This window comes from Pseudomonas sp. FP2300, from assembly GCF_030687595.1.
Classification (GTDB): Bacteria; Pseudomonadota; Gammaproteobacteria; order Pseudomonadales; family Pseudomonadaceae; genus Aquipseudomonas; species Aquipseudomonas bijieensis.
Genome location: NZ_CP117440.1, coordinates 4818266 through 4875936, shown reverse-complemented (window position 1 = coordinate 4875936; position 57671 = coordinate 4818266). Strand labels below are relative to the sequence as shown.

Annotated in this window: 40 protein-coding genes, 2 tRNA genes, 3 rRNA genes and 1 pseudogene (2 of these 46 running past the window's edge); 22 read left to right on the top strand and 24 right to left on the bottom strand. The window is 61.8% G+C overall.

Features of this window, described 5'->3' with window-relative positions:
- From prpB to prpF, 4 genes are all read left to right on the top strand, one after another.
- Window positions 1–451 carry the 3' portion of a methylisocitrate lyase gene (prpB, locus tag PSH86_RS21375; RefSeq protein ID WP_046065801.1) on the top strand. 440 nt of this gene lie to the left of the window's left edge, so 451 of the gene's 891 nt are visible here — the last part of the coding sequence; the start codon falls outside the window, past its left edge; it ends in the stop codon at window positions 449–451.
- 42 nt (window positions 452–493) lie between these two features.
- Complete coding sequence (gene prpC, locus PSH86_RS21370; protein ID WP_109756494.1) at window positions 494–1621, top strand: 2-methylcitrate synthase; 1128 nt, start codon at window positions 494–496, stop codon at window positions 1619–1621.
- A gap of 197 nt (window positions 1622–1818) precedes the next feature.
- Window positions 1819–4410, top strand: a complete 2592-nt coding sequence (acnD, locus tag PSH86_RS21365; RefSeq protein WP_116833098.1) for a Fe/S-dependent 2-methylisocitrate dehydratase AcnD — start codon at window positions 1819–1821, stop codon at window positions 4408–4410.
- Between the two features lie 42 nt (window positions 4411–4452).
- Entirely contained in the window at window positions 4453–5646 is a 1194-nt protein-coding gene (gene prpF, locus PSH86_RS21360) for a 2-methylaconitate cis-trans isomerase PrpF (RefSeq protein ID WP_305484759.1), read from the top strand.
- A 254-nt stretch (window positions 5647–5900) separates the two neighbouring features.
- Here prpF and PSH86_RS21355 read toward each other — a convergent pair whose 3' ends face one another.
- The 10 genes from PSH86_RS21355 to soxR form a co-directional block, all read right to left on the bottom strand.
- On the bottom strand, window positions 5901–6794 hold the full coding sequence (locus tag PSH86_RS21355; RefSeq protein WP_212801248.1) for a metal ABC transporter solute-binding protein, Zn/Mn family: 894 nt from the start codon (window positions 6792–6794) through the stop codon (window positions 5901–5903).
- Window positions 6795–7694, bottom strand: a complete 900-nt coding sequence (locus tag PSH86_RS21350; protein WP_163857573.1) for a metal ABC transporter permease — start codon at window positions 7692–7694, stop codon at window positions 6795–6797. It abuts the gene before it with no gap.
- Entirely contained in the window at window positions 7694–8446 is a 753-nt protein-coding gene (locus PSH86_RS21345; RefSeq protein WP_305484755.1) for a metal ABC transporter ATP-binding protein, read from the bottom strand. Before PSH86_RS21345 ends, PSH86_RS21350 begins: the two co-directional genes overlap by 1 nt.
- Window positions 8443–9372, bottom strand: a complete 930-nt coding sequence (locus PSH86_RS21340; RefSeq protein ID WP_212801247.1) for a metal ABC transporter substrate-binding protein — start codon at window positions 9370–9372, stop codon at window positions 8443–8445. Before PSH86_RS21340 ends, PSH86_RS21345 begins: the two co-directional genes overlap by 4 nt.
- Window positions 9373–9407: 35 nt before the next feature.
- A complete protein-coding gene (locus PSH86_RS21335) occupies window positions 9408–9983 on the bottom strand; it encodes a DUF6162 family protein (protein WP_163857578.1) in 576 nt (191 codons plus the stop codon).
- Complete coding sequence (locus PSH86_RS21330; RefSeq protein WP_109756503.1) at window positions 9980–10306, bottom strand: hypothetical protein; 327 nt, start codon at window positions 10304–10306, stop codon at window positions 9980–9982. Before PSH86_RS21330 ends, PSH86_RS21335 begins: the two co-directional genes overlap by 4 nt.
- Window positions 10303–10863, bottom strand: a complete 561-nt coding sequence (locus PSH86_RS21325) for a thiamine pyrophosphate-binding protein (RefSeq protein WP_370873827.1) — start codon at window positions 10861–10863, stop codon at window positions 10303–10305. Before PSH86_RS21325 ends, PSH86_RS21330 begins: the two co-directional genes overlap by 4 nt.
- A complete protein-coding gene (locus PSH86_RS21320; RefSeq protein WP_109756505.1) occupies window positions 10842–12056 on the bottom strand; it encodes a PepSY domain-containing protein in 1215 nt (404 codons plus the stop codon). The genes PSH86_RS21325 and PSH86_RS21320 overlap by 22 nt, the downstream gene beginning before the upstream one ends.
- 234 nt (window positions 12057–12290) lie before the next feature.
- Window positions 12291–12752, bottom strand: coding sequence for a VOC family protein (locus tag PSH86_RS21315; RefSeq protein ID WP_077508672.1), 462 nt, complete (start codon window positions 12750–12752; stop codon window positions 12291–12293).
- A 105-nt stretch (window positions 12753–12857) separates the two neighbouring features.
- Window positions 12858–13310 carry a redox-sensitive transcriptional activator SoxR gene (gene soxR / locus PSH86_RS21310; RefSeq protein ID WP_305484746.1) on the bottom strand — a complete coding sequence of 151 codons (453 nt, stop codon included), beginning with the start codon at window positions 13308–13310 and terminating at the stop codon, window positions 12858–12860.
- Between the two features lie 96 nt (window positions 13311–13406).
- Here soxR and PSH86_RS21305 point away from each other — a divergent pair, with 96 nt between their 5' ends.
- The 5 genes from PSH86_RS21305 to PSH86_RS21285 all read left to right on the top strand — a co-directional run bounded on the left by PSH86_RS21305 (window position 13407) and on the right by PSH86_RS21285 (window position 18050).
- Window positions 13407–13772 carry an antibiotic biosynthesis monooxygenase gene (locus PSH86_RS21305; RefSeq protein WP_109756508.1) on the top strand — a complete coding sequence of 122 codons (366 nt, stop codon included), beginning with the start codon at window positions 13407–13409 and terminating at the stop codon, window positions 13770–13772.
- Window positions 13773–13888: 116 nt separating this feature from the next.
- The gene (locus PSH86_RS21300) at window positions 13889–14155 is read left to right on the top strand and encodes a hypothetical protein (protein WP_053123631.1); all 267 of its coding nucleotides are present in this window, start codon (window positions 13889–13891) and stop codon (window positions 14153–14155) included.
- Between the two features lie 103 nt (window positions 14156–14258).
- Window positions 14259–14876 carry a LysE family translocator gene (locus PSH86_RS21295; RefSeq protein WP_176689358.1) on the top strand — a complete coding sequence of 206 codons (618 nt, stop codon included), beginning with the start codon at window positions 14259–14261 and terminating at the stop codon, window positions 14874–14876.
- Window positions 14877–15035: 159 nt separating this feature from the next.
- On the top strand, window positions 15036–16196 hold the full coding sequence (locus tag PSH86_RS21290) for a cysteine desulfurase family protein (protein WP_305484743.1): 1161 nt from the start codon (window positions 15036–15038) through the stop codon (window positions 16194–16196).
- A 45-nt stretch (window positions 16197–16241) separates the two neighbouring features.
- Window positions 16242–18050, top strand: a complete 1809-nt coding sequence (locus PSH86_RS21285; RefSeq protein WP_109756511.1) for an aminopeptidase P family protein — start codon at window positions 16242–16244, stop codon at window positions 18048–18050.
- A gap of 9 nt (window positions 18051–18059) precedes the next feature.
- On the opposite strand, the gene PSH86_RS21280 is transcribed toward PSH86_RS21285, so the two are convergent.
- Both PSH86_RS21280 and PSH86_RS21275 read right to left on the bottom strand, forming a co-directional pair.
- Entirely contained in the window at window positions 18060–18650 is a 591-nt protein-coding gene (locus PSH86_RS21280; protein WP_249015373.1) for a 2-hydroxychromene-2-carboxylate isomerase, read from the bottom strand.
- Window positions 18651–18684: 34 nt separating this feature from the next.
- The gene (locus PSH86_RS21275; RefSeq protein ID WP_109756513.1) at window positions 18685–19413 is read right to left on the bottom strand and encodes an SDR family oxidoreductase; all 729 of its coding nucleotides are present in this window, start codon (window positions 19411–19413) and stop codon (window positions 18685–18687) included.
- 90 nt (window positions 19414–19503) lie between these two features.
- Between PSH86_RS21275 and PSH86_RS21270 the strand changes: the two genes are divergently transcribed.
- A complete protein-coding gene (locus PSH86_RS21270; RefSeq protein ID WP_109756514.1) occupies window positions 19504–20073 on the top strand; it encodes a TetR/AcrR family transcriptional regulator in 570 nt (189 codons plus the stop codon).
- A gap of 6 nt (window positions 20074–20079) precedes the next feature.
- Here the strand turns inward: PSH86_RS21270 and PSH86_RS21265 are convergent, their stop codons facing one another.
- Both PSH86_RS21265 and rhtA read right to left on the bottom strand, forming a co-directional pair.
- A complete protein-coding gene (locus PSH86_RS21265; RefSeq protein WP_109756515.1) occupies window positions 20080–20361 on the bottom strand; it encodes a hypothetical protein in 282 nt (93 codons plus the stop codon).
- Between the two features lie 168 nt (window positions 20362–20529).
- Window positions 20530–21420: a threonine/homoserine exporter RhtA gene (gene rhtA, locus PSH86_RS21260; protein ID WP_305484739.1), complete on the bottom strand. Its 891-nt coding sequence runs from the start codon at window positions 21418–21420 to the stop codon at window positions 20530–20532.
- A 672-nt stretch (window positions 21421–22092) separates the two neighbouring features.
- Here rhtA and PSH86_RS21255 point away from each other — a divergent pair.
- The 5 genes from PSH86_RS21255 to rrf all read left to right on the top strand — a co-directional run bounded on the left by PSH86_RS21255 (window position 22093) and on the right by rrf (window position 27301).
- A 16S ribosomal RNA gene (locus PSH86_RS21255) occupies window positions 22093–23629 on the top strand.
- Window positions 23630–23693: 64 nt separating this feature from the next.
- Window positions 23694–23770, top strand: a tRNA-Ile gene (locus PSH86_RS21250).
- Window positions 23771–23797: 27 nt separating this feature from the next.
- A tRNA-Ala gene (locus tag PSH86_RS21245) sits at window positions 23798–23873 on the top strand.
- Between the two features lie 249 nt (window positions 23874–24122).
- Window positions 24123–27014, top strand: a 23S ribosomal RNA gene (locus tag PSH86_RS21240).
- A gap of 171 nt (window positions 27015–27185) precedes the next feature.
- Window positions 27186–27301: ribosomal RNA gene (gene rrf / locus PSH86_RS21235) — 5S ribosomal RNA — on the top strand.
- The 16S, 23S and 5S rRNA genes sit together here with 2 tRNA genes alongside, the layout of an rRNA operon.
- 115 nt (window positions 27302–27416) lie before the next feature.
- Here the strand turns inward: rrf and PSH86_RS21230 are convergent.
- A complete protein-coding gene (locus PSH86_RS21230) occupies window positions 27417–27818 on the bottom strand; it encodes a lysozyme inhibitor LprI family protein (protein ID WP_163857599.1) in 402 nt (133 codons plus the stop codon).
- 147 nt (window positions 27819–27965) lie between these two features.
- On the opposite strand from PSH86_RS21230, the gene PSH86_RS21225 reads away from it, so the two are divergent.
- Window positions 27966–28424 (top strand): SRPBCC family protein, encoded by a 459-nt coding sequence (locus PSH86_RS21225; protein ID WP_109754535.1) that lies wholly within the window; start codon window positions 27966–27968, stop codon window positions 28422–28424.
- Window positions 28425–28887: 463 nt separating this feature from the next.
- On the opposite strand, the pseudogene PSH86_RS30705 reads toward PSH86_RS21225, so the two are convergent.
- Both PSH86_RS30705 and PSH86_RS21215 read right to left on the bottom strand, forming a co-directional pair.
- Window positions 28888–29067: pseudogene (locus PSH86_RS30705) on the bottom strand (hypothetical protein); the annotation flags it as partial.
- 292 nt (window positions 29068–29359) lie between these two features.
- The gene (locus PSH86_RS21215) at window positions 29360–30307 is read right to left on the bottom strand and encodes an AraC family transcriptional regulator (RefSeq protein WP_232201721.1); all 948 of its coding nucleotides are present in this window, start codon (window positions 30305–30307) and stop codon (window positions 29360–29362) included.
- Between the two features lie 202 nt (window positions 30308–30509).
- Here PSH86_RS21215 and PSH86_RS21210 point away from each other — a divergent pair, with 202 nt between their 5' ends.
- Window positions 30510–31247 (top strand): SDR family oxidoreductase, encoded by a 738-nt coding sequence (locus PSH86_RS21210; protein WP_163857605.1) that lies wholly within the window; start codon window positions 30510–30512, stop codon window positions 31245–31247.
- A 225-nt stretch (window positions 31248–31472) separates the two neighbouring features.
- On the opposite strand, the gene inhA is transcribed toward PSH86_RS21210, so the two are convergent.
- Window positions 31473–32159 carry an isonitrile hydratase gene (inhA, locus tag PSH86_RS21205; protein ID WP_305484732.1) on the bottom strand — a complete coding sequence of 229 codons (687 nt, stop codon included), beginning with the start codon at window positions 32157–32159 and terminating at the stop codon, window positions 31473–31475.
- A 100-nt stretch (window positions 32160–32259) separates the two neighbouring features.
- On the opposite strand from inhA, the gene PSH86_RS21200 reads away from it, so the two are divergent.
- Window positions 32260–33252, top strand: coding sequence for a GlxA family transcriptional regulator (locus PSH86_RS21200; RefSeq protein WP_116833082.1), 993 nt, complete (start codon window positions 32260–32262; stop codon window positions 33250–33252).
- Here PSH86_RS21200 and PSH86_RS21195 read toward each other — a convergent pair.
- Both PSH86_RS21195 and PSH86_RS21190 read right to left on the bottom strand, forming a co-directional pair.
- Complete coding sequence (locus PSH86_RS21195) at window positions 33221–34123, bottom strand: alpha/beta fold hydrolase (RefSeq protein ID WP_116833081.1); 903 nt, start codon at window positions 34121–34123, stop codon at window positions 33221–33223. The two genes, PSH86_RS21200 and PSH86_RS21195, sit on opposite strands and share 32 nt — an antisense overlap.
- Window positions 34124–34151: 28 nt before the next feature.
- Entirely contained in the window at window positions 34152–34529 is a 378-nt protein-coding gene (locus PSH86_RS21190; protein WP_305484729.1) for a hypothetical protein, read from the bottom strand.
- Window positions 34530–35077: 548 nt separating this feature from the next.
- Here PSH86_RS21190 and PSH86_RS21185 point away from each other — a divergent pair.
- Complete coding sequence (locus PSH86_RS21185) at window positions 35078–35443, top strand: DUF6124 family protein (protein ID WP_305484728.1); 366 nt, start codon at window positions 35078–35080, stop codon at window positions 35441–35443.
- Window positions 35444–35583: 140 nt separating this feature from the next.
- Here the strand turns inward: PSH86_RS21185 and PSH86_RS21180 are convergent, their stop codons facing one another.
- From PSH86_RS21180 to tam, 4 genes are all read right to left on the bottom strand, one after another.
- A complete protein-coding gene (locus PSH86_RS21180; RefSeq protein ID WP_116833078.1) occupies window positions 35584–37407 on the bottom strand; it encodes a glycoside hydrolase family 15 protein in 1824 nt (607 codons plus the stop codon).
- On the bottom strand, window positions 37400–38200 hold the full coding sequence (locus PSH86_RS21175) for an SDR family oxidoreductase (RefSeq protein ID WP_305484726.1): 801 nt from the start codon (window positions 38198–38200) through the stop codon (window positions 37400–37402). Before PSH86_RS21175 ends, PSH86_RS21180 begins: the two co-directional genes overlap by 8 nt.
- A gap of 242 nt (window positions 38201–38442) precedes the next feature.
- A complete protein-coding gene (locus PSH86_RS21170; protein ID WP_163857624.1) occupies window positions 38443–39576 on the bottom strand; it encodes a cupin-like domain-containing protein in 1134 nt (377 codons plus the stop codon).
- A gap of 92 nt (window positions 39577–39668) precedes the next feature.
- Window positions 39669–40439 (bottom strand): trans-aconitate 2-methyltransferase, encoded by a 771-nt coding sequence (gene tam / locus PSH86_RS21165; RefSeq protein WP_305484724.1) that lies wholly within the window; start codon window positions 40437–40439, stop codon window positions 39669–39671.
- 145 nt (window positions 40440–40584) lie between these two features.
- Here tam and PSH86_RS21160 point away from each other — a divergent pair, with 145 nt between their 5' ends.
- From PSH86_RS21160 to PSH86_RS21150, 3 genes are all read left to right on the top strand, one after another.
- The gene (locus PSH86_RS21160; protein ID WP_305484722.1) at window positions 40585–41319 is read left to right on the top strand and encodes a thioesterase II family protein; all 735 of its coding nucleotides are present in this window, start codon (window positions 40585–40587) and stop codon (window positions 41317–41319) included.
- A gap of 263 nt (window positions 41320–41582) precedes the next feature.
- Window positions 41583–54134 (top strand): non-ribosomal peptide synthase/polyketide synthase, encoded by a 12552-nt coding sequence (locus tag PSH86_RS21155; protein WP_305484720.1) that lies wholly within the window; start codon window positions 41583–41585, stop codon window positions 54132–54134.
- Window positions 54135–57671, top strand: the 5' end (the start) of a protein-coding gene (locus PSH86_RS21150; RefSeq protein WP_305484718.1) for a non-ribosomal peptide synthetase. Its footprint extends 7551 nt past the window's final position; only the first 3537 of its 11088 coding nucleotides appear in the window; its start codon is at window positions 54135–54137; the stop codon falls past the right edge of the window. It abuts the gene before it with no gap.

Sequence of the window (57671 nt, the reverse complement as noted above, 5' to 3'; positions counted from 1 at the left end):
CGATGCCCGCACCGATGACAGTTTTGTAATCATGGCGCGTACCGACGCCCTGGCCGTGGAAGGCTTGGAGTCGGCCCTGGACCGCGCCGCCGCGTGCATCGAGGCCGGTGCCGACATGATTTTCCCCGAAGCCATCACCGAGCTTGAGATGTACAAGCTGTTCGCCAGCCGCGTGAAAGCTCCGATCCTGGCCAACATCACTGAATTCGGCGCGACCCCGCTGTACACCACCGAACAGCTGGCCGGTGCCGATGTGTCCCTGGTGCTGTACCCGCTGTCGGCGTTCCGCGCCATGAACAAGGCAGCCGAGAACGTCTACACCGCGATCCGCCGCGACGGCACGCAACAGAATGTCATCGACACCATGCAAACGCGCATGGAGCTTTATGATCGCATCGACTACCACACCTTCGAGCAGAAGCTCGATGCGTTGTTCGCGGCGAAGAAGTAAGGCGCGACTCCCCCTATAAATTCAAGAAAATGGAGACAGCAAATGGCCGAAGCAAAAGTACTCAGTGGCGCCGGGCTCCGTGGCCAGGTGGCCGGGCAAACCGCATTGTCCACCGTGGGCCAATCGGGCGCGGGCCTGACCTATCGCGGCTACGACGTTCGCGACCTGGCGGCGGACGCGCAGTTTGAAGAAGTCGCCTACCTGCTGTTGTACGGTGAGCTGCCGACCCAGGCCCAACTGGATGCCTATACGCGCAAATTGAGCCAACTGCGGGACTTGCCCCAAGCCCTGAAAGAAGTGTTGGAGCGCATTCCCGCCGACGCCCACCCGATGGACGTGATGCGCACCGGCTGCTCGTTTTTGGGCAACCTGGAACCTGAGAAGGACTTTTCCGAGCAACACGACAAGACCGATCGCTTGCTGGCCGCGTTCCCGGCGATCATGTGCTACTGGTATCGCTTCAGCCACCAAGGCCAGCGCATCGAATGCGTGACCGACGAAACTTCCATCGGCGGCCATTTCCTGCACCTACTGCATGGCAAGCAGCCGAGCGAGTTGCACGTCAAGGTGATGAACGTCTCGCTGATCCTCTACGCCGAGCACGAGTTCAACGCCTCGACCTTCACTGCCCGGGTCTGCGCCTCCACTCTGTCGGACCTGTTTTCCTGCATCACCGCCGCCATCGGTTCGCTGCGCGGTCCGCTGCACGGCGGCGCCAACGAAGCGGCAATGGAAATGATCGAGCGTTTCAGCTCGCCGCAGGAAGCCATCGAAGGCACCCTCGGCATGCTCGCGCGCAAGGACAAGATCATGGGCTTCGGCCACGCGATCTATAAGGACAACGACCCGCGCAACGAGGTGATCAAGGGTTGGTCGAAGAAACTCGCCGACGAAGTGGGCGACACGGTGCTGTTCCCGGTCTCCGAGGCCATCGACAAGACCATGTGGGAGCAGAAGAAGCTGTTCCCCAACGCCGATTTCTACCATGCCTCGGCGTACCACTTCATGGGCATCCCGACCAAGCTGTTCACGCCGATCTTCGTCTGCTCGCGCCTGACCGGCTGGGCCGCTCACGTATTCGAACAACGCGCCAACAACCGCATCATCCGACCGAGCGCCGAATACACCGGCGTCGAACAGCGCAAGTTCGTGCCAATCGAACGACGCTGAGCTGGAGGGTTCTAGCCGCAGGTACCGGACAAACCCAAAAACCTGTGGGAGCGAGCCTGCTCGCGATGGCGTCGGGTCAGCAGCATAAATGTTGACCGACACACCGCAATCGCGAGCAGGCTCGCTCCCACAAGAGAACAGGTTACTTCAGTCGCTGCGCCAACCCTTCTGAAACCACCGTGACCCGAGTCCTGACGATGAACACAGAATTTCGCAAACCGCTACCCGGCACTTCGCTGGATTATTTCGACGTTCGCGGGGCCGTGGAGGCCATTCGGCCCGGCGCCTACGATAGCCTGCCATACACCTCTCGCGTGCTGGCGGAAAACCTGGTGCGTCGCTGCGACCCGGCCACGCTGCGTGAATCGCTGTTGCAACTGATCGAGCGCAAGCGCGACCTGGACTTCCCCTGGTTCCCGGCGCGGGTGGTGTGCCATGACATCCTCGGCCAGACCGCGCTGGTGGACCTGGCGGGCCTGCGCGACGCCATCGCTTTGCAGGGCGGCGACCCGGCACAGGTCAACCCGGTGGTGCCGACCCAACTGATCGTCGACCACTCCCTGGCGGTGGAAAGCGCTGGTTTCGATCCCCAGGCCTTCGCCAAGAACCGCGCCATCGAAGACCGGCGCAACGAAGACCGCTTTCACTTCATCAACTGGACCAAGAAAGCCTTCAAGAACGTCGACGTGATTCCGCCGGGCAACGGGATCATGCACCAGATCAACCTGGAAAAAATGTCCCCGGTGATCCAACAGCGTGACGGCGTGGCATTTCCCGATACCTGCGTGGGCACCGACAGCCACACGCCCCACGTCGATGCTTTGGGCGTGATCGCCATCGGCGTCGGCGGCCTGGAAGCCGAAAGCGTCATGCTCGGTCGCGCTTCGTGGATGCGTCTGCCGGAAATCATCGGCGTCGAGCTGACTGGCAAACTGCAGCCGGGCATCACCGCCACGGACATGGTGCTGGCGCTGACCGAATTCCTGCGCAAGCAAAAAGTCGTCGGTGCCTGGCTGGAATTTTTCGGCGAAGGTGCCAGTGCCCTTACCTTGGGCGATCGCGCGACTATCTCCAACATGGCCCCGGAATACGGCGCCACGGCGGCGATGTTCTACATCGATCAGCAAACCATCGATTACCTGAAGCTCACCGGTCGCGAAGACCAGCAGGTGCAACTGGTCGAGACCTACGCCAAGCAGACAGGCCTGTGGGCCGACACGCTCAAGGGCGCGCAATACGAGCGTGGCTTGACCTTCGATTTGTCCTCGGTGGTGCGCAACATGGCAGGCCCGAGCAACCCTCACGCCCGCGTCGCGGTGTCGGATCTGGCCGCCAAAGGTATCTCCGGCCAGTGGGACGATGTGCCCGGGCAAATGCCCGACGGCGCCGTGATCATCGCGGCCATCACCAGTTGCACCAACACCAGTAACCCGCGCAACGTGATCGCTGCCGGCCTGCTGGCGCGCAACGCCAATCGCCTGGGGCTGGCCCGCAAGCCGTGGGTCAAGTCGTCCCTGGCGCCGGGTTCGAAAACCGTGGCGCTGTACCTGGATGAAGCGGGCTTGACGTCCGAGCTCGAAAAGCTGGGCTTCGGCGTGGTGGCGTTCGCTTGCACCACTTGCAACGGCATGTCCGGTGCGCTGGACCCGGTGATCCAACAGGAAATCATCGACCGCGACCTGTACGCCACCGCCGTGTTGTCGGGCAACCGCAACTTCGACGGACGTATCCATCCGTATGCCAAGCAGGCGTTCCTTGCCTCGCCGCCACTGGTGGTCGCCTACGCGATCGCCGGGACCATCCGCTTCGACATCGAGAAAGATGTACTGGGCGTGGTGGACGGTCGGGAAATCCGCCTCAAGGACATCTGGCCGAGCGACGAAGAAATCGACGCGGTGGTCAAGGCTTCGGTGAAACCGGAGCAGTTCCGCCAGGTGTACATCCCGATGTTCGCCATCCAGGAGGACACCGGGCCGAAAGTCACGCCGCTGTACGACTGGCGCCCACAAAGCACCTACATCCGTCGCCCTCCCTACTGGGAAGGGGCGCTGGCCGGCGCGCGGCCGCTCAAGGGCATGCGTCCGCTGGCGGTGCTGCCGGACAACATCACCACTGATCACCTGTCGCCGTCCAACGCCATCATGCTGGACAGCGCCGCCGGCGAATACCTGGCGAAAATGGGCCTGCCGGAGGAGGACTTCAACTCCTACGCGACCCACCGCGGCGACCACCTGACCGCGCAACGCGCGACCTTCGCCAACCCGAAACTGTTCAACGAAATGGTCCAGGAAAACGGCAAGGTCAAGCAGGGCTCCCTGGCCCGGGTCGAGCCCGAAGGCAAGGTCATGCGCATGTGGGAAGCCATCGAGACCTACATGGAGCGCAAGCAACCGCTGATCATCATTGCCGGTGCCGACTATGGCCAGGGTTCATCCCGGGACTGGGCGGCCAAGGGCGTGCGCCTGGCGGGTGTCGAGGCGATTGCCGCCGAAGGCTTTGAGCGTATCCATCGCACCAACCTGGTGGGCATGGGCGTGTTGCCGCTGGAGTTTAAGCCTGGCACCAACCGCAAGACCTTGGGCATCGACGGCAGTGAAGTCTATGACGTGATCGGCGAGCGCACTCCGCGGGCGACGCTGACCCTGGTCATCACTCGCAAGAACGGCGAGCGTGTCGAGGTGCCGGTGACCTGCCGCCTCGACACTGCTGAAGAAGTGTCGATCTACGAAGCCGGTGGCGTGCTGCAACGCTTTGCCCAGGACTTCCTTGAATCGGCGGTTGCCGTCTAAATCACAGCTGCGGACACCTTGCGTGTCCGCTTGAGGAGCATCATGGCTCACGCAGCGCAAATCAGAATACCCGCTACCTACATGCGTGGCGGCACCAGTAAAGGCGTGTTCTTCAGCTTGCAGGACCTGCCCGAAGCGGCCCGCGTCCCCGGCCCGGCCCGGGATGCCCTGTTGCTGCGGGTGATCGGCAGCCCCGACCCGTACGAGAAGCAGATCGATGGCATGGGCGGCGCGACGTCCAGCACCAGCAAGACGGTGATCCTGTCCAAGAGCACTCGGGCCGATCACGATGTCGATTACCTGTTCGGTCAGGTGTCCATCGACAAGCCGTTCGTGGACTGGAGCGGCAACTGCGGCAACCTCTCGGCGGCGGTCGGTTCGTTCGCTATCAGCAGTGGTTTGGTGGACACCGCTCGCATCCCGAGAAACGGCGTGGCCGTGGTGCGGATCTGGCAAGCCAACATCAGCAAGACCATCATTGCCCATGTGCCGATCACCGACGGCGCGGTGCAGGAAACCGGTGACTTCGAACTCGACGGCGTGACCTTTCCGGCGGCTGAAGTGCAATTGGAATTCCTGGACCCGGCGGCCGAGGAGGAGGGCGGGGGTGGCTCGATGTTCCCCACCGGCAACCTGGTGGACGACCTTGAGGTGCCTGGCATCGGCACCTTCAAGGCGACCCTGATCAACGCCGGGATCCCGACTATTTTCATCAATGCCCGGGACGTCGGTTACACCGGCACTGAGTTGCAGGGCGCGATCAACGGCGATCCGAAGGCGCTGGCGATGTTCGAAACCATCCGTGCCCACGGCGCCTTGCGCATGGGCTTGATCAAACACCTGGACGAAGCCGCCCAGCGTCAGCACACGCCGAAAGTGGCGTTTGTCGCACCGCCGGCGGATTACATTTCATCCAGCGGAAAAGCCGTGGCGGCTGGGGATGTCGACTTGTTGGTACGTGCCCTGTCGATGGGCAAACTGCACCACGCCATGATGGGCACCGCGGCGGTCGCCATCGGCACGGCTGCAGCGATTTCCGGCACCTTGGTGAACCTGGCGGCTGGCGGTATCGAACGCAACGCCGTACGTTTCGGTCACCCGTCCGGCACCTTGCGCGTCGGTGCCGAGGCCAGCCAGGTCGAGGGTGAATGGATGGTAAAAAAAGCCATCATGAGCCGCAGCGCACGGGTGTTGATGGAAGGGTTTGTGCGGGTGCCAGGGGATGTCCTGAACTGACATAAAAACCTGTGGGAGCGGGCTTGCTCGCGAAAGCGGTCAAACATTCAACATTGATGCAAGCTGATCCACCACAATCGCGAGCAAGCTCGGCTCCACAAATTGATCTGAGATGGGTTTGAGTCTGGGTCCACCGCAAATCCCTTGTGGGAGCGAGCCTGCTCGCGATGAGGCCGGCACAGTCAGCATTGATGTCGCCTGACACACCGCTTTCGCGAGCAAGCCCGCTCCCACAGTGGATCGCACTCCAGCAGTCAGCCCCCTGTCAGTGCCGCGACAACCAATCCCACATTATTTTCCAGCTCTGCCACGGGGTCAGCGGCGTCGGTGCTCAGCACCAGCAAGCGGCTGCCACTCTCGGTAATGGCTGCCTTCACGGCATCCGAAGGCTGGCGATGATGCAGTACCAGCGCCACGTCGTTGTCTTTCAACATGGCGGTCAATTGCTTGAGGGCTTCGGCTGTCCAGTCGGCGTCGGGCCGGGCGTCGGTGCTGATCCCGTCGAGATTGAGTCCACTGATCAGGTAGCCGAAATGTTCGCTCAGGCTGACCACGCTCAAGTTGTCGGCACTGGCGAGCCGCTTTTCGCTGTCGGCGCTGAGTTTGAGCAGGCGTTGCTTGAGGGCCGCCAGGTTGGCATCAATTTTCGGTTTGGCCGCTGGAGCCAGGCGCACCAGGTCGGCGGCGATCACGTCGGCCATGCGTCCCAGGTTATGGCTGGCCATCCACGGCTGGCTCGCCAGGCCGTCGGCCATGCCCGGTTGCACGGCAATCCCGGGCAGGGCGCCGTCCACCGGGCGGGCGGCGTCGACTTCGACGATGCGAATATTGCTGCGGCGGGCCATGGGGTACAGCGGATCGTCCGGCCATAGCGAGCGCAGGCCGATCACCCCGTCGGCCTCGCCGGCCAGTTTGCTCAGGGCCGGTGCACCACGACCGCTGAAATAGGCGCTCTGGCGGGTGCCGGGCAGATTGGCGGGGGCGGCTCGCTCCAGGCTGACGTCGGTGCCCTTGAGCAAGGCTTCGCTCAATCCGTAGGTGACCGGCAGCGATGCCAGCAGACGCACTTTTTCGCCGGCAAATGACGAGGTGACGGCCACGCTGCACAGCGCTACGGCCAGGGTCAGTTGTCGCAATGAAAAAACCATTTATCCAAGATTCCCTTTGAGGCTGGGGACGACGCCACGGGCGACGGCGGACAGGGCGAAGGCGATGCCGGCCACCAGGATGATCGCGGCACCGGACGGGATCGGCAGGTCGAACACAATTGGCGCGAGAATCCCGCACAAGGTGCTGACGGTGGCGATCAGCACTGAACACCAGAAAAAGCCTTTCAGCGATTGGCTGAGCAGGCGCGCCGCGGCTGCCGGAATCACCAGCAACGCGCCCACCAGGATGGCGCCGATGACTTTCACCGCCGCCACGGTGATCAGCGTCACCAGCACCACGAACAAGTAGTCCAGGGTCTTGACCGCCACCCCGCGTACCGCCGCCAGTTGCGGGTTGAAGCTGGCGAGCATAATGCGGTTATAGAGCGGCAAGGCAAGGGCCATCACCAATGAGCCGACCACCGCCAGCACCAGCAGGTCATTGCCATTGACCGTCAGTACCGAACCAAACAGTACGTTCTCCAGGATGTGCACGTTGATCTTGCCCGCCAGGATCAGCAGCAGGCTCGCGCCCAGGGCCAGGGACACCGAGAGGAAGACGCCGATCAGCGTGTCCGGCGCCAGGCCAGTGCGGTTGCGCAGGTAATTGAGGAGGATGCCGAACAGCAGGCAATAACCGAACAGGCTGCCATAAGGCCCGGTGTAGGGTTCGCCGAGCAAGATGCCGACCGCCACGCCGGTCAGCGCCGCATGGCCCACCGCCTCGGAGAAAAACGCGAAGCGCTTGACCACCACCAGCGTGCCGAGGCCGCCCAGCACCGGGCCGATCAACAGCCCGGCCAGCAACGCATTGACCACGAACCCGTAGGCCAGTGCTTCGGGCAGGTAACCGGCCGAAGCCCAGCCCTGGACCATCAAACGAAAGGCTTCGTAACTCATCAGGCGGCGCTCCCGTTCGTGCGTGGATGGGTGGAAAACAGCGTCAGCAAGCGCTCCGGGGTCAGGGTCTGGCGTGGCGGGCCGTCGAACAGCACCCGACGATTCAAGCCAGTGACACGGTCGGCCAGGCGCCCGACGGCTTCCAGGTCGTGTTCGATCCACAGCACGGTGATCCCGGCTTGACGCCAGTCCTGCAGCAACCGTTCGAACACTTGGATGCCAGCCTCGTCCAGGGCCGACATCGGTTCATCCAGCACCAGCAACTGCGGCGAGGGAATCAACCCCTGGGCCAGCAACACCCGCTGGCGCTCGCCGCCGGACAGCGCGCCCATGCGTCGCTTGCGTTTATCCTGCATGCCCACCCGTTCCAAAGCCTGGCCGATGGCGTCGGCGTAATGCTTGCTCAGGCCGAGGAAGGCCGGTCGTCGCTGACACATCGCCGCCATGAAATCGTCCACGGTCATGGGCAGACCTCGGTCGAACTCCAGCGCCTGGGGCACGTAGCCGATCACTCCAGGTTCGCCCGGCCATTGCAGGCTCAAGCGTCCCTGGTGCGGCATCTGCCCCAGCAAGGTCTTGATCAGCGAACTCTTGCCGCCGCCATTAGGGCCCACCAAGGCATGGATGCTGCCGGGCTTCACCTGGAATGCCACGCTGTCGAGAATGGTGGTACGGCCCAGGTTCAGACTGACATCGGCGAACTCAATGGAGGGGCCGACGTGATTCAGGGTGAGGGTTTCCGGGACGGTCATGCGCCGGACTCCTGGATCGCCCGGACCACGGTGTCGAGGTTGCCGGCCATTTCCTTTTCGTACTTCTCGGCACTGTAGTCGCCGTAGGAAATATGCGAGAGCGGGTACAGTTTCACGCCTGATTCACGCTGGATGGTGTCGACGTAGGTGGACGGGAAATCCATCTCCGAGAAGATCACTTTCACGTCCAGCTCGCGCAGTTGGTCGATGGTTTTCTTTAATTGGCTGGGGCTCGGCTCGATGCCGTGGGCCGGCTCGACCACGGCGGTCACTTCCAGGCCGAATTCGCGCAACAGGTAGTCGTAGGCGGCATGCACCGTGGCGACCCGCAACTCGGCGTTGGGCGCCTGGGTCAGCTTTGCCAGGGCGGCTGCGCGCATCTGGCGCAGCCGCTTGCCGTAGGCGCGGGCATTCTGGGTGTAGGCCTTGGCGTTGTCCGGGTCGAGCTTGCCCAACTCCCGGGCGATGTTATTGACCTGGGCGATGGAGGCGCTGATGGACAGGAAGGTGTGCGGGTTCACGACCTTGCCCGCGCCTCGGGCCGCCGTGCCGGTGGCGGCGAGCAGGGGCACGTTTTCGTTGGCCTCGATCACCTTCACGTCCGGGGTTTCGCTGGCGGCGATCATGCGGTCGGCGAAATCGTCGTGGCCCACGCCGTTGAGCACGATCACGTCGAGGCCGCCGATGCGCTTGATGTCTTCGGCCCGGGGCTCATAGGCGTGGGGGTTGAAACCGGCCGGGATCAGCGGCACCACCTCGGCCTTGTCGCCGACGATGTTCGCCACGTAGCTGTAATAAGGGTGCAGGGTGATGCCGATGCGCAGGCGCTTGGCCGTTTCGGCGCTCACCGGCGAGGTGAACAGGCAGGCCAGCAAGCCGATCAACAGCAAGCGCAGCAAGGGTCGGCGTTGGGATGCAATAGGCATGGGCAAACGGTCTTCTCTCGAATGAGGGCGTGGGGTCAGTGCCGGTGCTGGCGGGTTACGCCGGCATCGAATTGCGCGACGATCTGTTGCCAGCCGGCGGCGGACAACGCCGCATCGTCCAGCGCGGTGGGCGTCGCGAGGCCGGTGCCGCGGTTGAGCCAGATGTCCGGGGCGGCGTCGGACGTGTCGCCGATGCGCATCAGAAACGAACCAGCCACGGACGGATTGGCGCTGGCGCCGATGTAGGCCCGGTCTTCCAGCTGTTGCCAGGCGTGGCCACCGCGGCTGACGGAACTGGCGTCCTGGGCGAACGGTGCGAAGCCTTCTTCAGCGAGGGCCTGGGGGGCGGGCAGGGTGTGTTGGTCTTCGCGCAACAAGCGGATTTCATCCAGGGTCACCCGCAGGTCGGCATAGATACCTTGTTCGGCGGCGCTGAGGTCGCGGCGGGCGTCGAGCTGGTTCGAGGCCAGGTGAGGGATGTCTTCGGCTTTGCCATGCCAGGCCACCACGGCCCCGGCCACCAGCACGATGACCAGGCACAACAGCAACACGTACAGGGTTTCATGCCCCGCGCCGGCGGGGCGGATGACTTGAGTCGTGGCGTTGTTCATGGGGCCTCGATGTCGGCTTGGTCGATTTCCACCACGTGGCCGGGGCCGGCGTCGAAGAGCACGTAGAATTCAGCGTTGGGTTTCTTGAAGGTCAGCTTCGAGTCGGCCCCGAGCTTGCCCGGGACGAGGATGGTCTCGTCGTAACCGATCACGTCCAGCGTCACTCCGGGCGCGCCGCTGCCGTCGGAAAAGCCACCGGTGCATTGGATCTGCTCGGCGTCGATGGCCTTGCATTCGCACATCGGGTTGTGGGCCAGGACGCTGGTGCTTGCGCCTGCGCAGAACAGCAGCGCCAGGCCCTTGGATAAGGCGCGGAGGGTCATGGTTTGGCTCCTTGGTGCTTCAGCCAGGCGACGGTGGCCGGGGAGGCCTGGTTCAGGGGAATGGAGGCCTGATGCATCGAACCGTCCCAACCCTCGAGGGTTATCCACAGTTCGGCATCGGGCTGGGTCTTTGGCGGGACCGGCAACAAGGCGCCCATGCGGTAGGGCGAACCGAAGAAAATCACCCCGGCGGCCCGCAGGCTCCGGGGCTTGCCAATGCGCAGGTAAGTGGCCTTGACCTGGCCGATACAGCTTTGGCACAGGGCGGCGTTGAAGTGCTTCATCGGCCCGGCAGGCCCTTGGACGCGTGGGGCTTCGTTGCGAAACTCCGCCAGGCGCAGGCTCCAGGGACCGACCTGGACTTCGCCGACGTCCCGCTCGCCAAGCCCGGCATCACCGCGGAACAGTGCCGCTTCGGAGAGGTATTTGGGCATGAACCCCAGGGGGATCAGCAGCAACAACACGTTGAGGTGGAAGCGCCATTTATGCCAGAACAGGCTCAGGCGCGACGGCGATGAAACGGTATTGGACGGGTTCACAGGCTGCCCTCCGACGATTCGCGGTGGACGGACGGTTGCAGTGCCTGGGCGATTCGGGCGCCCCGGTTGGGTTTCTGGCTACGCTTGAAGGCATTGGCGGTGGCCAGGGCCGTGCGTTTGGTCCAGATCAGCAGCCCGCTGAGGACCATCATGCTCAGGAGCAAACCGAAGAAAAACCAGATGAGCTTGATCCAGAGGCCGCCGAAGTCCCCGGTGTGCAAGGGCCGCATGGATTCGGTGACAAACTCCAGGGTCGTGCGGTCCGACAGCAACCGTGAGGCGGCCACGTCGCCGTTGTAGGGGTTGATGGTGGCGGTCTGGAACATCAATGGATACCAACCGCGGCCGCCGATTTCCAGATGGCTGTAGGCATTGCCCGGCAGGCTGATGAAACTCGCTTCCAGTCCCGGGATGCGTTGCTGGGCGATTTCGATGGCCCGGTCCAGGTTCAACTGCGGCGGCGCCTGGCCATCGACGGACAACGGCACGTTTTCACGGGCCACCACCGGGATGACCGGTTCGCTGGAGATGGAGATCTGGTTGTCGCCCAGCAAGGCCTGGATCAGGAACCAGGTGCCGGTGACAGAGATGACCGCGATGAACCAGATTGACCAGATACCGCTGAGCCGGTGGAAATCCCCCCAGAAAATCCGTGCACCATGACGGATCCGCAGGGTCGGACGGAGGAAGCCTTTCCAGAAACGCTTGTAGACCACCAGCCCGGTCACCAGGGACGCGAGCAAGGGCAGGCCCAGGAACGACACCAGGTACCAGCCCCAACTGTAGCCGTTGGTGAACGGCACCAGCCACCAGCCATGCAGGGCGCGGGTGAAGGCCTGGAAGTTGAATGTCGGCGCCGAGCCCTGGATGACGCCGCTGTACGGGTTGACGTAGACCGTGTCGGGGCGTCCGTCGGGGTAGGTCACGCCGACTTCCAGGGCAAAATGCGACTCGTCCGGGCGGATGATGCTTTGCACCTGGGTTTGCGGCTGGGCCTGCTTGATCGCGGCGATCACCTGGTCATAGCTGAGCAGCGGGGCTTCGTCCGAGGGCTTGCTGGCCCGCATGTCGGGGTTGGCCAACCAGACGATCTCCTGGCTGACCACCGCCAGGGTGCCGGTTACGCAGACGATGAGCACGAAAAACCAGATGGGCAATGCCAGCCAGCTGTGCACCAGGAACCAGAGTTTGGAGCGGGACTTCTTCGACATGATTGAACGTCTTGATTCGATGAAAGGCTCTGGATTACGGGCTTCGCAACCCCTTGAACCCTGAAAAACCGGCCGTGGCTTTTGCCGACGCGGCCGGTTGCATCTAATTAAGACGAACCAGAAAGTGAAATCCTGAAGGGAAAGATGAAAGAAAATGTTTCGCGTTTAGCATCAAGGTATTTTGTGGCCAGGGACAAGCTCCCTGGCCACAAGGGCAGGTTGCCTCAGGACAAGTCAGCCTTGCTGTTGGAACATTTCCCTGGCCCGTTGCTCTATCTGCTCCTGGCTCAGATCCTCCTTATGCGTTGCCAGGAACCACAGGTGCCCATAGGGATCTTTCAAGGTGCCGGTGCGATCTCCGTAGAATTGGTCCTTGACCTCGGAAATCACCGTGCCACCGGCGGCAATGGCCTGGGCAAATGCGCTGTCCACGTCCTCGACATATAAATGCAGGCCGACCGATGGCGATTGGTCCGGGTTGCTCAGCGGGCCTTGGTCGCAAGGCGTGCCGAGCATGATCGGAAAACCGTTGATCCGCAGTTCGGCGTGGCCGATGCCTCCGTCGGGCATGGCCAGGCGCATGACCTCGGTGGCATTGAAGGCTTTTTTGTAGAAGTCGATGGCTTCGGCGGCTTTTTGAATGCCCAGGTAGGGCGTGATGTTATGGAAACCTTCGGGAATGGCTTTGACGCCCATGACGTTTCTCCTTGTTGTTATGGGAGGCGAAGAGAGTCTTCGTCGATTTGCGCCCATCCACTATAGGTCAGCAGCCGTGGACGGGCTCATGCCCCGACGAACGCTTCACGGCTGTTCCAGTAGGTGCGCCCCCGGCCCTTGTTTGCCCAGCGCGTCGCCCTGATTGCGTAGTGGGCAGGCCTCCATCGACAAGCATCCGCAGCCGATGCAACCGTTGAGTCGATCGCGCAGTGCCACCAATTGGTTGATGCGCTCGTCCAGGTCCTGGCTCCATTGCGCCGACAAGGTCTGCCAGTCGACGGCGGTTGGGGCGCGGTTGTCCGGCAGGTTCTTCAAGGCCTCGCCGATTTCCGCCAAGGGGATGCCCAGGCGCTGGGCGACCTTGATCAGCGCCACGCGGCGCAATACCGCCCGTGGGTAACGACGTTGGTTGCCCGGGTTACGCGTGCTTTTGATCAGTCCCTTGGATTCGTAGAAGTGCAGGGCCGTGACCGCCACGCCGCTGCGGGCGGCCACTTGGCCGACGGTGAGTTCCTTGTGGATATCGATCTGCGTCATCGTTTCAATTCACTGCTTGACCTCAAGTTAACTAGAGGTTTTACCCTGCAGGCTTTCGGATCGCAAGATCCGGCTTACCTGCATAGGGGACCTTTCATGCAATCGCCAAGGAACAATCGCAGTTTTACCCAGCTGATGGAATTCGACATCGAACCTCAATGGCAGCAGGCGTTGGTAGCCGCCTTGTCGGAGCAGACCGAGCGCCTGGCCCGGGACCACCAAGGGTTCCTGAGTGCCAGTATCCAGGCCAGCGACGACGGTCGGCGCGTGCTCAATTATTTGCAGTGGCAAACCCGCGAGGCCGGCGAGGCGGCGCTTCGAAGTTTCGAAAGTGGCGAGCAGGATTTCTGGCGGCTGATCCAGGCTCACCGAGCCAAAGCCGTGACATTCGGGTCGTTCCAGGTGTTGCGCAACATCGAGCGCAGCCTGGACAACGCGCTGCATTGCCAGTTGGTCGATTAAGCGCAACGGCTGATCCAGGCAGGCAATACCCACTATCGAGAGGGTTGATTTCTGCCGCGCGGGGCCGGCGGGTAGCCTTTGTTCATCGCCCAACTCCAGAACACCGGACACTCGCCATGAACCGTACCTTTGCCGTTTTGTTGCTCTTGACCGCCACCCTCTTGGGCGGCTGCGCCAGCTCTTCCCCGGAGCTGCGCCCCTACACCGCCGATGAGACTCGCGAGCTGGCCCTTGAAGCCTTGAATCGCCGCGGCCTTTCGTTCGAGGAATACCACGCGAAAAAAGCCGAGCTGCTTGGCTCGTCGCAGAAAAACGTGGGGTTCGACGATCAGGGCCAGATGAGTGCCGAGCAGGTCGTGCAACAGCCTGGCCGGTCGAGCTGAGGGACTGTACCGCTCAAAGTTTTGCCCAACTGTCCGTGGGTTTGGGTCAGGACGTGGGGTAGGGTCATGACTTGACTGACCGCCCCTGATGGACTGATCTGACATGACTCTTTCGCTTGACCTGCTGCTGGGCTTCGCCCTGTTTGCCCTGGTGACTTCGATCACGCCAGGCCCTAACAACACCATGTTGCTGGCCTCGGGGGTCAATTTCGGTTTCAACCGCACCATTCCGCACATGCTGGGTATCACCTGCGGCTTCTTCTCCCTGGTGCTGGCGGTGGGCCTGGGCCTGGGCGCGGTGTTCCAGACTTATCCACTGCTCTATACCGCGTTGCGCTACATCGGCGCGGCGTACCTGTTGTACCTGGCGTGGAAAATAGCCCACTCCGGCCCGGTTTCGGAAGGCCAGCCGGGGAACGACAATACGCCGATCAGCTACTGGGGCGCAGCGGCGTTCCAATGGGTCAATCCCAAGGCCTGGATCATGGCCATCGGTGCCATCAGTACCTACACGCCACTCCAGGGTTACTTCTTCAATGTGCTGGTGATTGCGGCGGTGTTTGCCTTGATCAACCTGCCAAGTGTGAGCCTGTGGGTGGTATGCGGCAGCCTGTTGCGCAACCTGCTGCGTGATCGTCGCTGGTTGCGTGTGTTCAACTGGGGCATGGCGCTGTTGTTGGTCGCTTCGTTGTATCCGTTGTTGCTCGAAAGCATCAGTTGAGGGCTGAGCTTCGACGCGATGCCTGCTAAGCTCGCTGTTCAGGAGCGTTCCTACGCACTTTTAAACGAAGTCCGACTTCTTTAAGGTCTTTGATCAGGTATTGCTAGTCTCGAACCCAACGAGGGCGCCTGATCCCGGAGCAGGCTCTACGAGTTTCCTATGAATAAACGTCCTTTGTATTTCGATTACGCCGCCACCACGCCGGTGGATGAGCGGGTCATCCGGGTCATGGTCGAGTGTCTGGGTTTTGACGGCAACTTCGGCAACCCGGCTTCCAGTTCCCATGCCTTCGGCCAGGAGGCCCGGCGCTCGGTGGAGCGTGCCCGCCAGCAGGTGGCGCAATTGGTGGGGGCTGAGCCCGAACAGATCGTCTGGACTTCCGGCGCCACGGAATCCAACAACCTGGCCCTCAAGGGGGTGGCCCAGGCGCGCGCAGGTTCTGCCGGCCATGTCATCACCAGCCGGATCGAACACAAGGCGATTCTCGATACAGCACGCCAGCTCGAGGAAAGTGGCGTCGCCGTAACCTGGCTCGCACCGGACGCCGAGGGCCTGATCAGTCCGCAAGCGGTTCGTGAGGCGTTGCGCGAAGACACGTTCCTGGTGTCGCTGATGCTGGTGAACAATGAGTTGGGTACCGTCAACGATGTCATCGCCATTGGCGAGATCGTTCGCGAACACGGTGCATTGTTCCATGTAGACGCGGCCCAAGGCGCCGGCAAGGTGCAGATCGACCTGTCTCGCTGGCCGGTGGACCTGATGTCTTTTTCCGCGCACAAAATCTACGGCCCCAAGGGCATCGGCGCGCTTTACGTCGGCGACCGGGCCCGGCCACGGCTGTCGGCGCAGATTCATGGCGGTGGACATGAAGGCGGTTTGCGCTCCGGGACCCTGGCGACGCATCAGATCGCAGCCATGGGTGCTGCATTCGAACTGGCAGCCGCGGCATTCGACGAAGAACTCGCTAAAATCGCCCGGTTGCGCAATCGTTTGCTCGAGCCGCTACTGGCCTTGCCCGGTGTGCGTATCAACGGCAGTGCGAGCCGCCGGATTCCTCACACGCTGAGCCTGACGTTCAACGAAGGTGAGTTCAATCCGGCGACATTGGGCGCATCGATCGCATTTTCCGCGACCTCGGCCTGCAATTCAGCACAGAACACCCCGTCCCATGTGCTGCTGGCCCTGGGGCACGATGCCCGCGCGGCGGGGCGGACCATTCGCTTGAGCCTGGGTCGCTTTACCACCGAACAGGATATCGACGAGGCGGTGCGGCTGATCACGGCGGCGTGCGCGGCTGCGCCAGCATTCTGGGCCACGTAAGCCGTCTTCGGCATCGAACAACAATATCAATGAGCAGGAGAAACAATGAGCACCGAGCCTTTGCCCCATGGACTGGTTCCCCAGCGCCTGGCCCGAATCCGCCAACTGATGAGCCGAGAGGGCATTCACGCACTGCTGGTGCCATCGGCCGACCCGCATCTTTCCGAATACCTGCCGGGCTATTGGCAGGGGCGACAATGGCTGTCGGGGTTCCACGGTTCGGTGGGTACCTTGATCGTGACCGGCAATTTCGCCGGCGTCTGGGCTGACAGCCGTTATTGGGAGCAGGCGACCAAGGAACTGGAGGGTAGCGGTATCGAGCTGGTCAAGCTGATCCCAGGCCAGCCCGGCCCCCTGGACTGGCTGGCCGAACAAACGCCCGAGGGTGGGGTAGTCGCGGTCGACGGTGCGGTCATGGCCGTCGCATCGGCCCGTACCCTAGGGGGCAAGCTTGCCGAACGTGGCGCGCGGTTGCGCACCGATATCGATTTGCTCGAGGAGGCTTGGACTGATCGCCCAAGCTTGCCGGATCAACCGGTCTACGCCCATTTGCCGCCCCAGGCGACCGTCAGCCGGGTCGAGAAGCTCGCCAAGTTGCGTGAGTCCCTCAAGGAGCGTGGCGCCGACTGGCATTTCATCGCCACGCTGGATGACATCGCCTGGTTGTTCAACCTGCGCGGTGCGGATGTGTCGTTCAACCCCGTGTTCGTCTCCTTTGCCTTGATCAGCCAGCAACAGGCAACGCTGTTCGTGTCCCTGGACAAGGTCGACGCACCGCTGCGCGCCGTTCTTGAACAGGACGGCGTGACCCTGCGCGATTACAGCGAAGCCGCCGCGGCGTTGCGTGAAGTGCCGGACGGCGCGAGCCTGCAGATTGATCCGGCGCGGGTTACGGTCGGCTTGCTGGATAACCTGGGCAGCGGCGTGAAGCTGGTCGAGGGCCTCAATCCAACGACGCTGGCCAAGTCGCGCAAAAGTTTGGCCGACGCCGAGCACATCCGCCGGGCCATGGAACAGGACGGCGCGGCGCTCTGTGAGTTCTTCGCCTGGCTGGAGAGCGCCTGGGGACGCGAACGCATCACCGAACTGACCATCGATGAGCACCTGACCGCCGCTCGCATGCGCCGGCCGGACTTCGTCTCCCTGAGCTTCAATACCATCGCGGCCTTTAACGCCAACGGCGCGATGCCTCATTACCATGCCACGGAAGAAGCCCATGCGGTCATCGAAGGTGATGGCCTGTTACTGATCGACTCCGGCGGCCAGTATTTGGGCGGCACCACTGACATCACTCGCATGGTGCCGGTCGGAACACCGACCGCTGAGCAGAAGCGTGACTGCACGCGGGTGCTCAAAGGCGTGATTGCCCTGTCCCGGGCCAAATTTCCGCGGGGTATTCTTTCGCCCCTGCTGGACGCCATCGCCCGGGCGCCGATCTGGGCGGAGCAAGTGGATTACGGCCACGGCACTGGCCATGGCGTCGGCTATTTCCTCAATGTTCACGAAGGCCCGCAGGTGATTGCCTATCAAGCCGCTGCCGCGCCGCAAACGGCGATGCAGGCAGGCATGATCACCTCCATCGAACCGGGCACTTATCGTCCCGGTCGCTGGGGTGTGCGTATCGAGAACCTGGTGTTGAACCGTGAAGCCGGGAGCAGTGAGTTCGGCGAATTCCTTGAGTTCGAAACCCTGACCCTGTGCCCGATCGACACCCGCTGCCTGGAACCTTCGCTGCTGACCCAGGACGAAAAAGACTGGTTCAACGCCTACCACGCCGAAGTTCAGCGTCGATTGAGCCCGTTGCTGGACGGCGATGCGCTGCAATGGCTCGATACACGGACGATGGCGATTTGAAGTAGAGGGTCAGGCGAGGGCTTCACGGACGAAGTCCAGCCGATCCTGGCCGAAGAACAACTCGTCGCCGATAAACATGCTCGGGGCACCGAACACGCCTCGCCCGATGGCTTCTTCAGTGGCGGTCTTGAGTGCTTGCTTGACCTGCTCGTCGCTCGTCAGGGTCAGTACGTAGTCGGCGTCGAAACCGCCTTCGTTCAGGATCGCTGCGACAGTCGCGAGGTCATTGAGGTTGCGGCCGTCCACCCACATGGCGCGGAACAGGCAGTCGATGAAGGCCTCGAAGCGTTCAGGATGGCGCAGTTGCATGCCGGTCACCGCGCGCATCAGTTGCAGTGTATTGATGGGAAAGTGTGGATTGAACTGGAAGGCGACGCCGTAGCGCTTGGCGAAGCGATTCAGATCCTTGAACAGATAAGGGTTCTTGGCCGGCACTGTTGCCGGTGAGGCATTGCCGGTCGCCTTGAAGACGCCGCCCAATAACATCGGACGATAGATCAACTGACTGTTTGTCTGCGCGCACAGCGTCGGCAACTGGGTATAGGCCAGGTACGTGGTCGGGCTGCCGAGATCGAAGTAAAACTCCACCGATCTGTTCATGGTATCTGCTCTCTTGTTGTTTTGAAGGGCGGGTTTACCAGCGTTCGTTCCAGGGGCGCAGGTCCAGTTCGAAGGTCCAGGCGTCGCGGGGTTGGCTGTGCAGGTACCAGTAATTGTCGGCGATATGTTCAGGGTTCAGGATGCCGTCCTGATCCTTGGTGGCATATTTTTCCGGGAAGTTATCGCGGATGAAGTCGGTATCGATGGCACCGTCCACCACAACATGGGCCACATGGATATTCAGCGGCCCCAGCTCACGGGCCATGCTCTGGGCCAATGCACGGATGCCATGCTTGGCACCTGCGAATGCGGCGAACCCCGAAGCTCCGCGCAATCCTGCCGTTGCGCCGGTAAACAGGATCGTTCCGCGCTGGCGCTTGACCATGCGCTTGGCCACTTCCCGTGCATTGAGAAAACCTGAGAAACAGGCCATTTCCCAGATCTTGAAATACTTGCGCGCGGTTTCTTCGAGAATGCTGCACGGAACGTTGGCGCCGATGTTGAACACGAAGGCTTCGATCGGACCGATCTGATCCTCGATTTGCTCGATGAGCGCAATCACGTCGTCTTCTTTGCGCGCATCACAGGCAAACCCGTGGGCTTCCCCACCTTGAGCGCGGATTCCATCCACCAGTGGCTGGAGTTTGTCGGCGCTGCGACGGGTAACACAGGCAACAAAACCTTCCTGCGCAAAACGCTTGGCAATCGCTCCGCCGGTGGAATCGCCCGCGCCAACAACCAGTACGACCTTCTTGTTATTCATGGTCTGCCTCATTGGTAAACGATCGTTAACTAAACGGACGTTATGCTAAGATCCGGCAAGCGTCAAGGTGAGTAATTCAGGGGCAGGACCATGCGATATTCAGCCAATCACAAAATGGAAACCCGCGAGAAACTACTCGCCAGCAGTGCCATTTCCGCCAAGAAATCGGGTTTTTCCACGGTCGGTGTCGATGGCCTGATGAAAGCGATCGGGTTGAGCGGCGGTGCGTTCTATAGCCATTTTTCATCCAAGGATGAGCTTTTCAAGGCCATCGTTGAGCGGGAGTTGGCCCAAAGCCTGGATCGCCTGAGCGGAGACGGTGCCATGGACTCGACGAAGCTGGAGCGCTGTCTCAAGCAGTACTTGAGCATGAGCCACGTTGAGCAGCCCGAAGCCGGGTGTGCATTGCCGGTGCTGGGTGCTGAGATTGCACGATCGGATGTCCAGGTGAGGGAGGCGGCGCAAACATGGATTTGTCGTTTGCACGAAAGCTGGGCGCGGATATTGGGGAGCGACAGCCTGGCTTGGGCCATCCTGTCTCAATGTGTGGGAGCGTTGGTTGTTGCGCGGATGCTGGTCACGCCGCAGGTCCAGCGTGATGTCCTCAAGTCCAGTCATGAGGAAATCCGTCGCCGAATGGCCGAACAAGGGCTCGACTGATGTGGCCTACTTACAAATGACGATCATGCTGCGGCTGGTATAGCCAGCGGGGTTGAGCCCGAAAGGATAATCCCCGGGCTCCTCGACGGCGTCGCCGGATTTGGCAATGACTTTGTAACCCTTGGGAGCGCATGAGTTGGCGGCGCTGGCGGCGCACTGCTCCCAGGATGAGGACAAGCCGGAGCAGTTGATGTGCAGACTCTTCTTGCCGCGCTTGACTTCAGTTTTCGACGTTGCCGCACAGCCCGCTACTGCAAGTACGGCGATCAGTATCAAAATTCGTTTCATTCCCGTCCTTATGATCTTCGTGGATCTTGTGTCCACGTACGATCATGTTCGCTCTTGCTTGACGCGTTCATGACTTCCTGTATGAAAAAATCCATGTCTGGCATTAGGTTACTGGCCTAAACATGGCCTAAATGCACGGCAAATACCAGACCTTCCTGAAATCCTGCTTCAATCTGCCGCGACGACAGGTTTCGCGGTGTTGGCCATGGTCAGCGTTGCGCCGACCGATGCCAGGATGATGCAGGTAATGGCTGTCCACTGGGCCAGGGACAAGTATTCCTGGAGAAAGACAAGCCCTGACAAGGCCGCGATTGCCGGTTCGATGCTCATCAGAGTGCCGAAAGTGCGGGCTGGCATTCGGGTCAGGGCGATCATTTCCAGGGTATAGGGTAGGGCGGTGGACAGGATGGCGACACCGATGGCGATTGGAATCAGGCTCGGTGTGAGCAGTGCGGCGCCCGCATGCACAATGCCGATAGGTGCGACGAACAGAGCGGCGATCATCACGCCCAATGCGGCGGTCTGCACACCATTGTCCGCGCCGGCCTTCTGGCCGAACAGAATGTACAGCGCCCAGCAGAAACCTGCGCCCAGTGCGTAGCCGGCCCCAAGCAGGTCAATACCGGCAGTGGTCGCCCCGGTCGGTATGAGCAGCAGTAAGCCAGCCACTGCCAGGGCAATCCAGAGGAAGTCGATTGCCCGGCGCGAGGCGTAAATGGCAACTGCCAGTGGGCCGGTGAATTCCAGTGCCACTGCAATGCCCAGTGGAACGGTGCGAACCGACATATAGAAGAGAAAATTCATGCCGCCCAATGCCATCCCATAGACGATCACGGTACGCAGGGATTGGGCGGTGAGCTTGGCACGCCAGGGGCGTAGCAATAACAGCATGATGAGACTGGCAAAAATGAGCCGCAGTGTCGTAGTGCCTTGTGCGCCTACCACCGGGAACATGCTTTTGGCGAGGGAGGCTCCCGATTGAATAGAGGCCATGGCTAATAATAGCAGGGCAACCGGATAGAGGGTGGAGGCCAGGCTACGATGTGGAGGGGGTGTCATTACGGGGTGTCGTCCAGGAATAAAGGCGGGAGGCTTTGTTGAGCAGTATATTGCGCATATGAAGTGATTCCGTCTATATACTTGGGTAGATTTAAGTGCCTTCTCGGATTACAGATAGAAAAATCAAATTAGAGGTTGACGGCAAATTCTGGACGTCTATAATTCGCCCCACTTCCGGCGCAGTCGAAACGGAAAACTCCTTGAGATTCAATGAGTTAAGTAGGTTTCGAAGGGGTCGGGCTTCAGGTCATCGAGGCCAGGAAGTAGCTGATAGGGCAGTGTGGGTTTGGCCTTTTCAGCGGTTCGATCTTCTCGGTCGAAAGCGGTGAAAAAGAGGTGTTGACAGCAGCGAGTAACGCTGTAGAATTCGCCTCCCGCTAACGAGAGATCGGAAGCGCAAGTGGTTGAAGTTGAAAAGGAAACTTTGAAAACTTCTGAAAATAACCGCTTGACAGATACGCCGGGCGCTGTAGAATGCGCGCCTCGGTTGAGACGAAAGCTCTTAACCAACCGCTCTTTAACAACTGAATCAAGCAATTCGTGTGGGTGCTTGTGGAGTCAGACTGCTAGTCAACAGATTATCAGCATCACAAGTTACTCCGCGAGAAATCAAAGATGTAACCAACGATTGCTGAGCCAAGTTTAGGGTTTTCTCAAAACCCAAAGATGTTTGAACTGAAGAGTTTGATCATGGCTCAGATTGAACGCTGGCGGCAGGCCTAACACATGCAAGTCGAGCGGTAGAGAGGTGCTTGCACCTCTTGAGAGCGGCGGACGGGTGAGTAATGCCTAGGAATCTGCCTGGTAGTGGGGGATAACGCTCGGAAACGGACGCTAATACCGCATACGTCCTACGGGAGAAAGCAGGGGACCTTCGGGCCTTGCGCTATCAGATGAGCCTAGGTCGGATTAGCTAGTTGGTGAGGTAATGGCTCACCAAGGCGACGATCCGTAACTGGTCTGAGAGGATGATCAGTCACACTGGAACTGAGACACGGTCCAGACTCCTACGGGAGGCAGCAGTGGGGAATATTGGACAATGGGCGAAAGCCTGATCCAGCCATGCCGCGTGTGTGAAGAAGGTCTTCGGATTGTAAAGCACTTTAAGTTGGGAGGAAGGGCATTAACCTAATACGTTAGTGTTTTGACGTTACCGACAGAATAAGCACCGGCTAACTCTGTGCCAGCAGCCGCGGTAATACAGAGGGTGCAAGCGTTAATCGGAATTACTGGGCGTAAAGCGCGCGTAGGTGGTTCGTTAAGTTGGATGTGAAAGCCCCGGGCTCAACCTGGGAACTGCATTCAAAACTGTCGAGCTAGAGTATGGTAGAGGGTGGTGGAATTTCCTGTGTAGCGGTGAAATGCGTAGATATAGGAAGGAACACCAGTGGCGAAGGCGACCACCTGGACTGATACTGACACTGAGGTGCGAAAGCGTGGGGAGCAAACAGGATTAGATACCCTGGTAGTCCACGCCGTAAACGATGTCAACTAGCCGTTGGGAGCCTTGAGCTCTTAGTGGCGCAGCTAACGCATTAAGTTGACCGCCTGGGGAGTACGGCCGCAAGGTTAAAACTCAAATGAATTGACGGGGGCCCGCACAAGCGGTGGAGCATGTGGTTTAATTCGAAGCAACGCGAAGAACCTTACCAGGCCTTGACATCCAATGAACTTTCCAGAGATGGATTGGTGCCTTCGGGAGCATTGAGACAGGTGCTGCATGGCTGTCGTCAGCTCGTGTCGTGAGATGTTGGGTTAAGTCCCGTAACGAGCGCAACCCTTGTCCTTAGTTACCAGCACGTTATGGTGGGCACTCTAAGGAGACTGCCGGTGACAAACCGGAGGAAGGTGGGGATGACGTCAAGTCATCATGGCCCTTACGGCCTGGGCTACACACGTGCTACAATGGTCGGTACAGAGGGTTGCCAAGCCGCGAGGTGGAGCTAATCCCACAAAACCGATCGTAGTCCGGATCGCAGTCTGCAACTCGACTGCGTGAAGTCGGAATCGCTAGTAATCGCGAATCAGAATGTCGCGGTGAATACGTTCCCGGGCCTTGTACACACCGCCCGTCACACCATGGGAGTGGGTTGCACCAGAAGTAGCTAGTCTAACCTTCGGGGGGACGGTTACCACGGTGTGATTCATGACTGGGGTGAAGTCGTAACAAGGTAGCCGTAGGGGAACCTGCGGCTGGATCACCTCCTTAATCGACGACTCAGCTGCTCCATGAGCTCCCACACGAATTGCTTGATTCATTGAAGAAGACGATTGGGTCTGTAGCTCAGTTGGTTAGAGCGCACCCCTGATAAGGGTGAGGTCGGCAGTTCGAATCTGCCCAGACCCACCAATTTCATGGTGTCCCCGGTAAAGATACGGGGCCATAGCTCAGCTGGGAGAGCGCCTGCCTTGCACGCAGGAGGTCAGCGGTTCGATCCCGCTTGGCTCCACCATTACAGATTGGCACAACGTTTAAAGCTTAGAAATGAGCATTCCACCCCAGGGTGATGAATGTTGATTTCTAGTCTTTTGATTAGATCGTTCTTTAAAAATTTGGGTATGTGATAGAAAGATAGACTGAACGTTACTTTCACTGGTAACGGCTCAGGCTAAGGTAAAATTTGTGAGTTGCTCTCATGAGCAAGATCGAATTTTCGGCGAATGTCGTCTTCACAGTATAACCAGATTGCTTGGGGTTATATGGTCAAGTGAAGAAGCGCATACGGTGGATGCCTTGGCAGTCAGAGGCGATGAAAGACGTGGTAGCCTGCGAAAAGCTTCGGGGAGTCGGCAAACAGACTTTGATCCGGAGATGTCTGAATGGGGGAACCCAGCCATCATAAGATGGTTATCTTGTACTGAATACATAGGTGCAAGAGGCGAACCAGGGGAACTGAAACATCTAAGTACCCTGAGGAAAAGAAATCAACCGAGATTCCCTTAGTAGTGGCGAGCGAACGGGGACTAGCCCTTAAGCTTCTTTGATTTTAGCGGAACGCTCTGGAAAGTGCGGCCATAGTGGGTGATAGCCCTGTACGCGAAAGGATCTTAGAAGTGAAATCGAGTAGGACGGAGCACGAGAAACTTTGTCTGAATATGGGGGGACCATCCTCCAAGGCTAAATACTACTGACTGACCGATAGTGAACTAGTACCGTGAGGGAAAGGCGAAAAGAACCCCGGAGAGGGGAGTGAAATAGATCCTGAAACCGTATGCGTACAAGCAGTGGGAGCCCACTTTGTTGGGTGACTGCGTACCTTTTGTATAATGGGTCAGCGACTTATTTTCAGTGGCGAGCTTAACCGAATAGGGGAGGCGTAGCGAAAGCGAGTCTTAATAGGGCGTCTAGTCGCTGGGAATAGACCCGAAACCGGGCGATCTATCCATGGGCAGGTTGAAGGTTAGGTAACACTGACTGGAGGACCGAACCGACTACCGTTGAAAAGTTAGCGGATGACCTGTGGATCGGAGTGAAAGGCTAATCAAGCTCGGAGATAGCTGGTTCTCCTCGAAAGCTATTTAGGTAGCGCCTCATGTATCACTGTAGGGGGTAGAGCACTGTTTCGGCTAGGGGGTCATCCCGACTTACCAAACCGATGCAAACTCCGAATACCTACAAGTGCCGAGCATGGGAGACACACGGCGGGTGCTAACGTCCGTCGTGAAAAGGGAAACAACCCAGACCGTCAGCTAAGGTCCCAAAGTTATGGTTAAGTGGGAAACGATGTGGGAAGGCTTAGACAGCTAGGAGGTTGGCTTAGAAGCAGCCACCCTTTAAAGAAAGCGTAATAGCTCACTAGTCGAGTCGGCCTGCGCGGAAGATGTAACGGGGCTCAAACCATACACCGAAGCTACGGGTATCACGCAAGTGATGCGGTAGAGGAGCGTTCTGTAAGCCTGTGAAGGTGAGTTGAGAAGCTTGCTGGAGGTATCAGAAGTGCGAATGCTGACATGAGTAACGACAATGGGTGTGAAAAACACCCACGCCGAAAGACCAAGGTTTCCTGCGCAACGTTAATCGACGCAGGGTTAGTCGGTCCCTAAGGCGAGGCTGAAAAGCGTAGTCGATGGAAAACAGGTTAATATTCCTGTACTTCTGGTTATTGCGATGGAGGGACGGAGAAGGCTAGGCCAGCTTGGCGTTGGTTGTCCAAGTTTAAGGTGGTAGGCTGGAATCTTAGGTAAATCCGGGATTCTAAGGCCGAGAGCTGATGACGAGTTACCCTTTGGGTGACGAAGTGGTTGATGCCATGCTTCCAAGAAAAGCTTCTAAGCTTCAGGTAACCAGGAACCGTACCCCAAACCGACACAGGTGGTTGGGTAGAGAATACCAAGGCGCTTGAGAGAACTCGGGTGAAGGAACTAGGCAAAATGGCACCGTAACTTCGGGAGAAGGTGCGCCGGTGAGGGTGAAGCACTTGCTGCGTAAGCCCACGCCGGTCGAAGATACCAGGCCGCTGCGACTGTTTATTAAAAACACAGCACTCTGCAAACACGAAAGTGGACGTATAGGGTGTGACGCCTGCCCGGTGCCGGAAGGTTAATTGATGGGGTTAGCTAACGCGAAGCTCTTGATCGAAGCCCCGGTAAACGGCGGCCGTAACTATAACGGTCCTAAGGTAGCGAAATTCCTTGTCGGGTAAGTTCCGACCTGCACGAATGGCGTAACGATGGCGGCGCTGTCTCCACCCGAGACTCAGTGAAATTGAAATCGCTGTGAAGATGCAGTGTATCCGCGGCTAGACGGAAAGACCCCGTGAACCTTTACTATAGCTTTGCACTGGACTTTGAATTTGCTTGTGTAGGATAGGTGGGAGGCTTTGAAGCGTGGACGCCAGTTCGCGTGGAGCCATCCTTGAAATACCACCCTGGCAACTTTGAGGTTCTAACTCAGGTCCGTTATCCGGATCGAGGACAGTGTATGGTGGGTAGTTTGACTGGGGCGGTCTCCTCCTAAAGAGTAACGGAGGAGTACGAAGGTGCGCTCAGACCGGTCGGAAATCGGTCGTAGAGTATAAAGGCAAAAGCGCGCTTGACTGCGAGACAGACACGTCGAGCAGGTACGAAAGTAGGTCTTAGTGATCCGGTGGTTCTGTATGGAAGGGCCATCGCTCAACGGATAAAAGGTACTCCGGGGATAACAGGCTGATACCGCCCAAGAGTTCATATCGACGGCGGTGTTTGGCACCTCGATGTCGGCTCATCACATCCTGGGGCTGAAGCCGGTCCCAAGGGTATGGCTGTTCGCCATTTAAAGTGGTACGCGAGCTGGGTTTAGAACGTCGTGAGACAGTTCGGTCCCTATCTGCCGTGGACGTTTGAGATTTGAGAGGGGCTGCTCCTAGTACGAGAGGACCGGAGTGGACGAACCTCTGGTGTTCCGGTTGTCACGCCAGTGGCATTGCCGGGTAGCTATGTTCGGAAAAGATAACCGCTGAAAGCATCTAAGCGGGAAACTTGCCTCAAGATGAGATCTCACTGGGACCTTGAGTCCCCTGAAGGGCCGTCGAAGACTACGACGTTGATAGGCAGGGTGTGTAAGCGCTGTGAGGCGTTGAGCTAACCTGTACTAATTGCCCGTGAGGCTTGACCATATAACACCCAAGCAATTTGTAACTCCAAGCTGAAGAGCGAAGAGACCAGATTGCGGTGTGTGAAGACGAAACGAACCGAAAGTTCACATCGCTCACGAACGCAGCACACAAATCTATCGCATACCCATTCGCTGGCACGTGACCGCAAGGCACGCACCGGCTACCGAATTTCTTGACGACCATAGAGCATTGGAACCACCTGATCCCATCCCGAACTCAGAAGTGAAACGATGCATCGCCGATGGTAGTGTGGGGTTTCCCCATGTGAGAGTAGGTCATCGTCAAGATTAAATTCCGAAACCCCTATCTGCTGACGCAGGTAGGGGTTTTGTTTTGCCTGCAAGAAAAAGCTTGGCCAAAAAAGGATGACCTGTGGGGCCATCCTTTTTTACATCGTGGCCCTTAAGCCTCGGGTACTGGACAGCCCAGATCCCCTTCCTTGCACTTGAGATAGGTCTTGAATGCTTCGACCCGGGCTTTGGTCTGGGTCGTGATGCAATTGTTGTAGATCAGTGGATACACGCTGCCGCCCTCGACCCCAGAGGCGGAAAAATTGCATTCGGCGTCACGGAAGCCTATCCAGGCACGCTGGGCCTTGACCAGCATTTGCTTGGCCTCGGGATTGTCCTTCAAGCGTGCTGTGATCTGCTTGTACAAGCTGTTCAGCTCGTTGTCGGCGGCCTTATTCTCTTTGGCTGCGCATTGGTTCATTTCGCCTTGGGTGGTGGCGTTGGCGCAGTCGTCGGCCTGGGCAACAGTGAAGAAAAGCAGCGGCATCAAGGCCATAAGCAAGCGTGGGGACATGTTCGGTCTCTCCTTGAGGGGTACACCGTGGGAGTTTACATCGCCCATGCAGTTTTAAAGGTAGCGAGTGCTAAACAAGAGTCTGATACAACTTTCCGGTTGGCCTCGTGGTCTTACAAGCCTACTGTTGAAACACAGAGGTGACTCATGCATTCATCCGATCGCATTGAAAGAAAGATCCTGCTCAAGGCTCCGCGCTCTCAAGTCTGGCGAGCCCTGGCCAATGCCGAAGCCTTCGGCCAATGGTTCGGTGTCGCCCTTGAGGGGAAACGGTTTGTGGCAGGTGAGCGTACCCAGGGGCAAATCACTTACCCAGGTTACGAGCACCTCATCTGGGACGTGGCGGTGGAGCGGGTGGAGCCAGAGCGTGTGTTCTCGTTTCGCTGGCATCCTTACGCTGTCGAGCCGCAGGTGGATTATTCCCAGGAGTCTGAAACCCGGGTGCAATTCGAACTCGAGGACATGGATGGCGGTACCTTGCTCAAAGTCGTGGAGTCGGGCTTCAACAATATCCCTGAGGCCCGTCGGCTCAAGGCTTTTCGCATGGACAGCCGTGGCTGGGACGAGCAGATGGCCAATATTGAAGCCTTCCTGAGCAAGTCTTGATCCTGGCCTGCTGATAGGACTAAGGGTTTTCGGAGGGACTGGTATAGCGAATGTCTTACACGAGATGGTAGCTATGTCGTCTATTTCATTTTGGATCCGAGGCGTAATCTGGACTCATCCACTGAAGCACAGGAAGTGCTCAGGATCAGGGACGATCGACCTTGCAAGGAAAGCTATCGACAGGGAGTCGTAATGGTCTTGGAAAAACCCGCTTCGGCGGGTTTTTTTCGCCCACAAAAAAGTCTGGAAAGGTTCCTATAGCGAAACGCTTACACGCTGTTGCTGCTTTCTCGTCTTTTCCAGAAACTCCGGTGGGCCTAATCTATGTTCATCCACTGGGTACAGGGAGTGCTCAGGGTCATGGATGATTGGACCAGGCATGGAATGCCGGACAGGGAGTCAAATTGGTCCTCAAAAAACCCGCCTAGGCGGGTTTTTTTTCGTCTGTGAAAAAGTGGACTGATCATGCCAAGCGCCGAGCCATGGTGCGGTCGGAACCATCGGCCGCCAGGATCAGGCCCCCAGGCGTCCGGTCCGCACCATCGGCGGCCAAGGTTTGTCCTCCAGGTGTCCGGTCCGCACCATCGGCGGCCAAGGTCTGGCCCCCAGGCGTCCGGTCTGCGCCATCAGAGGCCACAGGCTGCTGGTAGTCGCTAACTTGGGTAAAGAAACGGTCTTGCTGCTGGCTTGGCAAGGCAAACGCGCTGGCGCTCAGGGCGAAGGCGGTAACGGCGATCCAAGTGTTGAACGTTTTCATGGTAAAGACTCCGGTCATATCAAGGGTCGAGTGCCGGGTCGTTCAGATATCGCGATCTGCTGAACCCGTTGCAGCGGTGACGGTTGTCTTGCTGCATGGGTTCAGATTAGGGGCGAGGAAGGGGCGGGCGTTAGACGGATACTGTCCTGGTTTTGCCTGATCCTGTCTGTGTGTAGGATCAGGCGCTACTGGCTTGCAGCGCCTGGGCGCGCAAACGCGCGATGTCCTTGCTCGGAGAGGCGCCAAATAGACGGCTGTATTCACGACTGAACTGCGAAGGGCTTTCATACCCCATCTTGTAGCCGATTGATGAAACGTCGCTGTTCTCCGCCAACAACAACCGTCGGGCTTCCTGCAGGCGCAGCTGTTTCTGGTATTGCAGCGGGCTCATGGCGGTTACGGCTTTGAAGCGGTGATGCAGGGCCGAAGGGCTGAGATTGATCATTTGTGCCAGGCTGTCGATGCTCAGCGGCTCGGCGTAATGGGTATTGAGCCACTCGATGGCTCGGCTGATGCGATGGGTCTGGGTGTCGGGAATGGCGATTTCGTGCAAGCGCTGGCCTTGGGAACCACGCAGCAGCCGGTAGAAAATCTCCTGCTGGGCCAATGGCGCGAGGGTGGCGATATCGTCCGGGCTGTCCAACAGCCGCAGTAAACGCAGCATCGCGTCGAGTAATGGCGCATCGATGCGGTCCAGGAACAATCCACGTCCGCTTCTTTCGGGCGGCACGCCGATAGGGCTGGCGTCGGCAATCAGGCGGCAGATCTGTGCCGGATCGATGTCGAGACGGATGCACAGGTAGGGACACTCGGGACTGGCTTCAATCACCTGGCCAGCCAACGGCAGGGTCACCGAGACAACGAGGTAATTGAGCGGGTCATACACGTAGCATTCGTCCGCCAGGCGCACTTCCTTGCGCCCCTCGATGATCACGCACAAACCAGGCTTGTGCACGGTGTGCAGCGCCTCGGTTGGCTGGTCGCTGCGGATCAGGTGCAAGGCCTCGATGGCCGTGGGGTGGACGCCGAACTCCGGCGCAAAGCGCTTCATCAAGCTCGCCAGTTCAGCGCGGCGCTGGCTGACGCCGTCGTCTGGCGCTATGTGGATGGACGTGGATACCGACATGCCGATCAATCTCCCAGACCAAATAAGTGGACCGCGCTAGTAAAACCGATTGCGCGGCTGTCGGCCAGAGTCGGTTTTATCGCTACAGGATCGTGCAAGTGCGCAGGAGGATCCGGCTAACCCGGGCCAGGGTCGATTCCCTAATCTGGACCTGTCAAAACGCTCCCACCGGGGGCCAACACATCCAGACGAGGAAACCATCATGTCCGATATTCAAAACAAAGTAGTGGTCATCACGGGTGCCAGCAGCGGGATCGGTGAAGCAACGGCGCGGCTGCTCGCGGCTCGCGGTGCTCGTGTCGTGCTGGGCGCCCGGCGCATCGATCGTTTGCAAACACTGGTACACGAACTCGAAACCGCCGGCCAGCAAGCGGTCTGCAAAGCCGTGGACGTGACCCGTCGGGATGACGTCCAGAACCTGATCGACTTTGCTGTCGAGCGGTTCGGTCGTGTCGATGTGATCATCAACAACGCCGGGGTCATGCCGCTCTCCAAGCTCGAAGCTCTGAAAGTCGAGGAGTGGGACCGCATGATCGACGTCAACATCCGTGGCGTGCTCCACGGTATCGCCGCCGGCTTGCCGCTGATGCAGCGCCAGCGCAGCGGCCAGTTCATCAATATTGCCTCCATTGGTGCCTACGCCGTCAGCCCGACCGCTGCGGTGTATTGCGCCACCAAGTACGCCGTGCGGGCGATTTCCGAGGGCTTGCGCCAGGAAGTCGGGGGGGATGTGCGCGTAACGGTGATTTCCCCTGGCGTGACCGAATCGGAACTGGCCGAGAGCATTTCCGATGAAGGTGGACGTGCCGAAATGCGCGAGTTCCGCAAGATCTCCATTCCGGCCGAAGCCATCGCCCGGGCAATCGCCTACGCCATCGAACAACCGGCGGACGTGGACGTCAGCGAACTGATCGTGCGACCCACCGCCAGCCCGTTCTGAGTCGAGGCCGACCCAACAGGAAACCCTCATGAGCAGGTTGTATCGCCACGAGGGGAAACCTGACCATTGTGGCGAGGGAGCTTGCTCCCGCTGGGTTGCGAAGCGACCCCAGGATTTTGCGCCTGCTGCGCAGTCGAGCGGGAGCAAGCTCCCTCGCCACAATGGTGACTGCCTCAAGCCTGTGCCCAGCCCAACATAGTCTGTGCCTAGTCTTGAGGTCCATCGTTACGCCCGTTCCAACCGCGCCGCAGCACGTTGGGTGATTTGCGAGCGCACCCGGAACGACTCGGCCGCACGCCGGTTTGCTTCTTCCAGCACGCGCGTCGGCGCGGTGTTCGGGCTGCCGGCATTGAACGGTGGGGCAGGGGCGTATTCGAGTTGCAGCTGGACCAGCTCGGCGGTGTCCTGGTCGAAGAGTTCGGCCGCCAGGGTCAGGGCAAAGTCGATCCCGGCCGTGATGCCGCCGCCGGTGAGCAGGTTGCCGTCGCGAACCACGCGGTCCTTGACCGGCGTCGCGCCCAGGGTCTGCAGCAGGCTGTGATAGGCCCAGTGGGTGGTGGCGCGCTTGCCTTGCAGCAGGCCTGCGGCACCGAGTACCAGCGCACCGGTACACACCGAGGTGATGTATTTCGCGTCGGCGGCTTGCCGCTTGATGAAGGCCAGTGTCTGCTCGTCTTCCATCAGGGGGCCGACGCCGGTCCCGCCGGGGACGCAGATCACGTCGAGTTTCGGGCAGTCCTCGAACGTGGTGGTGGGCAGCAGCACCAGTCCGGTACTTGATGTCACTGGTGCCAGGTCCTTCCAGATCAGGTGGACCTTCACGTCTGGCAACGAGGCCAGCACGTCGTAAGGGCCGGTCAGGTCCAACTGCTGGACTTGAGGGAATAACAGCAAACCGATCTGCAACGTCATGTCGCGTTCTCCTGTGGATGATTGCCCGAGGGGTGGACGGTTCTACTTTAGATCCGTAGGCTCTGGCGTATACGCCAATAAACCCACGAATCACGCCAATATGCCCAACCCACCGAAAACCGTGCATGTCCTGGCCTTCGCCAACGTGCAAGTGCTGGATGTCACCGGGCCCTTGCAGGTGTTTGCCTCGGCCAACGACCTGGCCCGCCAGCAAGGCCTGCCATTGCCCTACGCGCCGACGGTCATCGCCGTGGGGGGCGGGGCGGTGATGTCCTCGGCGGGGTTGGCGCTGCTGGCCGAGCCGCTGCCGAGCGAAGGCAGCGATACGTTATTGATCGCCGGTGGCTGGGGTGTGTACGAGGCGGCGAAGGATCCGACGCTGGTGGCCTGGGTCAAGGATCACGGCCTGCGGTCGCGGCGGGTGGCATCGGTGTGCACCGGAGCGTTTCTGCTGGCCGCCAGCGGTTGGCTGGACGGACGACGCGTGGTGACGCACTGGACCCGCTGCGAACAACTGGCCGAGCAACATCCGCAACTGCGGGTCGAACCCAACCCGATCTTTATCAACGACGGTCCGGTGTGGACCTCGGCTGGGGTCACGGCTGGCATCGATCTGGCCCTGGCGCTGGTCGAGGAAGATCTGGGCCGCGCGGTGGCCCTGGAAGTCGCCCGGCATCTGGTGGTGTTCCTCAAGCGTCCTGGTGGTCAATCGCAGTTCAGCGTGACGTTGTCGCTGCAAAAACAGGGCAGTCGATTCGATGACCTGCATGCCTGGATCGCCGAAAACCTCACCCGTGACCTGGGCCTGTCGAGCCTGGCCGCCGAGGTGGGCATGAGTGAGCGCAGTTTTGTCCGGCACTACCGCGCCGACACCGGCCAGACCCCGGCGCGGGCGGTAGAGTTGATTCGCGTGGAAACCGCTCGCCGTCTGTTGTCCGACACCGCCGTATCGATCAAGCGGGTGGCGGTGCAATGCGGCTTCGGCAGCGAAGAAACCCTGCGCCGCAGTTTCCTGCGGGCCATGGGCGTAACGCCCCAGGCCTATCGCGAGCGCTTCGCCGTCAGCCCTCAAGCAGATCCAGCAATGCCTTGAACGTGGCCTCAGGGGCCTCCTGGGGAATGTTATGGCCCACGCCGGCCAGCACGCGGCGCTCATAAAAACCGCTGAAATGCTCGGCGTCTTCATCGTGTTCCGGCGCGGGCCCCACGCCGTCATCGGCGCCGCACAGGGAAATGCTCGGCACGCTGATGGCCGGTTGTGCCGCCAACTGTTCCTCCATCCACTCCAGCGTCGGGTCGCCCGGTGCGTACATGAAGCGATGGCGGTAGGAATGGATCACCACATCGACGAAGTCCGGGTTGTCGAACGACGGGGCGCTGAGGGGATACAGTTCGGCGCCGCGTTTCCAGGTGGGGGACCACAGGCGCCAGAGCAATTCACACAATTCACGGCGGTTTTGCGTCAGGCCTTCGACACCCCGCGCCGTGTGGAAATAGTACTGGTACCACAATCGATGTTCGGTTTCCGGGGGCAGTGGCTGCGTGGAACGAGGAATGTCCTGCAGGTTGTAGCCGTCGCCGGTCACCAGGCAGCGCACGCGCTCGGGCCACAGTGCCGCGACGATACACGCCGCCCGGCCGCCCCAGTCGTAGCCGCACAGTGCCGCTTGGGGAATGGAAAGCGCGTGCATCAGGTCCAGCAGGTCTTGCGCCAACGCCGCTTGTTGGCCGGAGCGCAGGATGGCCGGGTTGTTGAAGCGGGTCGGGCCGTAGCCGCGCAGGTAGGGCACGATGACCCGGTAGCCACGCTCGGCCAAGGCGGGCGCGACTTCATCGAAGGCTCTCGGGTCGTAAGGGAAACCGTGCAGCAGGATGATCGGCTCGCCGCTGGCGGGGCCATGCTCTTCGTAAGCGATGCGCAACAGCGGCGTGACTGCGAAGTTGACCTTGGGATTCAAGTTCATGTTGGCCTCCGGTATAGCGCGGTTGCAGTCAGGCGGGTTCCTGATTGACGTATTTGGCCCGATCCGGCGTGAAGGTCACGATCATCTTCGTGCTGGCGCAGGTCAGGGTGCGCTCCTGGGTCAGGTCGATGTCCAGGTCTTCACCGCGCAGGCCCTGCCATTGGGCGAGGTATTTGAGGCAGCCGAATTTTTCGCTTTTTTTCAGGCTGCGGCTCACGCCACCTTTCCAGCCCAGCACCGGCAACTCACCGGCCAGACAGCGTTGTGCCAGTTCGGGAAACTTCACCGCGCGCTCGCGACCGATTTCCCAGCATTTGATCAAGCCCCGGTCCTGGCCTTCCCAGAGGTCTTCGCGGGTCAGGCCTGTTCGGGGCGGGGTGGTGATGGGGCGTTTGATATGGGTCATGTCAGATCCTTGAGTCGGGTTTTTATCGGGCAGCTCCGCTGCACCCGTGAGTGCATCGATCTTAGGAGGGGTTGGCGGGGCTGGCAACTCGAAAGGGGGCGTCACGATAAATGGGCGAACTGTGGTGATTGCTTCTGTGGCGAGGGAGCTTGCTCCCGCTGGGTTGCGAAGCGACCCCCTTGTGTCAGGGAGATTTTGCGCCTGCTGCGCAGTCGAGCGGGAGCAAGCTCCCTCGCCACGGGGTTGTGTTCCTACAAAAAAATAGGTGAACCGGAATTTTCTGACGAGTCGCGTCGGTTTCCGGTTCGGAAAGGGTGGGGATAGGCTTTGTCCGTCGCTGCAAAATCAGCGACCGGGTTTGGTCGCCCGGGTTTAGAATGGCGCACAATGCCGCGCGAGCGGCTGTCTGCTTTATGGCTGACTGTGCGTGGGAGGGCTTCGGGCCCTGCCGGGTTTCCATTCCCTGGTCGACCAACCTGCGTACAGTTCGCCACCCTCTGCTTGGTCGCGGAAATGGCGAACTCCACTTTTGAATGGAGCTTCATATCATGATCAAGATCACCCCCAATCCCCCAAAAGCAGAAGACCTCTCTGCCTACACCACCCTCGATACAAAAAAACTCCGCGAAGCCGCCGACCGGGCGTTGAACATCCACTTGTCGCCCACCCCGCCCAAGCCCGACACCCAGGAGGGCCAGGTTTTCACCGTGGTCCCCGGCCTCAACACCGAATCGGTGCTCACCACCCTGAGCGAAACCCTGGCCTCGGCCGATGCGCTGGTCAGTGACCTGGGGTTCGAGTTGGAAGGTTCCCGGCGGCATGTTGCGCTGGGGATTCAGCAGTTGATCGAGCTGGCCCGATTGCTGGCCAACCGAGCGTTGGATGACATCGAACTGGCCGACTCAGCGCAGTAGCCAGCACACCGCTTTCTCTGTGGCGAGGGAGCTTGCTCCCGCTGGGTTGCGAAGCAACCCCAGGATTTTTGCGCCTGCTGCGCAGTCGAGCGGGAGCAAGCTCCCTCGCCACAGGGATCGCGTTCAGGCTGAAGGGCAGCTCACGGCTGCCAATGATTTTTCTCCCCGCTCAACTTGCGATCCAGAAAACTGGCGGCGCTGATCAACGCCAGGTGAGTCAAGGCCTGGGGGGTGTTGCCCAAGTGGTAGCCGTGGCTGTCGAACTCTTCGGCGTACAACCCCAGCGGATTGGCGTAGCGCAGCAGTTGTTCGAATTCCAGCTGGGCTTTTTCCACGCGGCCGGCGCGGGCCAGGCATTCGACGTACCAGAACGAGCAAGCCGCGAAGGAGCCTTCGATGCCGCTGAGGCCGTCGATGGGGCTGTCGTCGTTGCGGTAGCGATAGACCATGCCGTCGCGCACCAGGCTTTTTTCAATGGCGTCGAGCGTCGAGAGCCAACGCGGATCGCGGGCGCTGACGAAGCGCACCAGGGGCATCAACAGCATCGAACCGTCCAGGGCGGTGCTGCCCAGGCGCTGGACGAAATGCTGGTGTTCCTCGCTCCAGAAATTGGTCCAGATGTCCTGGTAGATGGCCTGGCGGGTTTCGTCCCAGCGGGCGAACGGGGCGGGCAGGGAGCGTTTTTCGGCCAGGCGGATGGCGCGGTCGACGGCGACCCAGCACATCAGCCGCGAATGCAGAAAATGCTGTTTGTCGCCGCGCATTTCCCAGATGCCCACATCCTTGTCCTGCCAGACCTTGCACACTTGGTCGACCACATCGACGGTGTGTTTCCAGCCTTGATGGGAGATGGCTTCGCCGTATTTGTTGACCAGGTACACGGCGTCCATCAGCTCGCCGAAGATGTCCAACTGCACCTGCTGGTAGGCGAGGTTGCCGATGCGCACCGGCTGCGCATTGCCAAAACCGCTCAGGTGCGACAGCTCGGTTTCCGGCAGCTCCAGCCGACCGTCCAGGCCGTAGAGGATGTTGAGTTTGATCGGTTGGTCACAGCAGTCGCTGACTCGCCCGCGCAGCCAGCGCATGTAGGCGTTGGCCTCTTCGACAAAGCCCAGGCGCATGAACGCGTAGACTGTGAACGAGGCGTCGCGGATCCAGGTGTAGCGGTAATCCCAGTTGCGTTCGCCGCCACGGGTTTCCGGCAGGCCGAAGGTGGCGGCGGCGAGGATCGCGCCGTGTTTGCGCGAGGTCAGCAGTTTCAGCGCCAGGGCGGAGCGGTTGACGATTTCCCGCCAACGCCCCCGATAGGTGGATTGGCCGATCCAGCCGCGCCAGAACGCCAGGGTCCGCTCCAGGCATATCGCGCTGACGTCATCCTGAAGGCGCGGGTCGTCGATGCCGCCCAGCAGGAACTCGGCGCTCTGGCCCTGTTCCAGGGTGAACTCGGCCACCGCCGCGTTGCCGTCCAGCGTCATGGGCTGATCGGCGCACAAGCGCAGGCTCGGTTGCCCCGGCGCCTCGAAACAGATGTGGGTACTGTCCTGGCGTGCGGTGGTGGTGGCCCGGGCATAATCGTGACGCACCGCACAGCGCATGCGAAACGTCGCACTGCCGATGGTCATGCGCACCCGGCGCATCAACACTGGCAGATCATCCTCGCTGTCGCCGATGGGCAGCAGGTCGGTGACCTCCACCACGGCGTCGTCGCTCAGCCAGCGGGTTTGCAGCACGTTGGTGTCGGGCAGGTAGATTTGCTGGCGGCGGGCGTTCGACAGGTCTGGCGCGAGTTGGAAGATGCCTGCCTCCGGGGTGTCCAGCAGCGAGCAGAAGATCGATGGGCTGTCGAATTCCGGCCAGCAGAAAAAGTCGACACTGCCGCGGTCATTGACCAGCGCAGCCGTGCGCATGTCGCCGATGATGCCGTGGTTCTCGATGGGGCTTTGCGGTTCGTCATGATCAGCCATTGTCGCGAAACCCCGGGTAAAGGCTCATCCCGCCATCGATGAACAGCGTGGTGCCCACCACATAATCGGACAAGTCCGAGGCCAGCCAGACCACGGCGTTGGCGACGTCTTCCACATCGCCGACGCGACCGTAGGGAATCAGTTCCAACAGCTTTTGCTCCTGCTCGCCCTCGGTGGCGTCACGGTTGATGGCCGTGCGGATGGCGCCGGGGGCGATGCTGTTGATGCGGATGCGCTGCTGGCTGGTTTCCTGGGCCAGGCTCTGCATCAACAGATCGACACCGCCCTTGGACGCCGCGTAATTGATGTGGCCGGCCCAGGGAATGCGCTGGTGCACCGAACTCATGTGGATGATCTTGCCGGCGGCCCGGGACACGCCCTGGCGAATGCCCTGGCGGGTGAAAATCCGCAGGGCGGCGCGGGCGCAGAGGAATTGGCCGGTGAGGTTGGTGCCGATCACTGTGTTCCAGTCTTCCAGGCTCATGTCGACGGCGGCGGCGTCTTTTTGCAGGCCGGAATTGGCCACCAGGATGTCCAGTGTGCCAAAGGCTTCGAGGGTCTGGGCGAACAGTCGCTCGACGTCCTGCTCCTTCGACACATCGGCACCGACGGCGATGGCGCGGCCACCGTTGGCGTTGATTTCACGGGCCAGGTCTTGTGCCGGGCCGGCGCTGGAGTGGTAGTTGAGCACCACCGACGCACCGGCGTCCGCCAATGCCCTGGCCGCGCCTGCGCCAATGCCGGAGCTGGCGCCGGTGACCAGGGCAACCTGTCGGGCGAGGGATATCTGCATGGTCTAGCACCTTGAATGGAGGGCCTTACCTGCTGACTGGTGGGAGGTGGGAGGAGTTCACTTGGGTGAAGCGGTCTTCATATTTCAGGTCCAAACACAAACCTGTGGCAAGGGGGCTGTGGGAGCAAAGCTTGCTCGCGAAACAGGCGACTCGATTTCCGAAAGACCGCATTGCCTTCATCGCGGGCAAGCCTTGCTCCCACAATCTGCCTGCTACAAAGAATGTTGCTTCAGATCAGCGGTTACCAACCCCGCCCCGAATTCACCCAGAAATTTACCGACAACGACGTCGACACCGACTCCACCTGATGGAACCAACCTTCAGGCAAGAACAGCAAATCCCCAGCCTCCAGCGTCACGCGCATGAAGGTCACGTCGCGGGCGTGGGGGAAGCGTTGGTAGTCCGGCGCGTCGGGGTTGAAATCACAGCCATCCAGCCCGCCTTGGGGCGCCGTGGACCAGGTGCCAAGGGCTTCGCGGTGATGCGGCGCGGCGAGGGTGAAGGTTTTCTGGCCCCAGACCTGGGCGAACAGGTTGTCGGTGTCATCGCGGTGCAGCGGCGTGAGGGTGCCCTTGGGGCCGATCCAGATGCGCGGCGGGATGAACAACGATGGGTCGAAGTAGGGCGGGTACTTGATCTGTTTCATCAGCCGCTCTGGCAGGATGTTGTTACCCATGTAGGCCGGTGGTTCGCCATCGCTGCCCTTGACCGCCGGGCTGTCCAGGGAGGCAATGAAGTCGGCCATGGACGTGGAGCGGAAATCCCGCTCGGTAGAGAAGGTTTTCTTCACGTAGTCGCCGTGGCGGGTGATGCCTTGCAGCTCGGCAAAATGCACCAGGGATTCTTCGCGGCTGAGCTTGAACAACGGCCAGTCCTGCAAGGCATCGCTGATGACCAGCGGAATACCGTGGGGCAAATAACGCGCTTGGAACTCCTGCACCGACAGTCCACTGCGAGGCCGCCGCTCTACGTCGCGTTGGACCGGCAGGCTGGCGGTGAGTGTTTCGCTGAAGCGCGACGGGGTGGGGTAGCGCTTGTTCATGTCGACCTTTTCCGCCACGCCACCGCCATGCCGGGCATGGTCGATGATTTGCGGCAGCAACGTCGCCAGGCCCATGTTGCCGCCGATCTTCAGGCGACCGCTGGCAAACAGTTCTTCAACGTTGGCCATGCCGGCCATGATCCCGAGGAAATCCTTTTCCGCCACTTCAATGGTGACGTCAGGACTGGTGTGCCGACCGGCCTGGGTGCGGCTGCTGGCCTTGACCTCGGACCAGTACGCCTGGTGCGGGCCGAACACGAATTGGAAGACGCCTTCGATACCAACGGCGCCGGCATTGGCGAACAGCTTGCCCAGGATGGTTTGCAGGTCCACGACGGTCACTCTTGCGGGTTTTTGGTCTTAGCAGGTAACGAGGGCCCGGATCAGAAATTTAGGCCCTCGTCGCTGCGTCATCGACCCTCGCCCTAGCGCGTCGCGACCATGAACACCCGGGGAAACGGCAGCAGCACCGTCCCATCGTCCAATGCCGGATAAGCCTGTTCGATCGCCTGGAGATAGCGCGCCAGGAACTGCTCGCGTTGGGCCTCATCCAGCGGCTCGAGAAAGGGCCGCAAGGCGCTGCCCTTGAACCATTCCACCACGCCCGCGGCACCGCCGGCCAAGGGGTGGTGGTAGATGGTGCGCCACACATCGACGCGGCTGCAGTGGGGTTTGAGGATCGAGTAATACGTGCTGGGATCCGCCATCTCGGTTCGCGATTCAGCCGCCCCGGCCAGTTGTCTGGCCCAAGGCCCGTTTGTTGCGATTTCCCGCATCAGGCGGTGGGAGGGCTGGTGCAGGTTGTCGGGCATCTGGACCGCCAGGCTGCCGCCGTGGGCGAGTTTGCCGATCAGCGCGGGCAGCAGGGTGGCGTGGTCCGGCAGCCATTGCAGCACGGCGTTGGCGAAGATCACGTCGAATGGCCCGGGTTCATCCCATTGGCCGATGTCGGCGGTGTCGAACGCCACGGCGGGCAAGCGTTTGCGTGCGGCGTCGACCATGTCGCTGGAGCTGTCCAGGCCGCGCACCGTGGCACCGCTGAAATGTTCCACCAACAGCTCGGTGGAATTGCCCGGGCCGCACCCCAGGTCGATCACCGAACGGGCCTGGGTGGGGGGAATGGCGGCGAGCAGGTCCCGGGACGGACGGGTACGTTCCTGTTCGAAGGTGACGTATTGCTTGGCGGACCAGCCCATGGCGTTCTCCTGTGCGGCGCAGTGAGTCGAGGTGCGGCCAGTATAAGGCCGGGTGAAGAAGATAGAGCGAACGTAACGGTTTTGACTAATTCTGTGGGTTACGATTTCGTTATCTTCCCTACACGACCGATCGGAGAAAACCGCAGTGACCCAACTGACCCTGCTGTGCCTGCCTTATTCCGGCGCCAGCGCGATGGTGTACAGCCGCTGGCGGCGCAAGTTGCCGGCATGGCTGCAGGTGCAACCGGTGGAACTGCCGGGGCGCGGGGCACGCTTCGACGAGCCGCTGCACACCGACATGGGCCCGTTGGCGATGCAACTGGCGCGGGAGCTGCTCCCGTCGCTCCGGGCACCTTATGCCTTGTTCGGCCACAGCCTTGGCGCGCTGCTGGCCTGTGAAATCGCCCACGCCTTGCGTGAGCTCGGCGGCCCGGAACCGGTGGCGCTGTTTGCCTCCGGCACGGCGGCACCGACGATGCGGGCCGACTACGATCGCGGTTTCGCCGAGCCGAAGACCGACGCAGAACTGATCGAGCAACTGCGCACCCTCAACGGTACGAGCGAGGAGATCCTGGCCAATGAAGAGTTGATGGCCCTGACCTTGCCGGTCCTGCGGGCCGATTTTTTGCTGTGCGGACGTTTCCAGCCGCGAGTGCGACCACCGCTTAACTGCCCGGTGCACGTACTCGGTGGCACCGCCGACAAGGCTACCACGGAGCAACTGATGGGCTGGCGCCAGGAAACCACGGGCAGCTTCTCGGTGGACATGCTGGCGGGCGGGCACTTCTTTATCCATGAGCACGAGGCCCGGGTGCTGCGGCTGATCAAGGATCAGTTGAGCGTGCATCATCGGCGGCATGGGTTGGCCACCAGCGCCTGACCACTGATCTAAACGACCTGCTTTTGTGGCGAGGGAGCTTGCTCCCGCTGGGTTGCGAAGCGACCCCAGCCAGGCCAGGCCCCCTTTCTTTCGAGGCTGGCAGATTTTGCGGCTGCTGCGCAGCCGAGCGGGAGCAAGCTCCCTCGCCACGGTTTTTCCTTCCTGACACAAATTCCCAAACGCTAATTTTTCCGGTTTGCATTCGTTTCATAGGGACGACTTGCCTTTGTGCCTAGTGCCCACTGATTCCGGATACCCCAGAAATGAATGCTGAAGACGCCTTGAAACTTGCTCGCCGGTTTATCGGGTTGCCCCTGGAAAAGCGCCGGATGTTCCTGGCCGCGTTGGACAAGGAGGGCGTGGAGTTCAGCGGTTTTCCCATTCCCCGGGGCGTCGAGGCCGAGGATCGCCAGGCGTTGTCCTATGCCCAGCAGCGCATGTGGTTTCTCTGGCAACTGGAGCCGGGCAGCGGCGCCTATAACCTGCCGGGTGCGGTGCGGCTCAAGGGCGCGTTGAGCCTGCCGGCGCTGGAGCAAGCCTTCGCCAGCCTGGTGGCCCGTCATGAAACCCTGCGCACGGTGTTCCAGCGCCAGGCCGACGACAGCCTGCTGCAGATCCCCTCCAACGCCGCGCTGAAGATCGGGCGCCAGGACTTCAGCGCCTTGCCAGCCGCCGAACGCGAACAGGCGGTGCGTCAGGCCGCCGAAGCACAATCGATGCAGCCTTTCGACCTGTCCAGCGGCCCGTTGCTGCGGGTCGAATTGCTCACGCTCGATGAACGCGAGCATGTGCTGCTGCTGACCTTGCACCACATCGTCTCCGATGGCTGGTCGATGAACGTGCTGATCGACGAGTTCATCCGCTGCTACGACGCCCATGAAGCGAGCGTGGCGCCGCAACTGGCCGATTTGCCGATCCAGTACAGCGACTATGCGCTGTGGCAACGCCGCTGGCTGGAAGCCGGCGAGCAGGCGCGTCAACTCGACTATTGGCAGGCGCAACTGGGCGATGAACACCCCGTGCTGGAACTGCCCATCGATCACCCGCGCCCGGCGATGCCCAGCTATCGCGGCACGCGCTTTGAATTCGCCGTGGAGCCGGCCCTGGCCGAGCAACTGCGCACCACCGCCCAGCGGCACAACATCACCCTGTTCATGCTCCTGCTCGGCGCCTTCAACGTGCTGCTGCATCGCTACACCGGCCACACCGATATCCGCGTCGGCGTGCCCATCGCCAACCGCAACCGCGCCGAAACCGAAGGGCTGATCGGCTTCTTCGTCAACACCCAGGTATTGCGCACCAAGCTCGGCGGCCAGACCCGTGTCGATGAGCTGCTGCGCACGGTCAAGGAAGCCGCCCTCGGTGCCCAGGCCCATCAGGACTTGCCGTTCGAACGCCTGGTGGAAGCCCTGAAACTGGAGCGCAGCCTCAGCCATACGCCGCTGTTTCAGGTGATGTACAACCACCAGCCGCACGTGGCCGACATCGCCAGCATTCGCACCGCGTCGGGTCTGGAGTTGTCGATGCTGGAATGGCAGGGCCGCACTACTCAGTTCGACCTGACCCTCGACACCTGGGAAAAGGCCAGCAAACTGCACGCGGCGCTGACCTACGCCAACGATCTGTTCGACGCCGCCACGGTCGAGCGCATGGCCCGACACTGGACGCGGCTGCTGCACGGCATGGTTGCCGACAGCCATGCACGCGTCGGTGAGTTGCCGTTGCTCGAAGCCGATGAGTATCAGCGCCTGATCCATGACTGGAACCCGCTGGGCGCGCCGTTCGACCAGACGCTGTGCATTCACCAACTGATCGCTCGCCAGGCCCAGGCCACGCCGGATGCCCTGGCCGTCACTTTCGCCGACACCCGACTGACCTACAGCGAACTCGACGGCCGCGCCAATCGCCTGGCCCACAAGCTCATCGAATTGGGCGTGGGCCCGGAAGTGCGCGTGGGCGTGGCGATGCTGCGCTCCGAACACCTGCTGATCGCCTTGCTGGCGGTGCTCAAGGCCGGCGGCGCCTACGTGCCGCTGGACCCGGACTACCCGGCCGAGCGCGTGGCCTACATGCTCGACGACAGCCGCGCCCGGGTCTTGCTGACCGAGCAGGCGGTGGCGGCGACGCTGAGCGTACCGAGCGAAACCGCCGTGCTGATGCTGGATCGGATCGAGCTGGGGCAGTACCCACTCCGTGCACCGATTACCCACGTCACGCCAGACAACCTCGCCTATGTGATCTATACCTCCGGCTCCACCGGTCAACCCAAGGGCGTGGCGATTGCCCATCGCAACGTGCTGGCGCTGATCGACTGGTCCCGATCGGTCTACAGCCGCGACGACATCCAGGGCGTACTCGCCGCCACGTCGGTGTGCTTCGATTTGTCGGTGTGGGAACTGTTCGTGACCCTGGCCAACGGCGGCTCGCTGATCATCGCCCGCAATGCCCTGGAATTGCCGCAACTGCCGGCCCGGGACCAGGTGCGGCTGATCAACACCGTGCCGTCGGCGATTGCCGCGTTGCAGCGCAATGGTGAGATCCCGGCCAGCGTGCGCATCATCAACCTCGCTGGAGAGCCGCTGAAGCAGAGCCTGGTGGATGCGCTGTACCAACATTCACCCTGTGAGTCTGTGGGAGCAAAGCCTGTGGAGTCAGTGCCTGTGGGAGCAAGCTTTGCTCCCACAGGCTCACTCCCACAGGTGGGTGGCGTTGAACATGTCTACGATCTTTACGGCCCCTCGGAAGACACCACCTATTCCACCTGGACCCGCCGCACCGCCGGCGGCACGGCGAACATCGGCCGCCCCCTCAAGCACACGGCCAGCTACCTGCTGGACGCCGACCTGCAACCGGTGCCCCAAGGCGTCTCGGCGGAGTTGTACCTGAGCGGCGCGGGCATCACCCGTGGTTACCTCGGCCGTGCCGCGATGACCGCCGAGAAATACGTGCCCAACCCGTTTTCCACCCACGGCGAACGCCTGTACCGCACCGGCGACCTGACCCGTTACCAGGCCGACGGCACCTTGCAGTACGTCGGTCGCATCGACCATCAGGTCAAGGTCCGCGGCTTCCGTATCGAGCTGGGGGAGATCGAAGCGCGCCTGCTGCAACAGCCCCAGGTGCGCGAATTGGCGGTGCTGGCCCAGGACAGTGAGCACGGTCAGCAACTGGTGGCCTTCCTCGTCCCGAGCGACGCCAAGGTGCTGACCGAGGCCGAGCACCAGGTGCAATTGCGCGAAACCCTCAAGGCTGCTTTGCGTGAACACCTGCCGGATTACATGGTGCCGGCCTACCTGGTGTTCCTCGATCAACTGCCGCTGACCCCCAATGGCAAACTCGACCGCAAGGCCTTGCCGGCCATTGACGGCAGTGAGCAGCAGCGCGAATTCGTCGCGCCCCACAGCCCCATGGAAAAAGCCCTGGCGGCGATCTGGCAGGACGTGCTGAACCTCGACAGCATCGGCCTGGAAGACAACTTCTTCGAGCTGGGCGGTGATTCCATCGTCTCCATGCAAGTGGTCAGCCGTGCGCGGCAGGCCGGGATCGTGCTCAATCCCAAAGCCCTGTTCCAGCACCAGACCCTGCGCAGCCTGGCGCTGGTTGCGCGCCAGGGCGACAGCCATGCGGTCGATCAAGGCCTGGCGCGCGGCGCGGTGCCGTTGACGCCGGTGCAGCAGTGGTTCTTCGAGCGCGACATTCCCGAGCGGCAACATTGGAACCAGTCGCTGCTGCTGGTGCCCGGCGAGCCCCTTGACGTCGCGGCATTGGAATCGGCCCTGGCCCGTTTGGTCGAGCACCATGACAGCCTGCGCCTGCGCTTTACCCAGGTGAACGGCCACTGGCAGCAAGCCTATGCCGAGCCGTCGGCGGCCAGTGTGTTGTGGCAGCGCCAGGCGACGTCGGTCGAACAGCTCAACGCCCTGTGCGACGACGCCCAGCGCAGCCTCGACCTGGAAGACGGGCCGCTGCTACGAGCCTTGCTGGTGGACATGGCCGATGGCAGCCAGCGCTTGTTGCTGGCGATCCATCACCTGGTGGTGGACGGGGTTTCGTGGCGCGTGCTGCTGGACGATCTGCAACAGTTCTACCGCCAATTGCAGGCCGGCCAGCCGATCCAGGTGCCGGCCAAGACCAGCGCGTATGGACAATGGGCCGCGCACCTGCACGGGCATCTCGATGGCTTCATGGACAGCCTCGATTACTGGCGTGCCCAGGGCCATGCGCCGGCCGGCAACGGCTTGCCGTGCGACTACCCCGAGCGCCTGCTCCTGGCGTGTGACGAGCGCAAGGTGCAAGTGCGGCTGGACGCCGAACAGACCCGCCAACTGCTGCAACAGGCGCCCAGGGCCTACCGCACCCAGGTCAATGACCTGCTGCTGACGGCCCTGGCCCGTACCGTGTGCCGTTGGACCGGGCAGGACAGCACACTGATCCAGCTCGAAGGCCATGGCCGTGAAGAGCTGTTCGAGGGCGTTGACCTGACCCGCACCGTCGGTTGGTTCACCAGCCTGTTCCCGGTCAGCCTCCGCCCGGCGTCGGCGTTGAGTGCGTCGATCAAGACCATCAAGGAGCAACTGCGCGCCGTACCGGACAAGGGCCTGGGCTATGGCGTGCTGCGCTACCTGGGCGAACCGGCGGTGCGTGCCGAACTGGCGGCCTTGGCGGCGCCGCGCATCACCTTCAACTACCTGGGGCAGTTCGACCGGCAGTTCGACGACGGCGCGCTGTTCGTACCCTCCAGCGAAGGCAGTGGCGCGGCGCAACATGCCCGGGCGCCGCTGGCGAACTGGTTGACAGTGGAAGGCCAGGTCTACGGTGGGGAGTTGTCCCTGAACTGGGGGTTCAGCGAGCGGATGTTCAAGCAGCAGACCATCGAGACACTGGCCGCTGACTACCTCGCCGAGCTGAGGACGTTGATCGAACACTGCTGCGCGCTGGAAACGCCACAGGCGACGCCATCGGACTTCCCCCTGGCCCGCATCAGTCAGGCGCAACTCGACAACCTGCCGATGGCCGCCGGGCAGTTGGACGACCTCTATCCGTTGTCGCCGATGCAGCAGGGCTTGCTGTTCCACACTTTGTACGAGCAGGCGGCGGGGGAGTACATCAACCAGTTGCGCGTGGACGTCCAAGGCATCGATGCGCAGCGCTTCGCCGACGCCTGGCAGGCCACCCTCGATGCCCACGATAGTTTGCGTAGCGGCTTTGTCTGGCAGGGTGACCTGGAGCAGCCGTTGCAGATCGTTCATCGCCAGGTCGAGTTGCCATTCACGGTCCTCGACTGGCGCGGGCGCGCGCACCTCGCCGAGGCCCTGAATGAGCGCGCCGACGCCGAGCGTCGTCAGGGCTTCGACCTGGCCCAGGCGCCGTTGCTGCGCCTGGTGCTGGTGCAGACCGAGGCCGAGCGCTGGCACCTGATCTACACCCATCACCACATCCTGATGGACGGCTGGAGCAACGCTCAACTGCTGGGCGAAGTGTTGCAGCGCTACAGCGGTCGCTTGCCCAAGGCCAATGTCGGGCGTTATCGCGACTACATCGCCTGGCTGCAACGCCAGGACGCTCAATTGAGCGAGACGTTCTGGACCGGTCAGTTGGCAACCTTGCAAGAGCCAACGCGGTTGGCGCGCGTCATGTCCACCAGCGAAATCCACAGCGGCCATGGCGATCACTTCCAGACCCTGGACGCGACCCGCACCCAGGCCCTGGAACAGTTCGCCCGCCAACAGAAAGTCACCCTCAACACCCTGGTGCAAGCGGCGTGGCTGTTGCTGCTGCAACGCTACACCGGCCATGACAGCGTCGCCTTCGGTGCCACCGTGGCCGGGCGTCCGGCGGATCTGCCGGGCATCGAGCAACAGGTCGGCCTGTTCATCAACACCTTGCCGGTGATCGCCGCGCCACGGCCGGACCAGTCGGTCGGCGTCTGGTTGCAAGCCGTGCAGGCGCAGAACCTCAGCTTGCGGGAATTCGAGCACACGCCGTTGGCGGACATCCAGCGCTGGGCCGGGCAGGGCGGCGAGGCGCTGTTCGACAACATCCTGGTGTTCGAGAACTACCCGATTGCCCAGGCCCTGGCAGAAGGCGCCGGGCAGGGCGCGGTATTTGGCGACGTCAGCCACCTGGAGCAAACCCATTATCCGTTGAGCGTGGCCGTGACCCTCGGCCAGACCCTGGCGCTGCACTACAGTTTCGACCGGGCGCATTTCAGCCCGGCGGCCATCGACGGCATCAGCGCGCAGCTGTCGCAGCTGTTGGAGCGCTTCGCCGAGTCGGCGACGCGCACCCTCGGGCAAATCGCCCTGGTCAGCGTCGAGGAACAGGCCCGGCAACAGGCTGCCAACCACCCGCAGCCATACCCGACCGACATCGCCGTGCATCAGCGCATCGCCCATCTGGCGGCGCACAAGCCCCTGGCGACGGCGGTGATCTTCGACGGCCAGCGCTTCAGCTATGGCGACATCGACCGGCGCGCCAACCAGTTGGCCCACGCCTTGATTGCCCGTGGCGTAGCCCCGGAAACCCGGGTTGGTGTGGCCCTGCCACGCAGCGAAGGGGTGATCGTCGCGCTGCTGGCGGTGCTCAAGGCCGGCGCGGCCTATGTGCCACTGGACACCAGTTACCCACGGGAACGCCTGGCGTACCTGATCGAGGATTCGGGGCTGGCGCTGTTGCTCACCGACTCCCGGGTGTCGGCGCAACTGCCGCTGGAGGGCGCCAATCAAGTGCTGGAACTCGATCGCCTGGACTTGAGCTTGCAACCTGCGGATACACCCTCGGTCGCCGTCGATCCGCAGAACCTCGCCTACGTGATCTACACCTCCGGTTCCACCGGCAACCCCAAAGGCGTGAGCGTGGCCCACGGCCCGCTGGCGATGCACTGCCAGGCCATCGGCGAGCGCTATGAAATGCGCGACAGCGATTGCGAATTCCACTTCATGTCCTTCGCCTTCGACGGTGCCCACGAGCGCTGGCTCACCAGCCTGACCCACGGCGCCTCGCTGCTGATTCGCGACGACAGCCTGTGGACCCCGGAACAGACCTACAACGCCATGGGCGAACACGGCGTGACGGTAGTGGCGTTCCCGCCGGTGTACCTGCAACAACTGGCCGAGCACGCCGAGCGCGAGGGCAATCCGCCGAAGGTGCGCATCTACTGCTTCGGCGGTGATGCGGTGCCCAACGCCAGTTTCGAACGGGTCAAGCGCGCCCTCGATCCGGACTTCATCATCAACGGCTATGGCCCGACCGAAACCGTGGTCACCCCGCTGATCTGGAAGGCCGGCCGCGACGTGGCGTGTGGCGCCGCCTATGCACCCATCGGCAGCCGCATCGGCGACCGCAGCGCCTATGTGCTCGACGCCGACCTGAACCTGCTGCCCCAAGGCATGGCCGGTGAGCTGTACCTGGGTGGTACCGGGCTGGCGCGGGGTTACCTGAACCGTCCGGGCCTGACGGCCGAGCGCTTTGTCGCCGACCCGTTCAGCCGCAGCGGCGGCTTGCTCTATCGCACCGGCGACCTGGTGCGCCAACGGGCCGATGGCACCTTCGATTACCTGGACCGCATCGACAACCAGGTGAAGATCCGCGGCTTCCGCATCGAGCTGGGTGAGGTCGAAGCCAGCCTGCAAGCCCTCGACGGCGTGCGCGAAGCGGTGGTGGTGGCCCAGGAAGGCACCGCCGGCAGTGGCAAGCGCCTGGTCGCCTACGTGGTGGCCAATGAACCGGTGCCGGAGGATTTCGCCGAGCACCTGCGTGACCAGCTCAAGGCAACCTTGCCGGCGCACATGGTCCCGGCCTATCTGCTGCGGCTCGACCGCCTGCCGCTGACCCCCAACGGCAAGCTCGACCGCAAGAACCTGCCCAAGCCCGACGTCAGCCAATTGCAGCAGACCTACGTGGCCCCGCGCAGCGCGCTGGAACAGCAACTGGTGTCGATCTGGCAGGACGTACTCAAGCTCGCGCAAGTGGGCCTGCGGGACAACTTCTTCGAACTGGGCGGCGATTCCATCGTCTCGATCCAGGTGGTCAGCCGCGCACGCCAGGCCGGTATTCATTTCACGCCCAAGGACTTGTTCCAGCACCAGACCATCGAGGCGCTGGCGGCGGTGGCGCAGACGGGTGCACCGCGGCAAGCGCTGGACCAGCAACCGGCCAGCGGCGAAACGGCGCTGCTGCCGATTCACCAGTGGTTCTTTGCCCAGGCGATTCCCGACCGTCATCACTGGAACCAGTCGGTGATGCTCAAGCCGACCCAGGCGCTGGATGCTCGGGCGCTGGAGCAGGCCTTGAACGCCCTGGTCGTGCACCACGACAGCCTGCGCCTGGCGTTCATCGAACAGGCCGGAGGTTGGACGGCGCGCTACCGTGACGGGGTGGCTGACGGGATTGTCTGGCAAGCCGACGTCACCGATCTCGCTGGGTTGGAAACGCTGGGCAATCAGGCCCAGCGTAGCCTGCAACTGGACGGTGGCTCGCTGATCCGTGCGGTGCTGGCGAACCTCGCCGATAGCACCCAGCGTTTGCTGCTGATCGTGCATCACCTGGTGGTCGACGGGGTGTCCTGGCGGATCCTCGTCGAAGACCTGCAAATGGCTTATCGGCAGGCGCTCGCCGGTGCGGTCGTGCAACTGCCGGCCAAGACCAGCGCGATCAAGGCCTGGGCCGAAGCGTTGCAGGGCTACGCCAGCAGCCCATCCTTGCAGACCGAGCTGGGTTTCTGGCAGCAGCAGTTGCAAGGCGCTTCCACGGCGTTGCCGTGGGATAACCCCCAGGGCGGGCAGCAACATGGCCAAGCCGTGACGATTCGCACGGCCCTGGACAAAAACCTCACCCGGCAATTGCTGCAGCAAGCCCCGGCGGCCTATCGCACCCAGGTCAATGACCTGTTGCTCACCGCCCTGGCGCGGGTGATGGTGCGCTGGACTGGCGCTGACAGTGTGTTAGTGCAACTCGAAGGTCACGGCCGTGAAGAACTGTTCGAGCACATCGACCTGACCCGCACGGTCGGCTGGTTCACCAGCCTGTTCCCGGCCCGTTTGACACCCGCTGCCGACCTCGCTGCTTCGCTGAAGCAGATCAAGGAACAACTGCGCGCCATCCCCCACAAGGGCATCGGTTTCGGTGCCCTGGCGCACCTGGGCGATGCGTCAGCGCGGCAAGCGTTGCAGGCCTTGCCGACGCCGCAACTGACCTTCAACTATCTCGGCCAGTTCGACGGCAATTTCGCGGCGGCTGACGATGCCCTGTTTGTGCCCACCGACGAGCATGGCGGTGAAGAGTTGAACATGCAGGGCCCGCTGGGCAGTCCGCTGGCGCTGGACGGCAAAGTCTTCGGCGGCGCGCTGGACTTGACCTGGGCCTTCAGCGGCGACCTGTTCCAGGCGTCGACCATTCAACGACTGGCCGACGACTACCTGGAAGAACTCACCGCGCTCATCCGTCATTGCTGCGACAGCCAGCACCGTGGCGTGACGCCGTCGGACTTCCCGTTGGCGCGGCTGACCCAGGCGCAACTGGATACCCTGGTGCGCCAACCCCAGGCCGTCGACGACATCTACCCGCTGTCGCCGATGCAACAGGGCATGCTGTTTCACTCCTTGCTCGGACAAGGCAGTGGCGACTACATCAACCAGATGCGCCTCGACGTCGAGGGCGTCGACCCGCAACGTTTCCGCGCGGCCTGGCAGGCGGTGGTCGAGGCCCATGACATTCTGCGCACCGGGTTCTTCTGGCAGGGTGACCTGGCGCAGCCGGTGCAAATCGTCCAGCGTCAGGTCGAGGTGCCGTTCCGTGTGCTCGATTGGAATGGGCGGACGGACATTGATGGCGCCTTGCAAACCCTGGCCGATGAAGAGCATGCCCAAGGCCTGGACCTGACCCAGGCGCCGTTGATGCGCCTGGTCCTGGTGCGCACTGGCACGGATCGGCATCACCTGATCTACACCAACCATCACATCCTGATGGATGGCTGGAGCAGCGCGCAGTTGCTCGGCGAAGTGTTGCAGCACTACCGCGGCGCCAGCGTGGCCCGCCCGGCTGGCCGTTATCGCGACTACATCGCCTGGCTGCAACGCCAGGACGCGAGCCTCGGCGAAGGGTTCTGGACGCAACAGTTGCGCACGCTGGATGAGCCGGTGCGCCTGGCCCAGGTGTTTGCCCGCCCGGCGCAGGACGTCTCGGCGAAGCCGTACGGCCATCACCGCGTACAGCTGGATGCGCTGCAGAGCCAACGCCTGGCCGAGTTCGCCCGGGAATCCAAAGTCACCGTCAACACCCTGGTGCAAGCGGCCTGGCTGCTGCTGTTGCAGCGCTACACCGGCAAGGCCAGCGTGGCGTTTGGCGCAACGGTGGCGGGGCGGCCGGCGGACCTGGTGGGCGTCGAGGGCCAGATCGGCCTGTTCATCAACACCTTGCCGGTCATCGCCAGCCCGCGTCCGGAACAGAGCCTGGGCGACTGGCTGCACAGCGTCCAGGCGCAGAACCTGGCCTTGCGCGAGTTCGAGCACACGGCGCTGTTCGACATCCAGCGCTGGGCTGGCCTGGGCGGCGAAGCCTTGTTCGACAACATCCTGGTGTTCGAGAACTACCCGATTTCCGAAGCCTTGGCGCAGGGGGCGCCTGAAGGCTTGCGTTTCGGTGCCGTGGATAACCTGGAACAGACCAACTACCCGCTGACCCTGCTGGTCAGCCTCGGTGCCGAACTGGCGGTGCAGTTCAGCTACCAGTGCGCGAGTTTTGCTCAGGCCTCGGTCGAGCGGATTGGCCTGCATCTGCAGCGCTTGCTGCTGCAAATGACCGACGCCGGGCAACGTTCCTTGGGCGAGCTGAGCTTGCTCGACGAGCGCGAAACCCGCCAGCACGTGCAAGGCTGGAACGCCACCGCAGCCAGTTATCCACAGGCGCGTTGCGTCCATCAATTGTTCGAGGCCCAGGCCCGCCAAACGCCGGATGCCACGGCACTGGTGTTCGCCGAGCAGGCGCTGAGCTACGCCGAACTCAATGTCCGGGCCAACCGCCTGGCCCATCGCTTGATCGAACAGGGCGTGGGGCCCGATCAATTGGTCGGTGTCGCGCTGGAGCGCGGCGTGGAGATGATTGTCGCCTTGCTGGCGATCCTCAAGGCCGGTGGCGCCTACCTGCCACTGGACCCGGCGTTCCCCCAGGACCGCCTGGCGCACATGATCGAAGACAGCGGCATCGAACTGCTGCTGACCCAACGTTCGCTGCTCAACCAGTTTTCGGCACCCTGTGGGAGCGAGCCTGCTCGCGATGGCGGTGGTTCAGTCGGTGGCGATGTTGGATGTGCCGACGCCATCGCGAGCCAGCTCGCTCCCACAGGGGCCGGTGTTGGCGTTAAGACATTGGTGTTGGATCAGGAGGGTGACTGGCTCGACGGTGATGCCTGCGAGGCGCCGGCGACGCGCCTGGATGCGGAGCACCTGGCCTACGTGATCTACACCTCCGGTTCCACCGGCAAGCCCAAGGGCGTGATGGTGCGTCATGGGGCGCTGGTGAATTTCGTCGCCAGCATGGCCCGTGAACCGGGCATCGCCGCCAGTGATCGAGTGCTGTCGCTGACCACGTTCTCGTTCGATATCTTCGGCCTGGAACTGTACGGCGCGCTGTTGAGCGGTGCCTGCGTGGTGCTGGTGGACAAGCAGAGCGCCCACGACCCCGAGGCGCTGCTCAAGACCATCGACCGGCAACAGGTCAGCGTGGTCCAGGCCACGCCCTCGACCTGGCGCATGTTGCTCGACCACCCGGCGTCCGCGTTGCTGGCCGGGCGCAAGTGCCTGTGCGGTGGCGAGGCGTTGGCCGAGGACCTGGCCGAGCGGCTGCTGGATGTCGCTGGCGAGGTCTGGAACCTGTATGGCCCGACTGAAACCACCATCTGGTCGGCGGCCTACCGCTTGACTGAAGAGCAACGCGTGCCGTACCTCGGCCGGCCGATTGCCAACACGTCGCTGTACATCGTCGGCGATCACTTCGCGCCAAACCCGGTCGGGCTGATCGGCGAACTGCTGATTGGCGGCGACGGCCTGGCCCGGGGTTACCACGACCGTGCGGCGCTCACCGCCGAGCGCTTCCTGCCGGACCCGTTCGGCAACGGCGCGCGGGTGTACCGCACCGGTGACCTGGCGCGCCAGTGTGGCGACGGCGTGATCGAGTACATCGGTCGGGTCGACCATCAAGTGAAGATCCGCGGCTTCCGCATCGAACTGGGGGAAATCGAAGCCTGCCTGCTGGCCCAGGAAGCGATCCGCGAAGCCGTGGTGGTGCCCCAGCAAGGGCCGGGCGGCCTGCAGTTGGTGGCCTACCTGATCGCCGCCCATCCGGAGACGGCTGAGCCGGCGGCCCTGCGCGAAGCCCTCAAGGCGCAGCTCGCGCCGTTGCTGCCCGATTACATGATGCCGGCGCACTGGCTGTTGCTCGAACGCTTGCCGCTGACCCCCAACGGCAAGCTCGACCGCAAGGCCCTGCCGCTGCCGGACGCCCGGCAACTGCTGCGTGCCTACGTGGCGCCACAAGGCGCGCTCGAACAGGGCATCGCCGACATCTGGCAAGACGTGCTCAAGCTCGAACGGGTAGGGCGCGACGACAACTTCTTTGAACTGGGTGGGCATTCCCTGCTGGCGACGCAAGCGACGGCGCGCCTGCAAATGCAGCAAGGCGCCGCGGTGCCCCTGGACTTGCTGTTCAGCACCACGTCCCTGGCCGACTACGCCGCACAACTGGCGGCCCACCTGACCCCTCACTCCAGCGCCGACCTGAGTGAGATGCATGATTTCCTGGCAGACCTGGAGACCCTTTGAATGACTCAGCTCGATAACCTGTCTCTGGTTCAGCGATTCATCCGTTTACCGCTCGCCCAACGGCAAGCGTTCCTGCACAAGCTGCACAGCAAAAACATGAGCCTGGCGGCATTGCCGATCCCGGCGATGCGCGACGAATTCGAGACCCTGGACCTGTCCTACGCCCAGGAGCGCCAGTGGTTCCTCTGGCAACTGGACCGTCACAGCGGGGCCTATCACGTGCCCACGGCGCTGCGCCTGCGCGGCGCCCTCGACCTGCCGGCGCTGCAACGCAGTTTCGACGCCTTGCTGGCCCGTCACGATGTGCTGCGCACGGTGTTCGTCGACAGCCCGCAAGGGCCTCGGCAAGAAGTGCTGGCACAATTGCGCCTGGCGATCGAACCGGAAGCCGCGGATGAGGCCGCGCTCAAAACCCTGATCGATGACGAAATCGCTGGATTGTTCGACCTGCAACAGGGGCCGTTGCTGCGGATCAAGCTGCTGCAACTGGCTGCCGACGACCATGTGCTGGTGCTGACCCAGCACCACATCATTTGCGATGGCGCCTCCGCACGGATCATGGTCAACGACCTGGTCCAACTCTACGCCGCCCACCGCAGCGGTCAGGCACCGACCCTGGCACCCTTGCCGATCCAGTACGCCGACTATGCGATCTGGCAGCGCAAATGGATGGAGGCCGGCGAGCTGGAGCGACAGTTGGCCTACTGGACCGAACGGCTGGGCGATGGCGGCGAAGTCCTGCCGTTGCCAACGGACCGCCCACGCCCGGCGCTGCAAAGCCATCGCGGCGCACGCCTGGACTTGCGCTTCGACGCCGGGCTGACCCAGGGCCTGAAGCAACTGGCCCAGCGCGAAGCTTCGACGTTGTTCATGGTTTTGCTGGCGTCGTTCCAGGCCTTGTTGCACCGTTACAGCGGCCAGTCGGACATCCGCGTCGGCGTCCCGGTCGCCAACCGCAATCGCCCGGAAACCGAAGGCCTGATCGGCTTTTTCGTCAACACCCAGGTGCTCAATGCCCAGGTGCGGGGCGATTTGCCTTTCGTGCAGTTGCTGGCGCAGGTCAAGCAGGCCTCGCTGGGGGCGCAAGCCCATCAGGACCTGCCGTTCGAGCAGTTGGTGCAGGCATTGGCACCGCAGCGACAGGCGAGCCACAGCCCGCTGTTCCAGGTGATGTTCAACCACCAGAGCGGCGGCGCGGCCCAGGCCCTGCAACTGCCGGGATTGCAGGTCGAGAGCCTCGACTGGCGTTCCCACACCGCCCAATTCGACTTGACCCTCGACACCCACGAGACCGACGGTGAGCTGGCCGCGTCCCTGAGCTACGCCACCGACCTGTTCGACGCCAGCACCGTGCAACGCATGGCCGAGCACTGGCTGAACCTGCTGCACGGCATTGTCGCCAACCCTCGGCAACGCATCGGTGAACTGCCGCTGCTGACGGCTGCCGAGCAACAGCAGCACATTGGCCAATGGAACCCAGCGCCGCGCAGCTTCCCGGGCGAGGCCTGCCTGCATCAGCGCATCGCCGAACAGGCGCGTTTGCGTCCTGATGCCGTCGCTTTGCGTTTCAACGCCCAAACCCTGACCTACGGCGCCCTCAACGCCCAGGCCAACCGTCGCGCCCATCAGTTGATCGCCCACGGTGTTGGCCCGGATGTACTGGTGGGGCTGGCGGCCGAGCGCGGTTTCGACATGCTGGTGGGCCTGCTGGCAATCCTCAAGGCCGGTGGTGCCTATGTGCCGCTGGACCCGACGTATCCCCAGGATCGTCTGGCCTACATGATGCAGGACAGCGGCATCCGTTTGCTGCTGACCCAGGCGTCCCTGATTGATCAATTGCCGGTGCCGGACGGCGTGCAAACGCTGCTGCTGGACGCCGACGTCAGTGCATTCGCCGACAGCGATCCGCAGGTGTCGATGGACGCCGAAAACCTCGCCTACGTGATCTACACCTCCGGTTCCACCGGCAACCCCAAAGGCACGTTGCTGCCGCACCACAACGTGCTGCGCCTGTTCGAGGCCACCGAGCCGTGGTTCAACTTCGGTGCGGCGGATGTCTGGAGCCTGTTCCATTCCTACGCGTTCGATTTCTCGGTCTGGGAAATCTTTGGCGCACTGCTCCACGGCGGCGAGTTGCTTATCGTGCCGTACGACATCAGCCGTTCCCCGCAGCAGTTCCACGAATTGCTCTGCGACGCCGGGGTGACGGTGCTCAACCAGACGCCATCGGCGTTCAAGCAATTGATGCACGAGGCTTGCGCCGACTCGCGAAGCAATGCCTTGCGCTACGTGGTGTTCGGCGGCGAGGCGCTGGACGTCAAGTCCTTGCGCCCGTGGTTCGAGCGTTTCGGCGATGCGGCACCGCAACTGATCAACATGTACGGCATCACCGAAACCACCGTGCACGTGACTTACCGTCCGCTGTCGATAGCGGATCTGGAACAGGACGCCAGCAGCCCCATCGGCGAGCCAATTGCCGACCTGTCGTGGTACCTGCTGGACGGCGATTTGAATCCGGTGCCGAAAGGCTGCATCGGAGAGTTGTACGTCGGTCGCGCCGGCCTGGCCCGGGGTTATCTGAATCGTGGCGACCTCACCGCATTGCGGTTCATCCCCGACCCGTTCGGCGACAGCGGCGCACGTTTGTACCGCACCGGCGACCTGGCGCAATACCGCAGCGATGGGGTGATCGAGTACGTCGGCCGCATCGACCATCAAGTGAAGATCCGTGGCTTCCGCATTGAGCTGGGCGAAATCGAAGCGCGCCTGAACGCCCTGGCATCGATACGCGAAGCGCTGGTGTTGGCCCAAGAAGGGCCGAGCGGCCAGCAACTGGTGGGTTACGTGATTGCGGCGCAAGTCGGCGAGGACGAAGCCGGCCTGCGCGAGCAGCTCAAGACCCAACTCAAGGCCGAGCTGCCGGACTACATGGTGCCAACGCACCTGCTGTTCCTCGAGCAATGGCCGCTGACCGCCAACGGCAAGCTCGACCGCAAGGCCTTGCCAACCGCTGACGCCAGCCAAATACAGCAGGACTACGTGGCGCCACAAAGTGAACGGGAACAACAGATCGCGGCGATCTGGCAGGACGTGCTCAAGGTCGAACGGGTCGGCTTGAGCGACAACTTCTTCGAGCTGGGCGGCCATTCGCTGCTGGCGACGCAGATGGTCTCGCGCATTCGCCAGGTCCTCGGCCTGAACCTGCAACTGCGCCAGTTGTTCGAGAACGCCAGCCTGGAGGCTTGTGTGGCTGCGCTGGTGCGCAGCGACGTGGCACGGCCGGCGAGCATCCCGCGGCTTGCCCGGGACGAGGCGCGGCTGCCGCTGTCCTACGCTCAGCAACGCCAGTGGTTTCTCTGGCAGATGGAGCCGGACAGCGCGGCGTACCACATTCCGGCGGCGCTGCGGATTCAGGGCGACCTGGACCTAGAGGCCTTGCAACAGAGTTTCGCCGCCCTGGTGCAGCGTCACGAAAGCCTGCGCACCACCTTCGTCCAGGTCGATGAGCAAGCGTTCCAAGTCATTCACGAGCAGATG

Excerpts from the sequence above, each read along its gene's own strand:
- prpC (WP_109756494.1), top strand. The coding sequence starts at position 494 with ATGGCCGAAGCAAAAGTACTCAGTGGCGCCGGGCTCCGTGGCCAGGTG.
- acnD (WP_116833098.1), top strand. The coding sequence starts at position 1,819 with ATGAACACAGAATTTCGCAAACCGCTACCCGGCACTTCGCTGGATTAT.
- prpF (WP_305484759.1), top strand. The coding sequence starts at position 4,453 with ATGGCTCACGCAGCGCAAATCAGAATACCCGCTACCTACATGCGTGGC.
- PSH86_RS21355 (WP_212801248.1), bottom strand. The coding sequence starts at position 6,794 with ATGGTTTTTTCATTGCGACAACTGACCCTGGCCGTAGCGCTGTGCAGC.
- PSH86_RS21350 (WP_163857573.1), bottom strand. The coding sequence starts at position 7,694 with ATGAGTTACGAAGCCTTTCGTTTGATGGTCCAGGGCTGGGCTTCGGCC.
- PSH86_RS21345 (WP_305484755.1), bottom strand. The coding sequence starts at position 8,446 with ATGACCGTCCCGGAAACCCTCACCCTGAATCACGTCGGCCCCTCCATT.
- PSH86_RS21340 (WP_212801247.1), bottom strand. The coding sequence starts at position 9,372 with ATGCCTATTGCATCCCAACGCCGACCCTTGCTGCGCTTGCTGTTGATC.
- PSH86_RS21335 (WP_163857578.1), bottom strand. The coding sequence starts at position 9,983 with ATGAACAACGCCACGACTCAAGTCATCCGCCCCGCCGGCGCGGGGCAT.
- PSH86_RS21330 (WP_109756503.1), bottom strand. The coding sequence starts at position 10,306 with ATGACCCTCCGCGCCTTATCCAAGGGCCTGGCGCTGCTGTTCTGCGCA.
- PSH86_RS21320 (WP_109756505.1), bottom strand. The coding sequence starts at position 12,056 with ATGTCGAAGAAGTCCCGCTCCAAACTCTGGTTCCTGGTGCACAGCTGG.
- PSH86_RS21315 (WP_077508672.1), bottom strand. The coding sequence starts at position 12,752 with ATGGGCGTCAAAGCCATTCCCGAAGGTTTCCATAACATCACGCCCTAC.
- soxR (WP_305484746.1), bottom strand. The coding sequence starts at position 13,310 with ATGACGCAGATCGATATCCACAAGGAACTCACCGTCGGCCAAGTGGCC.
- PSH86_RS21305 (WP_109756508.1), top strand. The coding sequence starts at position 13,407 with ATGCAATCGCCAAGGAACAATCGCAGTTTTACCCAGCTGATGGAATTC.
- PSH86_RS21300 (WP_053123631.1), top strand. The coding sequence starts at position 13,889 with ATGAACCGTACCTTTGCCGTTTTGTTGCTCTTGACCGCCACCCTCTTG.
- PSH86_RS21295 (WP_176689358.1), top strand. The coding sequence starts at position 14,259 with ATGACTCTTTCGCTTGACCTGCTGCTGGGCTTCGCCCTGTTTGCCCTG.
- PSH86_RS21290 (WP_305484743.1), top strand. The coding sequence starts at position 15,036 with ATGAATAAACGTCCTTTGTATTTCGATTACGCCGCCACCACGCCGGTG.
- PSH86_RS21285 (WP_109756511.1), top strand. The coding sequence starts at position 16,242 with ATGAGCACCGAGCCTTTGCCCCATGGACTGGTTCCCCAGCGCCTGGCC.
- PSH86_RS21280 (WP_249015373.1), bottom strand. The coding sequence starts at position 18,650 with ATGAACAGATCGGTGGAGTTTTACTTCGATCTCGGCAGCCCGACCACG.
- PSH86_RS21275 (WP_109756513.1), bottom strand. The coding sequence starts at position 19,413 with ATGAATAACAAGAAGGTCGTACTGGTTGTTGGCGCGGGCGATTCCACC.
- PSH86_RS21270 (WP_109756514.1), top strand. The coding sequence starts at position 19,504 with ATGCGATATTCAGCCAATCACAAAATGGAAACCCGCGAGAAACTACTC.
- PSH86_RS21265 (WP_109756515.1), bottom strand. The coding sequence starts at position 20,361 with ATGAAACGAATTTTGATACTGATCGCCGTACTTGCAGTAGCGGGCTGT.
- rhtA (WP_305484739.1), bottom strand. The coding sequence starts at position 21,420 with ATGACACCCCCTCCACATCGTAGCCTGGCCTCCACCCTCTATCCGGTT.
- PSH86_RS21230 (WP_163857599.1), bottom strand. The coding sequence starts at position 27,818 with ATGTCCCCACGCTTGCTTATGGCCTTGATGCCGCTGCTTTTCTTCACT.
- PSH86_RS21225 (WP_109754535.1), top strand. The coding sequence starts at position 27,966 with ATGCATTCATCCGATCGCATTGAAAGAAAGATCCTGCTCAAGGCTCCG.
- PSH86_RS21215 (WP_232201721.1), bottom strand. The coding sequence starts at position 30,307 with ATGTCGGTATCCACGTCCATCCACATAGCGCCAGACGACGGCGTCAGC.
- PSH86_RS21210 (WP_163857605.1), top strand. The coding sequence starts at position 30,510 with ATGTCCGATATTCAAAACAAAGTAGTGGTCATCACGGGTGCCAGCAGC.
- inhA (WP_305484732.1), bottom strand. The coding sequence starts at position 32,159 with ATGACGTTGCAGATCGGTTTGCTGTTATTCCCTCAAGTCCAGCAGTTG.
- PSH86_RS21200 (WP_116833082.1), top strand. The coding sequence starts at position 32,260 with ATGCCCAACCCACCGAAAACCGTGCATGTCCTGGCCTTCGCCAACGTG.
- PSH86_RS21195 (WP_116833081.1), bottom strand. The coding sequence starts at position 34,123 with ATGAACTTGAATCCCAAGGTCAACTTCGCAGTCACGCCGCTGTTGCGC.
- PSH86_RS21190 (WP_305484729.1), bottom strand. The coding sequence starts at position 34,529 with ATGACCCATATCAAACGCCCCATCACCACCCCGCCCCGAACAGGCCTG.
- PSH86_RS21185 (WP_305484728.1), top strand. The coding sequence starts at position 35,078 with ATGATCAAGATCACCCCCAATCCCCCAAAAGCAGAAGACCTCTCTGCC.
- PSH86_RS21180 (WP_116833078.1), bottom strand. The coding sequence starts at position 37,407 with ATGGCTGATCATGACGAACCGCAAAGCCCCATCGAGAACCACGGCATC.
- PSH86_RS21175 (WP_305484726.1), bottom strand. The coding sequence starts at position 38,200 with ATGCAGATATCCCTCGCCCGACAGGTTGCCCTGGTCACCGGCGCCAGC.
- tam (WP_305484724.1), bottom strand. The coding sequence starts at position 40,439 with ATGGGCTGGTCCGCCAAGCAATACGTCACCTTCGAACAGGAACGTACC.
- PSH86_RS21155 (WP_305484720.1), top strand. The coding sequence starts at position 41,583 with ATGAATGCTGAAGACGCCTTGAAACTTGCTCGCCGGTTTATCGGGTTG.